The sequence below is a fragment of the Lactobacillus sp. PV012 genome (assembly GCF_014522325.1).
Taxonomy (GTDB): domain Bacteria; phylum Bacillota; class Bacilli; order Lactobacillales; family Lactobacillaceae; genus Lactobacillus.
Genome location: NZ_CP041983.1, coordinates 1,268,775 through 1,326,445 on the forward strand (window position 1 = coordinate 1,268,775; position 57,671 = coordinate 1,326,445).

Below are 57,671 nucleotides of genomic sequence, written 5' to 3' on the forward strand. Positions count from 1 at the left end.
AGTTTAAATATTTTTACGATTTTGTTATTTTAAAGAAATAAAAAGAGCCTGCTTTTAAGCAGACTCTTTCAAGAAACTAGAAATTAAGTGAGAGTGTAAGAATTATATGAAGAAAGGAATTAATTTCTACGTTTCTTTTCTGCAGCTAGTCCCATCATTGCACCAATAGTAGCAATAATTACACCTAACATAGCTGCAGTGCTTTCCTTAGCACCTGTTTGTGGTAATGCCTTTGAATGAGCATTAATGTAATTTGTAGTCTTCTTTGAAGATCTTGTTGGAATTTGGGTACTCTTTACAGGAGCAACAACTTCCTTAGTGTTTTCACTAATTGGTCTTACAGAACTTGAACCACCATTAGAAGTAGGTACATCAGCTGGATGAACTGGAGCAACTTCTTCTTTTGGTTCAACAACTACAGTTACTGGAACTTCTACAGTCTTACCATCTGGGAAAGTTACTACAACAACTGCTGGCTTATTACCTGGAGTAGTTACATCTGGAGTATCTTTCCAAGTGTACTTAGTACCTGCTGGCATGTCTGGTATATTGCTGATTCCCTTAGATGGATCTGGTACTACACCTTGTGGAGTGTGAATATCTTGACCTTGTGGTTTTGGTTCTGTAGCTTTTGGAGCTACTGGAGTTTCTGGAGTGTTTGGAGTATCAACAATTACAGTTACTGGTACATCAACTGTCTTACCGTCTGGGAAGGTTACTACAACAACACCTGGCTTGTTACCTGGAGTAGTTACATCTGGAGTATCTTTCCAAGTGTATTTAGTACCTGCTGGCATGTCTGGCACATTGCTGATTCCCTTAGATGGGTCTGGTACTACACCTTGTGGAGTGTGAATATCTTGACCTTGTGGAGTTGGATCAGTTTCAGTAGGTTGTGGAACTACTGGAGTTTCTGGAGTATTAACAACTACTGTGACTGGTACATCCACTGTCTTACCATCTGGGAAGGTTACTACAACAACACCTGGCTTGTTACCTGGAGTAGTTACATCTGGAGTATCTTTCCAAGTGTATTTAGTTCCTGCTGGCATGTCTGGCACATTACTAATTCCCTTAGATGGGTCTGGTACTACACCTTGTGGAGTGTGAATATCTTGACCTTGTGGAATTGGATCTTCTACTGTTACAGTTACTGGAACATCTACTGTCTTTCCATCTGGGAAAGTTACTACAACTACAGCTGGCTTATTACCTGGAGTCTTAACTTCTGGGGTTTCTTTCCAATTGTATTTAGTTCCTGCTGGCATATCTGGCACATTACCAATTCCTTGTTCTGCTGATGGAACTTTGCCATTTGGTGTAGTAATGTCTTTTCCTGTTGGAATTGGATCTTCTACTGTTACAGTTACTGGAACATCTACTGTCTTTCCATCTGGGAAGGTTACTACAACAACAGCTGGCTTGTTACCTGGAGTCTTAACTTCTGGGGTTTCTTTCCAATTGTATTTAGTTCCTGCTGGCATATCTGGCACATTACCAATTCCTTGTTCTGCTGATGGAACTTTGCCATTTGGTGTAGTAATGTCTTTTCCTGTTGGAATTGGATCTTCTACTGTTACAGTTACTGGAACATCTACTGTCTTACTATCTGGGAAAGTTACTACAACAACTGCTGGCTTATTACCTGGAGTAGTTACATCTGGAGTATCTTTCCAAGTGTACTTAGTACCTGCTGGCATGTCTGGTATATTGCTGATTCCCTTAGATGGATCTGGTACTACACCTTGTGGAGTGTGAATATCTTGACCTTGTGGTTTTGGTTCTGTAGCTTTTGGAGCTACTGGAGTTTCTGGAGTGTTTGGAGTATCAACAATTACAGTTACTGGTACATCAACTGTCTTACCGTCTGGGAAGGTTACTACAACAACACCTGGCTTGTTACCTGGAGTAGTTACATCTGGAGTATCTTTCCAAGTGTATTTAGTACCTGCTGGCATGTCTGGCACATTGCTGATTCCCTTAGATGGGTCTGGTACTACACCTTGTGGAGTGTGAATATCTTGACCTTGTGGAGTTGGATCAGTTTCAGTAGGTTGTGGAACTACTGGAGTTTCTGGAGTATTAACAACTACTGTGACTGGTACATCCACTGTCTTACCATCTGGGAAGGTTACTACAACAACACCTGGCTTGTTACCTGGAGTAGTTACATCTGGAGTATCTTTCCAAGTGTATTTAGTTCCTGCTGGCATGTCTGGCACATTACTAATTCCCTTAGATGGGTCTGGTACTACACCTTGTGGAGTGTGAATATCTTGACCTTGTGGAATTGGATCTTCTACTGTTACAGTTACTGGAACATCTACTGTCTTTCCATCTGGGAAAGTTACTACAACTACAGCTGGCTTATTACCTGGAGTCTTAACTTCTGGGGTTTCTTTCCAATTGTATTTAGTTCCTGCTGGCATATCTGGCACATTACCAATTCCTTGTTCTGCTGATGGAACTTTGCCATTTGGTGTAGTAATGTCTTTTCCTGTTGGAATTGGATCTTCTACTGTTACAGTTACTGGAACATCTACTGTCTTTCCATCTGGGAAGGTTACTACAACAACAGCTGGCTTGTTACCTGGAGTCTTAACTTCTGGGGTTTCTTTCCAATTGTATTTAGTTCCTGCTGGCATATCTGGCACATTACCAATTCCTTGTTCTGCTGATGGAACTTTGCCATTTGGTGTAGTAATGTCTTTTCCTGTTGGAATTGGATCTTCTACTGTTACAGTTACTGGAACATCTACTGTCTTACTATCTGGGAAAGTTACCACAACAACAGCTGGTTTCTTACCTGGAGTCTTAACTTCTGGGGTTTCTTTCCAAGTGTATGTAGTTCCTGCTGGCATATCTGGTACATTACCAATTCCTTGTTCTGCTGATGGAACTTTACCATTTGGTGTAGTAATGTCTTTTCCTGTTGGAGCAATTACAGTAACTACTGCTGGAATTTCATGAGAAGAAACATTATTTGGATAAGTTACTACAACACTAACATTTTGTTTTCCAGCAATATCAGTATTTGGCTCAGTTACCCAAGTAATTTTAGAAGCTGCAGGATAAGTTCCTGGAACTACCACATCATCTGGAGTTATATCTTGACCCACATGAACCGTAATATCTTTACTCTTTGGATCTTCAACATTAAAGATTACTGTAGCACTACCAGTAGTACTGTCTGGATAAGTAACTTGAACAGTTCCTGTAGTTACTCCAGCTTTACTCAAATCTGGCTTAGTAAGCCACTTGATATTCGTAGAATTTGCTGGTTGACCGCTAATAACTGAATCAGCTTCTGGAACTGGACTATCTACATTAACGTAGGTAGTGTCTCCTTGCAAATCTACGACATCAACATTAATTGATGCAGAAGTCTTAGTACCATTTACATAGGTTAAACGAACAGCACCTTCTTGGAGTCCTGGCGTATTTATATCTACTACTTTTACTCCAGCCCCTTGTTCATCAGTTACCCAATTTCCTGAAACTAATCCAGTAATATTTTCAGAATTTGAAGCTAATGCGCGTTTTATATCTTCATATGTTAATGCAGTACCTTTATTTATATAAATAGTTGAAGTTCCTGAAATAATTGGGACTAAGAATAAATGTTGCTTAACTGGTAAATTACCAATATTATCACTATTTAACAGAAATTCCTCTACAATCTTGCCTATCCAGCTTTCTTTCTGACCAGCCATACCAATTGAACCATCTGGATTGTGGTATAAAAATGTTCCTAATTCAACATTATTTCCTTCTGAATTCTGTGAGCTTAACCAACTAACAGCATGCCATTTAGTTTTATTAGTTGCAGATTCATAATAAGTATTCTCATCTAAGCCCAACTTTGCCAAATCTTCCTTTGACATTGGTTGAGCTAATTGATTAAATTCTTTCCAGAATTCACTTGCTTCTGGCTCAGTAACTGAAGGTACAGTAATTCCATATTCTGTGTATCCACCAGTTCCATTTGCATGTGTAGCTGCAGAACTGGTTGCAGCTGAACTAGTAACAGCTTTACTTACAGTTAATTCTTTAGCTGCAGCACTATTACTTTCTAAGTCTTTTACTGAAACAGTATTTGTAGTTTCTTTCTTAGCTTCTGAATTCTTTACTGAAGTTTCACTTGCTGGTGCAGCACTACTTGCTGAACTTGATGCTTGACTACTTGCAACATCACTTGCTGCACTTGAAGTAGCTTCAACTGCTTGAGAAGCTGGTGCTTTTGCTTCATCAGTAGTTTCAGCTTCTGCTTTTGCAGTATTTTCATTTGACTTAGCAGTTTCAACTTGTGGAGTTACGGTATCAGCATGAACAGTAGTTTGTGATCCCACTCCCATGAAGAAGAAGCCAATTAACACTGAAGCAGCTCCAACTGAAAACTTACGAATGGAGAAACGTTCTTTCTTTTGTTCCATCTTTCGTAATCTTTCCTTGTAATTATTTTTTGATAACATCTACTCTTCTCCTCTTTATATTTTTGTTATTTAATTCCTTAATCACATGAAATAATTATAGTTAATTGCCTATATTTTGTCAATAAAAAATCTTAAAATTAAATAACAAATGCCCATTTTAGATGAAGCTATTTTAATTAAATTGTCATATTATTAAATAACAAATTTTTAAGCTATATTTTAACTATTAGTAACTTTTGTTGTTGAAATTCTTAATTTTCTATAGTATCTTTAGCTAATTAAATTCACAACGTATTTGTTATTAAAAAAATAAAAAATAGGTATTTTTTACTCAATTAAAATAATACTTTCAACTTAAATTTAACCTCATTACATAAAATACTTTTTATAAATATATACCTATTTTTATACTTTCTACTAAAAAGAAGACAAGTAATTTTGCTTGTCTTCTTAGAAGTTAACCTTTAATTAGTCACTTTTGTCCATTTAGTGTAAGTTACACGTTTAGGATTACCCACTGGATAGGCATAATCGGTTAATTTGTTTCTAGTATAAGCATCTTCATAGTTTACATCACCTTGACTACCAGTTCCAGAAACCTGAGTTGCTACTCGAATTACTTTGTATAAGATTTTATCGTCTTTGTGGTCAATACCCTTTTCTACACCAATTACATCAATGGTTACATTTACTAATTGGTGAGTTCCATCAGCATAGTTTACACTTACAACACCTGGGATTTCGGCACCTGCAACACTTGTATCAGGTGCTTGTTCCCAAGTAATTGAATCAAGTCTAAAGTCAGAAATTTCTCTAGTATTAACAGCTAATCTAGCTTCAGGAGCAGCTTCACCTTGGTAAACCTTATTACCGTTAATAGCAGTAGCACCCTTAACAGTTACAGGAACCTTAACATCTGTGGTAGTACCATCACTATAAGTAATTTGTAAAATACCACTTTCTTCAGTAATAGATGAAGTTGAAGGAGCTTGTTTCCAGCTTACCTTGTAACCAGTTGGAGCAGCAATTGGATTACCATTCTTATCAGTCCAGTTAAAGTTTGCATTTGCTGGATTTAATGATGGAGTATCAGTAGTTGCACCCACGTGAGTAGTAAAGGTGGTATCAGTTGAAACTGAATACTTGTAGCTTTGCAATTGTTTTACCAAAATCTTAGTTACAGGCATTTGAGTAGAACCAAAAGTAAATTGAGTTGGTACCTGTTGATTTCCAACAATTACCCAGCCTTCTGGAGCTTGTGCCTTATAAGATACAGTTTCTCCCGTCTTACCGTTAACAGTATCAGTCTTGACAACTTGGCTTTGATCATCAGCATTTACATATTCAATTGTTGCATGTTGAGCATCTGCAGTATAAGTGAAAGTTACTGTTGAACTTGCAGTAGTACCAGTTACAGTCATTGCTGGGGCTGCATCTGGGTTAGTTACAGTGTAGCCTGCAATTTCTGGAGCAGCTACTTTATCAAAGTTAGTAGTATTCCAGTCACCGTAAGTAATTTCACCAGTTACTAAGTCCTCAGTTGCTGTTCTACTCAAGTGAGCAGTTTGAACAGTATATTGTTCAGTCTTACCAGTTGTAGGGTTAGCAATATTTACAGTTCTAGTAACAGTCTTTGAAGTTTGAGCGTTAGTAATTTCCTTAGTACCGTGTTGTACATAAACTGTGATTGGAGCTGGGTTAGTTGAACCAAATGTTACTTGAGTTGTTATCTCACTTCCTGGAACAATTACCCAGTTTGTTGGTACATGGCTTTCAACACCAGTACTTACAGTTTCACCAGTCTTACCAGTTACATCGTAACTACCAACAACTGTGGTCTTATTAGTATTATCTACAAAGTTAATGACTTGACTATGTGAATCTGCAGTATAAGTAAAGGTTACTGTTGAATTTGGAGTAGTGCCAGTTACAGTCATTGCTGGTGCTGCATTTGGATTGGTTACAGTGTAGCCTGCAATTGAAGGAGCAGCTACAGCCTTGAAACTAGTTGAGTTCCAGTTACCATAAGTAATTTCACCAGTTACTAAGTCTTGAGTTGCTGTTCTACTTAAGTTGGCAGTTTGAACAGTATATTGTTCAGTCTTACCAGTTGTAGGGTTAGCGACATTTACAGTTCTAGTAACAGTCTTTGAAGTTTGGTCGTTGGTAATTTCCTTAGTACCATGTTGTACATAAACTGTAATTGGAGCTGGGTTTGTTGTACCAAAAGTTATAGTAGTAGGAACAGCTTGGTTTGGAGTAATTACCCAGTTTGTTGGTACATGGCTTTCAACGTTGGCATTCACAGTTTCACCAGTCTTACCAGTTACTTCATAACCATCAATAGTATTCTTAGTAGTATTATCTACAAAATTAATTGCTTGGTTATGCCATGCTGCTGCGTAAGTAAAGGTTACTGTTGAGTTTTGAGTATCAGCTGTTACAGTCATTGCTGGAGCACTTTGAGTACCAACTGGGTAATAGCCCGCAATTTCTGGAGCATTAACAGCACCAAAGTTTGATGAAGTCCAATCGCCATAAGTAATTTCACCAGTTACTAAATCTTGAGTGGCTGGTCTAGTCAAAGTTACACTTTGGGTTGCAACATTTTCAGTCGCCCCGTTAGTTGGATTTACTAAGTTAATAGTTCTAGTAATAGTCTTTGAAGTTTGATCGTTAGTAATTTCCTTAGTACCATGTTGTACATAAACTACAATTGGAGCATTTCCACTAGTACCAAAAGTTACAGTAGCAGGAATAGTTTGGTTTGGAGTAATTACCCAGTTTGTTGGTACATGACTTTGGACATCTGCATTTACAGTTTCACCAGTCTTACCAGTTACATCATAACTATCTACAATATCATTGTGATCTGCGTTATTTACAAATTCAATCTTTTGATCTTGTTCATTTGAATTATAGTTGAAAATAACAGTTGAATTTGGAGTAGTACCAGTTACAGTCATTGCTGGTGCTGCATCTGGGTTAGTTACAGTGTAACCTGCAATTACTGGAGCAGCTACTTTATCAAAGTTAGCAGTATTCCAATCACCATAAGTAATTTCGCCAGTTACTAAATCTTGAGTTGCTGTTCTAGTCAAACTTACACTTTGAACGCTAGCTAGCATTGGTGATTGACCAGCAATTTGAGTATAAATAGTACGAGTTACATTCTTAGTAGTACCAAAATCAATAGCCTTAGTTTGGTGTTGAATGTAAACAGTAATTGTCTTTGGATCAGTTGTGCCAAAGGTAATACTACTTGGAATACTTTGACCACCACTTAATTCCCAACCAGCTGGAACTTGTGGTGTAAATTGAACTGTTGAACCTGTTCTACCAGTAACAACATCAGTTGAAACAAGCTCGTTAGTCTTTTTGTTTACGTAGCTAATTACTTGGTTATGCCATGAAGCAGCATATACAAATGTCACAGTTGAATCTGGTGTATCACTAGTTACGGTCATTGCTGGTGCTACAGCTGAACTTGTAATGTAGTAACCTTGAAGGCTTGGTGCGTTAACTTGATCAAAGCTACCAGTTGACCAATCACTATAAATTACTTTTCCAGTGACTAAGTCCTTTTCACCAGTTCTAGTTAAAGTTACTTTTTGAACAGTCAAATCTTCTGGATTTTTGTCATTTGGTAAAAGGTAATTAATTGTTCTAGTAATAACCTTAGTAGTGTCAGCTGGATCTGTTATTGCTTCAGTACCATGTTTTACATAAACAGTAATTGGTTCATTACCATTAGGACCGAAGGTTACATTAGTTGGAATTGTTTCTGGATTAGCAATTACCCAATTGGTTGGTACATGGCTTTCAATATTTAAGCCAACAGTTTCACCAGTCTTACCATCTACATCATATTGACTAACTACATTATTGTGATTATCGTTATCGACAAACTTAACTACTTGAGTTTGCTCATTTGCAGTATAAGTGAAAGTTACAACTGAATTTTGAGTATTACCAGTTACTTCTACAGCAGGAGCAGCCTTTGGATTTGTTACTGTATATCCTGCAACTGCTGGTGCGTTAACCTCATCAAAGCTGCTAGTTGACCAATCACTGTAAGTTACTTCTCCAGTGACTAAGTCTTTTTCACCAGTTCTAGTTAAAGTTGCTTCTTGAGTAGCTAATGGACGAACAACATTAGTTACTGGATCAAGATAGTTAACTGTTCTAGTTACTTTCTTAGTAGTATCAGCTGGATCTGTTATTGCTTCAGTTCCATGCTTAATGTAAATAGTCATTGGAGTTGGATCTGAAGTACCGAAACTAATAGTTGTAGGAACTTCTTGATCTGCTACCCAACCAGCTGGAATTTCAGCAGTAAAGGCTACATCGCTATCAGCTTTACCAGTTACAGTTTGCTTACTGATTGTATTATTGGTTGTACGATCTACATAGTTAATATCTTGAGTTAATGTATTAGCAGTATAGTTAATAACTACCTTAGTATCTTCAGTATCACCAGTTACAACTTCACTGGCTACCTTAGCAGGATTTGGAGTATAACCTTCAACTGCTTGAGGGGTATATTCGTCCCAGCTATTAGAACCAACTGGTTCCCAATCAGTAGCTGAAAGTTGCTTACCACTCATATCTTCAGTAACTTTACGAGTTAAGTTAACTTTTTGTACTACGGTAACAGGGGTTTGCTTAGGAACATTGTCAACAATTGTACGAGTTACAGTCTTATTATCATCGACAACTTGGTACATTTGTTTAACAACGATTTTGGTATTTACATCTGTCTTTTGTCCATCAGGCCAATTAGCTACAACAGTTGCATCAAATGTTCCTGGAACATCAGTCTTAGGAACTTCTTTCCATGAGTAAGTAGTTCCTGGGAAGTATGTTTGAACTTGTTGGTCATTAGTAATTACACTGGCTGCACTTGGCGCTGGGTCACCTTGATCTACGTTTACAACCTCTTTACCTTCAGGCCCAATTACAGTTACAGGAATAGAAACTGAAGTTTGGGTACCGTTCTTATACTCTAAACGCGCAGCCCCAGTTTGGGTACCTAAGACAGATGTATCAACTACTTTTACACCTTGTGCTTGTTGATCAGTTACCCAATCACCTGAAACCAAACCGGTAAGGTTTTCACTCTTAGAAGCAAGTGCTTTCTTGATATCTTCATAAGTTAATGTACTGCCCTGATGGACATAAATCATATCAGCATCTACAATTGGAACTAAGAATAAAGGTTGCGTAGCTGAAGGACCAATATTATCACTATTTAACAGAAATTCCCTTACAATATCGCTTATCCAGGTTCCTTCCTGACCAGCCATACCAATTGAACCATCTGGATTGTGGTATAAAAATGTTCCTAATTCAACATTATTTCCTTCTGAATTCTGTGAGCTTAACCAACTAACAGCATGCCATTTAGTTTTATTAGTTGCAGATTCATAATAAGTATTCTCATCTAAGCCCAACTTTGCCAAATCTTCCTTTGACATTGGTTGAACTAATTGATTAAATTCTTTCCAGAATTCACTTGCTTCTGGCTCAGTAACTGAAGGTACAGTAATTCCATATTCTGTGTATCCACCAGTTCCATTTGCATGTGTAGCTGCAGAACTGGTTGCAGCTGAACTAGTAACAGCTTTACTTGCAGTTAATTCTTTAGCTGCAGCACTATTACTTTCTAAGTCTTTTACTGAAACAGTATTTGTAGTTTCTTTCTTAGCTTCTGAATTCTTTACTGAAGTTTCACTTGCTGGTGCAGCACTACTTGCTGAACTTGATGCTTGACTACTTGCAACATCACTTGCTGCACTTGAAGTAGCTTCAACTGCTTGAGAAGCTGGTGCTTTTGCTTCATCAGTAGTTTCAGCTTCTGCTTTTGCAGTATTTTCATTTGACTTAGCAGTTTCAACTTGTGGAGTTACGGTATCAGCATGAACAGTAGTTTGTGATCCCACTCCCATGAAGAAGAAGCCAATTAGCACTGAAGCAGCTCCAACTGAAAACTTACGAATGGAGAAACGCTCTTTCTTTTGTTCCATCTTTCGTAATCTTTCCTTGTAATTATTTTTTGATAGCATTCTTAATCTCCTTACTTTATTCCTTAATTTTCCTTAGTCCACTTAGTGTAAGTTACACGTTTAGGATTACCCACTGGATAGGCATAATCAGTTAATCTGTTTCTAGTATAAGTAGTCTCAGTGGTTACATCACCTTGACTACCAGTTCCAGAAACCTGAGTTGCTACTCGAATTACTTTGTATAAGATTTTATCGTCTTTGTGGTCAATACCCTTTTCTACACCAATTACATCAATGGTTACATTTACTAATTGGTGAGTTCCATCAGCATAATCCACCTTTACTACGCCTGGGATTTCAGCACCAGCAACATCAGTTTTTGGAGTTTGATCCCACGTCATAGCTTTAATACCAAAGTTGTCAACATCTTTGGTATTAACGGCTAATCTAGCGTTAGGAGCAGGTTCACCTTGGTAAACCTTATTACCATTAATAGCAGTTGCACCTTTAACTACTACAGGTACCTTTACAGTTTCATTAGACTTATCTTTAAAAGTAATTACTAACTCACTGTTTTCTTCAGTAATCTTTGTAGTATCAGGAAGTTTTTTCCAAGTCACTGTATAATTTTCTGGAGCTACAATTGCTTTACCATCGGTATCTTTCCAAGTTAAGGCAACATTTTTAGCAGCTAAAGAAGGACTTTGTTCATTAGCACCAACGTGAGTTACTACTTCGCCCTTAGCACTTGCTAAATACTTAGAAGAATCAGGTGCTAATTGAGAACCAAAGGCAATTCGTTGAGCCTTCCACCAGTTAAAGTTATTGTTAAAGTCTGCATGTTGTTCTACATTCTTACGATCAGTAAATGAAACAAATCCTGAAGTTTGATCAAATTTCAAATCAGTACTGTATTGCTGCTTACTTGGATTATTTCCAGTCTTTTGACCCTTACCGTTGTAATTGTAAGCGTAATTTCCCATCTTGTTTTCAGTGAAAAGACTGTCTACATTCCAGCTATAATCACTCTTATCAGAATGATTACCAGCTTGCCATTGCATCAATGGGATATCGTTACCATTAATATTAACTGCATTTGAGCCTGAGATGTTATGACCACCTTCAAGACGGATCAAAACTCCGTGTTGGTAACCAGTTCTTTGTAAGTTAACATACTTAACATTTCCAAAGTTTAAGTTATCTACAGATCTAATTCCGTACATTGCAATCAAACCATTGAGAGGTAATTCTGCTGAATTTCCTAAGTATGAGGCTAACTTGTCACCATATTCATGCCAATTAGATTGTCCAGCATCTTGTAAATCTAAAGTAGCACCATCAGCAACATTTAAAGTGTAATTGTTGTATGGATTTTCACCGGTACTACCAAATGAAATTAATGGACTAACTGCTGGACGACCACTTTGACTACGAACAATTCTTACAGTGGCATTCTTTTCAATATCAAAACCTGTGTTACCGTGGCTATCTTTTAAGTTACCCAAGCTAATTGGAGCAACGTGGTTTCCGTTATTGTTAGAACCCCATGCATGTGAGCCATTATTATCTTGTTTGGTAGTAATATTCAAAACAGCTCCGTTTTTAACAGTTAATTGACGTGCAGCCAAAATTGCAGTTGAGTTACCATCACCCATATTCATATCTACATGAGCATTATCTGCAATAATCATGTTTGCCTTATCACTAAATGTAAATCCTTTAGTGTTAGTAGTTGCTTGATCAGGATTAAATTTAAAAGTAGCACCAGAACCAATTACTACGGCATCATTACTATCATTGTAGTAAGTGTGAACTGCTGAGTTACCCCAAAGATATTGCGTAGTATTGTTAGAAAACTTAGGATCTTCTTTAACATTCATTACTACATTAGAGCCATCAGTTACTTTCATGCTGTAAGCAGTAATTACTGAATAATCGCCACTTTCCAAAACAGAATTAATATTTACATTACCATCTAAAACAATGTTAGAAGCATCTGATCTAGAGAATTGGTGACCAGTGTAATTTACATTTGAGTAAGTAATAGTATTTTTCTTTGAATAGTTAACACTGTTGTTATTAGTAAAAATTGGAGTAAATACTTTGTCAGTACTGGTGATATTTACATCTTTAAAGATGATATTCCAGTTTTGGTTGGTATTCTTTTGGTTATTATCCCAAGTACTGATAAAGTGCTCACCAAAGTTAAAGTTTACTGGCTTATCTGCATCTTTACTGGTAATTTCAACAGTTCTAGCAATTCCCTTTTGAGTAAATGCTTTTTCACGACGTCCACCAACATTAATGTCATTATTTAACACAATTTGATCAACACTACTGTCCTTAAAGGCATTAGAAAATTGATCCCAATCACTTACTTGAACCGAATTCTTGAAGTTAGTTGGAATGTTTGCTTGGACAGTAGGAACAATTTTAGCTTGTTCTTGATCTTGACTTGCTGATTGAGTTGCATCATTAGTTTGAGCAGTACTTGTGGTAGCTGTCTTATCTGCTACTGTAGCTGTATTAGCAACAGTTTCAGCTTTATTTGTATCAAGACTAGTTGCTTGCACAGCATCATCAGCTTTTTGTTGAGTATTGGTAGTTTGTAAAGTAGTTTGAGCGGCATTATCTACAGTTGCAGCTTGAGCTTTAGAATGGTTACCAAATACTAAAATACTTGTTCCCAAAATTACTGAGCACAAACCAACTGATACTTTTCTTAAGCCTAAACGTTGAGTTACTTCACCAAATTTTAATTTTTGATTTTTTCTTTTATTCATCTCTTACTATCCTCGCGTTATTTAATTTGTTTGATTACGTTATAAATATAGCATTCAATTTTTCACTGTCAATAATTTTTCTTAAAAATACAATAACGCTCAGCCCTTGATACCTCTAACTTTTGAAGAATTCTTCCAATTAGAAAAATAACATTTTTTCTAATTTATATTAATTATTTTTTTGATTTTTTATTAAAAAATATCTATTAAACTTCATCGTAAGGATAGTTTTTTTATATAACATTTTTTGTTATTAAAAAATAAAAAAATTCCTCTTTCTAAAAAATTAAAATAATCATTTTCACGACTTTCAAGCAACCATTTACGAAATTAATTTTAAAAGTATATAACTATTTTTATAAAATTTACTATTTTCACTCAAAAAGTAAATAGTATATTATTTACATAAACTATTTTTTATATTATACGTACACACAAAAAGCCGCTCAACGTGAGCGACTTTTATATTTTCATTAATTTGTTTTTTAATTATTCAAATAATTTTTTATATTCTCCATAACCTTCTTGATCTAATTGATCAACTGGAATAAAGCGTAAAGCAGCAGAATTTATACAATAACGTAATCCACCACGGTCTATCGGTCCATCGGTGAAAACATGCCCTAAGTGAGAATTTGCTTGCTTACTTCTTACTTCTGTTCTTTCCATTCCAAAAGATTGGTCTCTTTTCTCGGTCAGTTTAGCAATTGGTTTTGTAAAGGCTGGCCAACCACAACCAGCATCATATTTATCTTGGGATGAAAATAAGGGTTCTCCGCTAACCACATCTACATAAATTCCTGGTTGGTAAAAATCATCATATTTTCCTGTAAATGGTGCTTCTGTAGCTGCTTCCTGTGTAACTGCATATTGTTCTGGAGTTAAACGCTTTTTTAGATCTTCTTTATTCTCCATTTTTATCTTCCTTCCTTTTTAGTATTTAGTGTGTTTCATTGTACCTAGATTTTCTTCAATTTCCAAGTAATTAATCTTCTTTAACAACCTGATGAACTACCCGAGCAAAATTATTGAATGTTGTATTTATTATTGATACATTTAAATTAAGTTAACTATAGGAAGGACACTTTATTATGCCTGATTACTTACATACACAAAATGAATTTGTTCTAGTAAACAATGTTAGAATTGCTTATCGTGAACTTGGAGCTAATACTTCAGCTTTGCCATTACTATTGCTTAATCATCTAGGTGCAACCATGGATCAATGGGATCCAGCTTTTATCAATGAATTAGCACGCCAAAATCACGTAATTGTGGTTGATTTAAATGGTGTTGGAGCCAGTGGTGGCAAAGTTCCAACCACTATTAGCCAAATGGCTCAAGAAGCAATTAGTTTCATTATTACTTTAGGCTACGATAAGATTAATCTGCTTGGACTATCAATGGGTGGATTCATTGCTCAAGATGTAATTCGTCAAGATCCAAATCTTGTTAACAAACTTATTCTCGTTGGAACTGGTCCTAAAGGCGGAATTGGAATTGATCAAGTTACCCAAGTCACCTTCAAAGATATGGCTAAGGGGCAACTTCATCATATTGACCCTAAGCGCTATATATTCTACACCCATGATCAAGCTGGTAAAAAAGAAGCTACCGAAGTTCTTAATCGCATGAACAGTCGCACTAAAGAAAATACTGATGATAAGATGAAAGTTTCTTCATTTTTGCGTCAATTAAAAGCTATCAAGAAGTGGGGAAAAGACAAGGAAGATTCCTTACAATACATTCACCTCCCTACCTTAATTATTAATGGTAATGATGACACCATGGTCCCTACTGCCAACAGTTATGAAATGCACTACAAAATAAAAGATAGCAAACTGGTTATTTACCCACATGCAGGACATGGTTCAATCTTCCAATATCCAAATAGTTCTGTCAAAGAAATTGACAAATTTTTAGAAAATTAATTTTATATTATTTAGCAAGCTAAAAAGCATCCCTGAAGCGTAATTTCACCAAAGGGGTGCTTTTCATTTATACTGTCTCATTTTACCTAAAAAGTAACTTAAGATACTTATGGTCAATAAAAAGTAATACTGAAATTTATTGTTACCACTTTCAAAACAGATAGTTTCGACAGTTCTAAGCTTGATAAGCTGAGTGAAATGACTGCACCAATTCTTCCAACACTTGTGAGAAAATTTCCTCATTTTCAATTCAAATTATCTTCGACACAAAAATACCCCAAAATTCGAGAAATGAATCTTGGGGTATTTATTAATTAATGGATTTTTTGATGGAGATCAATATTTTCTTTAGTTTCATTAACAAGTTGTTGAAGAGTAACTTGTTTCATTTTTTCGTTAGCAAGTTTCTGCACCTCTTGATAATGCTTATCTAAAACTTCCGGAAATGCTACACCAACACTACAAACTTGTGAAGTATTATTATCAACTTGTAGCAAATTTTTCTGAGGTTCAATTGCCTGATAAACATCAAATACAGTAACTTTATTTAAATCCTTTACTAGGTGTGGTTTGCCTTTAACCGATTCTAATAAACCTGCACTTCGTAACTGCACTAACATACTTCTTACCAAACTTGGATTAGTATTCAAACTGCTAGCTAACCTTTGGCTAGTTATTTTTTCTCCATCATGTACTTTGAGATAAACTAAAATTTGCAATAAATCACTTAAGCGAGTATTTGCCATTTTTTATCCTTTACTAAAAAATTAAATATTCCTACTTAATTAGTTTAGCATTCTTTACAGCTTCAACATCTTTTGTTCCTGCTAATTGCATTACTGTTTTGAATTCATTATTTAAGTGTTCCATTACACTTTGGACACCTTGGGCACCACCAAGAGCTAACCCATAAATTACTGGACGAGCCAACGCAACTACATCTGCACCACTTGCTAAAGCTTTAAAGACATGAGATCCGCGACGAATTCCACTATCAAAGAATACTGGTACTCGTTTATTTACACGTTTTGAAACTTCTTCCAAGACGCTGAATGAAGCTGGACCACCATCAAGTTGACGGCCACCATGGTTAGAAACCCAAACACCTTGAGCACCTGCGGCAATTGCTGCATCAGCATCATCTGGATCTTGAATTCCTTTGACAATAACTGGAAGATTTACATATTCTACAATCTTTTTAATATCTTCTGGACCAATTTTTTGTGCACCAGCTGCATAAATTTCACCAATTCCTTTACCAGTTCCAGAATCCTTAGCATATTTTTCTAAGTTTGCCATTGGAAGTGGGAATTGGAAACCTGTTCTAATGTCAGCTTCTCGATATCCACCAACAGTTGCATCAACTGTTACAATAATTGCTTTGACTCCTGCTTTTACTGCTTCATCAAGTAAGGCTTTATTTACATCCCAATCTTTGCTCATATATAATTGGAAAAATTGTGGTGCACCTTTTCCAGCAGCTGCAGTATCAGCAATTGTTGTATTTCCGTAAGTACTTTGTGCCATAATGGTGCCTGCCTTAGCCATCCCTTCAGCAGTTGCCATTTCACCACGAGTATGGGCCAAACCTTGAGCTGCTGCTGGTGACATCATAATTGGCATACTCATCTTAATACCAAATACTTCAGTTTCAGTAGATGGATTTTCAACATTAGAAAGTACTCTTGGCATAATTTTTACATCATTGAATGCACGTGTATTTTCATTTAAAGTCCATTCATTTTCAGCACCACTAGTGATGTAACCAAAACCACCTTCTGGAATAATTTCTTGTGCTTCTTTTTCTAATGAAGGGAGATTAAGAATATTAATTTTGCGTTCATTATCTGATTGATAGTATCCATTTGTAATTGACATAGGAATTCCTCCTTTAAATAATTGCAATATTTTTTATTGCATTTCTCTTTTCGATAATTAGTATAACACTCAAAAATAAAAATGCAATATTAAATATTGCATTTTTTGCTTAAAATTTCTATTTATTTTCTTTATCACTAAATGATACACTATTTAAGTATTAAAATATTTGCGTATAACGGTTCAGCAAACATTATAGTTTGTTGAGCTTTTTTGTTTTTATTAAAGGAGTAAATATGGAATTTTACATGAAACTACCTCGTAACTGGAAAGAAAAGGCAATATTTATGCTTATTGTTTCTTTTATCTCCGTAAACATAATTGGGCCAATTATTTCTCTTTGGGAAATGGGCTGGAGCGTTAAAAACTATTTAAAAGTTCTTCATATTTTACCATTTATCTGGGTAGCTGTTATCTTCATAAAAAAGAACACATATCTCTGAAGTGCCTCATAATTATTAGCCATAGATTTAACGATTGTGAGGCACTTCATCTACTATATGGTCTCTTCAAAATCTATTATTTCAAAACCACCCCTTGAATCGCATTCTTATAGGTCCACTCTTTTAATTGATCCATTTCATTAGTCTGATAAAAATCACTTAACAAATCATTCCACTCTTCCCATTTATCAAGGGGAATATTTATTAATCCAGCTCCACCATCAATCATAATTTTATTGGCAAAAATTGTTGCAGTTCTTTTATTTCCATCCCAAAATATCTTTGCACGCATATCGTGGTACATAACTGTCATCGCCTTATCAGTTGTACTCATATTATTTGAATGCAAAATACTAATTAAATAATTCTTTTCTTGTTCAACATTAGGAATGGTAGGAATAAAGGTCTCATCATTTGTAAGAGCCACCATACTATTCCCAGTTCTAATTTCACCTGGTACTAGCGCATCATGTAAAGCTACAATTTTATTAATTTTTTCTTCTAATTCTACTGAAGGAAGTTCACTAGTATTGATTACAAATTCCCAGCCTCTTTTTAATTGAAGAATAGTTTCAATATCATCAGTAGAAACTCCCCTCACTCCCATGCCATCAATAATAGTTTGTGTTTGAGGAAGCGTGGTAGTTAATCCTTCAAATCTAGAATTAGTATAGACTAATCGGGTAATATTTTGTTTAGCAAGTCTTTTATTTTGATCTATCGTGAGATGATACAGATCGGGATATTTCAACTTTATCTTTCCTTTCTAAACTCACAAAATAGTCTTCTAAATTTACTTCTTCTCTAACACACTCACTGCTTCAACATGAGGAGTTTGTGGAAACATATCAACCGGATCAATTCTGTTAAAACTATATCCTTTTTCTTTAAATAATTGTAAATCACGCACCATCGTAGCTGGATTACATGAAATATAAACAATCTTTTTAGGACCAGTTTTAACAGCGGCCTCAATAAATTCTGGCGTCAAACCTTTACGGGGTGGATCCACAAAAATCACATCAGTCTTTAGACCATCTGCTGCCCACTTAGGCATAATTTCTTCTGCTTTTCCCACAACATAATGAGCATTTTCAATTCCATTCAAAGTAGCATTATTATTTGCATCTTCAACTGCTGGCTTAACAACTTCCATTCCGCGTACTTCTTTAACATGCTTGGCTACAGACAAGCCAATAGTACCAATACCAGAATAAGCATCAATTACTACATCATCCGGTTTCAACTCGGCTGCTTCAATGGCTAAATTATAAAGTCGTGGTGTTTGTAATGAATTGATTTGGAAGAAACTTTGCGGAGATATTTTAAATTTTACATCCCCAATTTTATCCATAATGTAATCATTACCCCAAAGCAAGTAATCCTTCTTTCCCAAGATTACATTAGTCTTTTGCGGATTATGATTCAAGACAACACTAGTTACGCCATCAATCTCACTAATTTCTTTAGTCACTTTAGCCAATTGTGGAAAATCTTTATGAAGTGTGACTAAAATAACCATAATCTCACCAGTAGCTTTAGAACGTCTAACATCAAGATAGCGCACCTCTCCCTGATGATTTTTCTCATCATAAGCAGGAACATTATTTTTACGTAAAATATCACGTACAGCTAAAAGCGTGCGATCAATTTCGGGATCGGTTGTAAAAAAATTGGTCAGTGGCATCAAATCGTGAGAATGACGACGGAAAAAACCAATCTCTAATTGTCCTTTCACATTTCTTACTGGCACTTGTCCTTTATTGCGGTACCCAATTTCTTCTGGACTTGGTAAAGTTTTCCCTACTTCAATATTATCTAAGTGTGCTTTTTGTAGTAAATTTACAACCTGTTGACGCTTAAATTCAAGTTGCTTATCATATTTTAAATGTGCTAGAGAAGCCAGCCCAGTTTGTACCCACTGGCGTAATTTTACATTGATACGGTCAGGACTTTCTTTTTTAATCTTTTCAATTTTAGCAAAAGCAAAATTCTTTTTTACTTTTAACAATTTTGCACTAACAATTTCTCCCGGTAGCGCATTAGTCACAAAAATAGTTAATCCATCTAAATGAGCCACTCCCATTGCTTCATAAGATAAGTCAGTTATTTCTAAATCTACAATTTGATTTTTTTGCATAATAGGCCATCTCTTTTCTATAAGAAATTATTTTTCGTTGGAACTTTTACCTACATCTTACCATTTTTTATCGTTAGATGAATTTGCGAAATTTTTCAATTCATTATTGACAGTTAATTTTAATCTTGCTATCATAATTAACAACTAAAGCGACCTAGTAGAAACTTCGTTAAGCGTCAGAGAGCTGGTGGTGATGTGCGAACCAGTCAGGCGAAGATTTTCGAATTACACCGCGTTTTCTAACCGGCCCTAAGCAGTGCCGCTATCACCTGCGATGAGACACAAGTTTTACTTGTAAATTTGGGTGGTACCACGATGTAAGTTCGTCCCGTTGATTAATTTCAACGGGACTTTTTTATTAGGAGAATTTAATATGAAAATTAAAGTAGGATTTGGTGAAGCAGTTACAATTTTAGTAATCTTGCTTGCCATTTTAGGAACTTCAGTTATTAGTTTAGGTCTTTCTCCCGAAGTACCTGTGCTGTTCACAGTATTATTACTAGTGTTCTGGGCTAAACTTCGAGGAGCCAGTTGGGAAGAAATCCAAGACGGCATCAAGGAAGGGATTGGTGTTGCAATTATTCCAATTTTTATCTTTATTTTGATTGGAGCTTTAATTGGGCTCTGGATTAAAGGTGGCATTATTCCCTCAATCATGGTATTAGGATTTAAATCAATCAATGGACAATTTTTTGTTCCTTCCGTTTTCATTGTTTGTTCAGTGATTGGAACAGCAATTGGAAGTGGCTTTACCACAATTTCTACAGTAGGAATTGCACTATTTGGAATTGGAGTAAGTATGAATATTAACCCAGCTTTAATGGCTGGTGCAATTATCTCTGGAGCAGTTTTTGGAGATAAAATGTCTCCTCTTTCAGATTCAACTAATTTATCTTCAGCTGTAGCAGAAAGTGAACTCTTTGCTCATATTAAAAATATGATGTGGTCAACAATTCCAGCATTTTTTGTTTCATTAATCTTATTTTGGATTTTGGGTAATGGTGGTCAAATGCACGCCACTAAAATTAATCATACCGTCCAAGTTTTACAACAAAACTTTACTATCAGCTGGTGGGCAATTATTCCAATTTTATTGATGATCTTTTGTGCCTGGCGCAAAATTCCAGCAATTCCCACTTTATTTTTAAACATTGCTGTTACTGTAATCATGATCTTTATTCAATCACCTCATGAAACTGCTAAATCTCTAACTGATTTAATTATGAATGGTTTTGTCGCTAAAACTAGTGATTCAACTGTTAACTCTCTTTTATCTCGTGGTGGAATTTCTAGTATGATGGCAACTGTTGCTTTAATTATCGCTACCTTATCACTAGGTGGTTTACTCATGAAATTTGAAGTTGTTCAAAGTGCCATGGAACCACTAGTAGCTAAGTTAAAAACTCCCGGAAAACTTATTACAATTACAATTTTATCTGGAATTTGTATCAACTTATTTGTTGGTGAGCAATACTTGTCAGTAATTTTACCAGGACGTGCCTTTAAGCCAGCCTACGATAAAATTAAACTTTCTCCACTTGCTCTCAGCAGAGTGTTAGAAGATGGAGGAAGTGTAATTAACTACTTAATTCCTTGGGGAGTTGCTGGTTCATTTGCGGCTTCTACTTTAGGGGTTCCAGTTTTAGCCTTTATACCATTTACCTTCTTTAGTTTACTCTCACCTGTCTTTTCAATTCTTTCAGGAATAACTGGAATTGGTTTAAAGTGGAAAAAAGAAAAATAATCTAACTACTTGAGACAATGATGACTTTTAGTTATCATTGTTTTATTATTTAATTATAAAATTAAATTTTAGAAAGAGAGAAAAGTTAATGGATAATTTTTCAAATACACCTGAACGTCGCCCTATTCAAGACGTTTCAGCAGTAAACAGCTTTTTAACTAAAACTTATATCATTATGGCAGTTGCAGTTTTAGTTTCAGCTTTAACATCATTTTTATCAACAACAGTTTTTAGAGCAAGTTTAATTCACTTATTCAGTAATCAGGCCTCAAGTTGGATCATTATTCTTCTACCATTTGTTCTTTCGCTGTTTATCAGTTTTAGAGCTACACGTAATCCAGTTGCTAGTTTTATTTTGCTAATGGTTGTTGCAGTAGCTTACGGCTTAACATTTGCTGTTATTTGTAGTGTATATACTACTGGTACAGTAACATCTGCCTTTGTTTCTGCAGCAGCTGTTTTCATTACAATGGCAATCTATGGAACAGTAACTAAGCGGGACTTATCTAATATCGGTTCCTATGCTACAGCTGCTTTGATTGGTTTTATTGTGGCTACAATAATTAATATGTTCCTTAAAAATCCAATGATTACTTACATTTTTGCTTATATTGGAGTTATCATTTTTGTGGCTTTAACAGCTTCTGATGCTCAACAAATTAAGAAAGTTTATGCTCAGTATGCTGATCAAACTAGCTCACTTGGATTAGCCGTTTTGGGAGCCTTACAATTATACCTTGATTTCATCAACATCTTTATGTTTTTCCTTGAAATTTTTGGTATGGGAAGCGATAATCGCTAATCTAATAAAAAATACGCTGATTTTTCAGCGTATTTTTTTATTTCTTTTCGGAAAAAAGAATGAAACTATTGGGATCGATAAATAAAGGACCATTGCCAAACTTGGGTACCACCAAGCCACTGCAATTAAAATTATACTCATAATTGCTGTAATCTCTAAGCGCACCAAAGCATGACGATAATTCATTTTTTCCATAATTGAAGATTCTAACAATGGTTTTGTACCAAAAAATCTAACTAAAATACTAAAAATTTGAGCTATCAGAAAAACGACCCCAAAATTAATTACCGCAAAGGTAGAAGGAGTAGCCATAATCCATTTGGTCATTGCAGGCAAAATTGATAAATCAGCTAGCAATCCTAAATCAAAGATTACTGTTAGCTTATCTGGTTTAAACCCTAAATAGTCAAACATTTTGTGCAAACTATACCAAAATTCACCCAAAATAAAGAAGGTAATCAAAAACACTCCTATATCTTTTAAGAAGTTACCATATTCATTTACATGCAATGGTGGCTGAATTTCTAGCACAATAATTGTCATTACAATTGCTAGTACTGCATCATTAAGCGCTTGAAGATGTTCTTTTAACCTTTTAGGTGCTTGGGATTTATCTTCTGTAATTTTACTTTTTGCATTTAATAGCTTTTCTTTTTCTTCTGGGGTAATTTTAAACTTTCCACTTTTTGGCATTATTTTTCTCCATCTAAAAATGCACTGCAATTGCAGTGCATTTTAATTATCCAATGTAAAACTCAATATGTTGTTGTAAATTCTGGAATTCAATTGGCAGATATCCACCTAATTCTCCATCCAGATTAATTGGAATTGGCTCTTTTTCTTCATCAAGAGGTTCTACTTTTAGAGAACGCGTCTTAGTGTAAATAATTTTAGGATCATTTACATGAGTACCCTTTAAAGCCATTCCTAGTAAACGTAAAACTTCCATTGGATTAGCAGTTTTTACCACAATTAGCTGAAATAGACCATCTGATAATTGGGCATCAGGCATAATTTGTTCTAAACCACCCATTGAATTCGTCATCCCTAATAAGAACATTGACATATCACCTTCATATACTCCATCGTCATATGTTAGGCGCATCTTACGATTCTTAATATGAGGGAACATTTCCATTCCTTTAATTAGGTAGGCACTATATCCCAAAACAGATTTCAATTGTGATGGCACAGCATACGTTAAATCGGTTAACGATCCGCTAGCAGCAATATTCATAAAATATTTGTCAGCTGCTTTTCCAATATCCATTTTTTGAGTCTTACCTTTTAAAACAACCTTAGCTGCATCAATTAAATTATCTCGCGGAATATTTAATGCTCGGGCATAGTCATTAGTTGTTCCAGCAGGAATTACAGCAACTTTAGGTCTTTTTTCTAAGGGTGCAATTCCATTTACAACTTCGTTAATGGTACCATCCCCACCAGCACCTACAATTAAATCAAACCCATCCAAACTACATCTAGTAGCTTCCTTTTGAGCTGATAATGGTTCTGGGGTTGTCTGATAGGCACTTGCCTCAAAACCGGCTTGCTCTAATATATTTAAAATTCCCGCCACATTTTGAAGCATTTGTTCATGGCCTGAAACAGGATTATAAATTAATCGTGCTCTCTTTGTCATTACCTATCACCTTTCTTATTTACATTAACGACTTTGTAATTCCTTGTTTAATAATTGGTTAACTACCTTAGGATTTGCCTTTCCACGAGTTTCTTTCATAATTTGGCCAACTAAGAAACCAATTGCACGATCCTTACCATTCTTGAAGTCTTCCACAGATTGAGGATTATTATCAACAATCTTTTTAACCATTGGTTCTAGAACAGAAAGATCAGAAAGTTGGACCATACCATTATCTTCAACATATTTCTTAGGATCAGTACCATTTTCAATACTTTCTTGGAAGACTTTCTTAGCAATTTTAGATGAAATAGTACCATCTTTAATCATCTTAATGATTTGAGCTAAATTAGCTGGTGTTAACTTGATTTCACTAATTTCAACTTGGTTTTCATTCAAATAACCATTAATTTGAGTATTCAACCAGTTTGCTGCTAAAGTAGCATCTGCTCCAGCTTTTACAGTTTCATCATAGAAATCACTAGATTCTTTAGTCTGTAAAATAACATCTGCATCGTATTCTTTAATTCCGTATTCATTGACGTAACGCTTACGACGTTCAAATGGAGATTCTGGCAGGCTTTCTGCAATTTCATCGATCCATTCTTGACTAATATGATCTGGAGCAATATCTGGTTCTGGGAAGTAGCGGTAATCTGCTGCACCTTCCTTAACACGTTCTAGAACTGTCTTACCAGTATTTTCATCAAAACGACGAGTTGAAACTTGAATACGACCACCTGAAAGTAAAACTTGTTGTTGACGTTGTTCTTCATAAGCAAGTGAACGTCTTACGTGATCAAATGAGTTCAAGTTCTTCATTTCGACTTTAGTACCAAGTTCTTTTTGACCAGCTGGGCGAATAGAAATATTAGTATCTACACGCATTGATCCTTCTTCCATCTTAACATCAGAAGCACCAGTAAATTGAACGATTTGGCGTAATTTAGTTAAGTAAGCATAAGCTTCTTCTGGATCTTCCATATCAGGTTCAGACACAACTTCAAGAAGAGGAACACCTTGACGGTTTAAGTCAACGTAGGAGTAACCGTTAGCACCGTGAGTGTTTTTACCAGCATCTTCTTCAATGTGCATTTCATGAATACCAATACGTTTCTTTTTTCCATGAACTTCAATTTCAATGTAACCATCACGGGCTAATGGTTGGAAAAATTGTGTAATTTGGTATGCCTTAGGATTATCTGGGTAAAAGTAGTTTTTACGATCAAAATGAGTAGTTGGTAAAACGTGTGAATGGGTTGCTAAAGCCACCATAATTCCCAAACGATAAACATCTTTATTTACCATTGGTAATACACCAGGCATTGCCCAGTCAATTACATTTGTTTCAGTGTTAGCAGGTGCTCCGTAACTAACAGGTGATGGAGAGAAAATCTTACTCTTTGTTTTTAACTCGAAGTGAACTTCAAGCCCGATAGTCGATTTAAAATTCATTAATTAATCCTCCAATCCAGCTGGTTTCTTTTCATAGAATTTATTCTTGCGTTCAATAAAGTCAGCAACTTGGAAAATACTTTCTTCATCAAAGCGCTTAGCCATAATTTGGAAACCAACAGGCATTCCATCAACTAAGCCTGCTGGAACACTAGCTGCAGGAATTCCAGCCATGTTAGCAGAAATAGTTAAAATATCATTTGCATACATCTTAAGTGGATCTTTGATTGAACTACCAATCTTAAAGGCAGTAGTAGGTGTAGTTGGTCCAACAATTACATCATTTTCTTCAAAGATTTTTTCAAAGTCACGACAAATTAAAGTTCTAACTTTGGCAGCTTGTCTAAAGAAACGATCATATGAACCTGCTGATAATGCGAAAGATCCAAGCATGATACGACGTTTTACCTCATTACCAAATCCTTCACTTCTTGATTTAATATAAACGTCAAGTAAGTTTTTAGTATCTTTAGCACGGTAGCCGTAACGAATTCCATCGTATCTTTGTAAGTTAGATGAAGCTTCACTAGAAGCAATAATATAGTAATCAGGAACAACGTATTTAGTGTGAGGTAAGCTTACCTTATTAATAATGGCACCGTTGTCTTCCAAAAGTTTGATTTGTTCATTTATTAAATCTTTAACTTCTTTTTCGACACCTTCACCAAAGTATTCTTCAGGAACTGCTACACGAAGTCCCTTAACATCCTTACCAAGGGCCTTGGTAAAATCAGGAACTGGACGTTGTGAAACAGTTGAATCATGTTCATCGCCACCAGCAATTACATTTAAAATTTTAGCTGAATCAGCAACTCGTTTAGTCATTACACCAATTTGATCTAATGAAGATGCAAAAGCAATCAATCCCCAACGTGAAACACGTCCATAAGTTGGCTTAATACCAAAAATACCAGTAAAAGCAGCAGGTTGGCGTACAGAACCACCAGTATCAGAACCAAGAGCTGCTACTACTTCACCACTAGCAACAGCTGCTGCAGATCCACCTGAAGATCCACCAGTTACTCGGGTTAAATCCCAAGGATTCTTTGGCGCACCATAGTATGAATTTTCACTAGAAGATCCCATGGCAAACTCATCCATGTTTGCTTTACCAACAATTGTCATTTGAGCTTTTTTAAGCTTGGAAATAACTGTAGCATCATACATTGGCATAAAATTATAAAGCATGTGACTTGCTGCAGTAGTCTTAATTCCATTGGTAATGATATTATCTTTAATGGCAATTGGGATCCCAGCTAATTCATTAGAAAGATCTAAATCTTCTGCAGGCTTAGCATCATCAACTACTGTAATCATTGCGTTAAGCTTTGGTTCTAAGTCCTTAATTGTCTTTAAAGTATCTTCAGTTAATTGGTTTGCGCTAAGTTCACCATCTACTAATTTTTTATGTAATGATTCAATATTTTCATTTAAATAATTCATTAGGCATCCTCATCTTTATCAATAATTACTGGTACCTTGATAAATCCATCAACTTTTTCAGGAACATTTTCCATTAACTCTTCCTTACTTTGCCAATGTTCAGGTTTATCTTCTCTAAATACAGTGTCTCGATCAACTACTTGAACTGTTTCAGGAACATCACTGGTATCAACTTCAGCAAGTTGATCAGCCATATTGATAATTTCATCCATTTGCTTAGTAAATGTATCTAACTCTTGATCACTAAACTCAAGTCGTGACAAAGTCGCTACGTGCGTGATCGTTTCTTTCGTAATCTTCACGATATACCTCCTATTCACCGCCAAAGATATGTGTATAATAACTATCATCTGCTGAATTCTTAGCAATTAATGCTTGTGTTTCATTTACAGACCCAATTTTTATTTCAATTGGGGCATCTTTTGGTAAGTACTTTTTAGCCGATGATAAAACTAACCGTGAAAAGCTTTCGATTTGAGCATAACCAAAAAATTGGGTTGTCACATTAATATTCATCTGCTTTAACTTACCATCTTGATACTTAACTGTCGCAGTTACTCCACTAATATTAGGGAAATATCCTTCAATCGCTGTCTTGAAGTCACTAAAGGCAGTTGCATCGTTAGAATTAATTGCTTTCTCATTTCCAACAACTGGTAGTACTTGACTTTGGTTATTGACGGTTTTCCACTTATCTATTTTACTACTATTTGCATTTGCAATTCCATATGTAAAATAGTTACCACCAACTAAAGAATCCTTGTCAGTTTTACTAAATAATCCAACTATTAATGTAACATTTTTTAAAGCTTTACGCTTTCGTAATCTCGCTACAATTTCATTAGCTGCATTTTTACCAAGTTTTTCTTGCTGGGCACGAGAAATATTTTTACTATATTCGGCCCCGTTTTTGACTTTATTGTAATAATCAACTGAGTTTAAAGCTAATCCTAAACTAATTCCACTAACTTTATAACTAGTACCTGATTTGACTAAGTAATCTTGTTCCAAAATTTGATCCAAAATAATTGGGGTATAATTCTTAGTTCCAGTTGATTTTAAGTTCAAACCTTCAGGATTATTTTTTGATTTACGTGCTAGCCAATCTGTTGCTGTAGCTGAAGAAATTTCTTGACCTTCTTGAAAGACATACTTTGCTGGTGAAAAAGTACCCTGTGAAATAGCCATCAAACCAGCTTCCAACGCACGTCCATCAACACTATTATCACTGCTATTTTCAGTTAAGCCTTCAATTGGACTAGTTACATACTCTCCATTTTTTAACAAAACACTGTAACCATTGCTAGAAGCACTGGTTGTTTGGTAACCCTTCTTTTTTACCGTTGTATTAGTAGAATTATTAGCTAAATCAGTATCTTTTAAACTACCACAAGCACTTAAACTTACAGCAGTTCCTAAAACTACTAAGAAACTTAATAACTTTTTCACTTACCTTAAAACCTCTTATTCATTAATTTTGGCCATTGCTTCTTGTTCAGTAAGCATCGGAATTCCTAATTTTTCAGCTTTTTCTTTCTTGGAACCTGCTTCTGCACCATAAATTAGGTAGTCAGTCTTTTTAGAAACTGAGCTTGTAACTTGAGCACCTAATTCTTCTAATTTACTTGTGAATTCACTGCGTCCAAAGTGTTCTAATTTTCCAGTTAAAACTACCTTCTTATCTTTGAAGAAGTTATCAGGGATATCTGCTTCTGTCTTACCCAAGTATTTCATATTTAATCCACTGGCTTTAAGCTCTTGGATTAATTTTTGGGAAAGAGGTTGGTTAAAATACGTAACCATTGAATCAGCAATCGTCTCTCCTATTGTATCGATTGTAGTCAATTCTGACACGGTTAATTTACTAATCTTTTCTAAGTCTTTATATTTTTCACTAATTAAACGAGCTGCTTTAGCTCCTACATGATCAATTCCTAAACCATAGAGTAAAAATTCTACTGAGTTATTTTTACTTTCTGCAATTGCGTTTAATAAATTAGTAATTGATTTTTCACCAAAATGATCTAATTGCCCTAAATCTTCTGCAGTTAAATGATATAAATCTGCTACATCTTTTACCAGCTTCTTTTCCAGTAATTGCTTAATAATTTTAGGCCCTAAGCCCACAATATTCATGGCTCCACGAGAAGCAAAGTGAATAATCTTTTCTTCAACTTGAGCTGGGCACATTGGATTAATACAACGTAAAGCAACTTCACCATTTACATGCACTAGCTCTGCGCCGCAAGATGGACAAGTTGTTGGTATTTCATAAGGCTTGCTATCCTTTGGGCGCTTAGATAATACCACTTCAGAAATCTCAGGAATAATATCTCCAGCTTTATGAAGTTTAACTGTATCACCAATTCGAACATCTTTGGCTTTTAAAAGCGTTGGATTATGCAAGCTGGCTCTTGAAACAGTTGTACCTGCTAACTGAACGGGATCCATAATTGCTGTAGGGGTAACTACTCCAGTTCGTCCTACTGTCCATTGAATGTCACGAACTACTGTTTCTTGTTCTTCAGGTGGAAACTTATAAGCAATTTCCCAACGTGGCACTTTTACTGTAGCACCTAATTCTTCTTGTAAGTGTAAATCATCGACCTTTAAGACAATACCGTCAATTCCATAGCTTAATGTATTTCGCTTAGCAGTAAATTCATCAATAAACTTAAAGACTTCATCCATCGATTCTAAACGAACACCATTTTCATTAGTATGGAAACCCATTTTTGTCATTTCATCAATTGCTTGATGTTGACTGGTAATTTCCTTTGGAGGATTAATCCAAGTATAAATAAAAGTACTTAATTCTCTTTTTTTAGTAATTGTTGGATCTAATTGACGCAATGAACCAGCTGCTGCATTTCTAGGATTAGCAAAAATTTGCATCCCCTCTTTATCCCTTTGCTCATTTAATTTAGCAAAGGCTTCTTTACCCATATATACTTCACCACGAACTTCCCCAGTAAAAGAGTTAGGCACTGTTTGGGGCACATCAGCAATATAGCGTACATTTTCTGTTACATCTTCACCCACTTGACCGTTACCACGAGTCGAAGCACGTTTTAATTTACCATTTTCATATTCCAATGAGACTGATAAGCCATCAATTTTTAATTCAACATTATAAGCTACTTGGTGACCAACCTGCTTTTGAATTCTTTGATCAAATTCACGCAATTCTTCTTTTGAAAAAACATCCCCCATTGAAAGCATTGGAACCGCATGATTAACTTTAGTTAACTCATTCTTTAACTGTCCGCCCACTCGCTGGGTAATTGAATCTTTAGTTACAAGTTCAGGGTACTGTTGCTCTAATTTTTCTAGTTCATTATAAGCTTTATCATAAACTGAGTCTTCAACAACAGGGGCGTCCTTTGAATAGTAATCATCTGCCCATTCATTTAACTGTTTACGTAATTTCTCTGCTTTTTCTTGCGCTTCCTGTTTGGAAGTTTCCTGTAAAGTTGAACGTACCATTTTTTGCCTTCTATCTAAAATATAATAAAATTCTTTTCTTACTTCTTATTATATCTTTTTAATAGGAGCAAAGGCAGCTAAAAGGCGTTTTATTCCCTGATCAGCAAACGCAATATCTAATTCCATATCTTCTCCACTACCTGTCACTTTTGTTACTACACCAACACCCCAAGCTTTATGTTGGACTTGATCACCAATATTCCAAGCTTTTTTATCTGCTCCAACAGCGCCAGCAGCTTTTTAGCGATTGGTTTCACTTTAGGAACAGTAACTTTCTTATGACGAGAAGAAATATCAATAATGGCTTTTTCTGATTGCTCTACCTTAAGATCTTTTCCATCAATTTCTTCAATAAAACGGGAAGCAGGATTTGCTTGGATTCTACCATAAAGTAAACGTGACATTGCATTAGTTAAGTATAACTCTTGACGTGCACGAGTAATGCCAACATAGGCTAGTCGTCGTTCTTCTTCCAGTTCAGCTTCATCATTAAGAGCACGTGAAGTTGGAAAAATACCTTCTTCCATCCCCACTAAAAATACTACTGGAAATTCCAATCCTTTAGCAGCATGCAAAGTCATTAACGTTACTTCGTTTCCTTCATCTTCTAGATCATCTTGATCACTTAACAAAGAAACCTCTGCTAAAAAGTCTTCCAAGCTGTTTGCATTTTCATCTTCAGGTTCATAATTATCATCAAATCTTTTAGTAACTCCTAAAAATTCCTGAATATTTTCAATTCTAGCCTCTGCTTCTAGACTCTTATCTGCTTTTAGTGCCTCTAAGTAACCAAATTCATCCAAAATCTTTTCAGTTAATTCTGTGACATTATGATCTAAAGCATACTTAACGATATTTCTAAAACTATTACCAAATTTATTTAATTTTGTAGCTGCACTACCTGTAATTGGTGCCAAAGCCAAGTTATTAAAAGCTTCTAACATTCCAAAATTATTTTCACTAGCAAAACTATTAAATTTAGCCATCGTTGTAGGCCCAATTCCTCTTTTTGGCGTATTAATAATTCTATTTAAGCTCATTGAATCACTAGTATTGGCCACAATTTTTAAATAAGCCAAAATATCTTTAATTTCTTTTCGATCGTAGAACTTATGTCCCCCAACAATCTTATAAGGAATATTTGACTTAACTAATACTTCTTCAAGATTACGTGATTGGGCATTAGTACGATAAAGTACCGCAAAATCTTTATAATTACGCCCCTTTTTCACTTCTTCTTTGATTTTAGAAATAATGAAATAGGCTTCATCATTACCATTTGATGCTCGATAATAATTAACCTTTTCTCCTTCACCCTTTTCAGTCCACAAATTTTTCACTTTGCGATTTACATTATTTTTAATAACCGAATTAGCTGCTGACAAAATATGCCCAGTTGAACGATAATTTTGCTCTAGCATTATGGTATTAACTTCTGCATCTTGATAATCTTTTTCAAAATTCAAAATATTTTCCATATTTGCGCCACGCCAGCCATAGATCGATTGGTCAGCATCCCCCACAACACAAATATTTTTATATTGAGCAGCTAAAAGCTGACATAATTCATACTGTGCTTGGTTAGTATCCTGGTATTCATCAACTAAGATATAGCGAAACTTGTTTTGATAAAAATGTAAGACATCTTTATTACTCTTCAGCAGTTTTAAGGTTTGCATAATTAAATCATCAAAATCCATTATTCCGCCACGCTTTAATTCTGCTTGATAATTTTTATAAACCTTAGCTGCTACTTTTTCAAAAGGACTTGATACTTGCTCTTCATAATCAGCAGGCTCTAATAACATATTTTTAGCTTTAGAAATTAGCCCTAAAATTGCGCGAGGATCATATTGCTTACTATCGTAATTAAGTTCTTTTAATATTCGTTTAATTAAAGTTTTTTGTTCACCACTATCAGCAATAGTGAAATTTTTAGTATAGCCAATCTTGTCGGCATCTCGACGTAAAATTCTAACTCCTAAAGAGTGAAAAGTTGAAATCCAAACACTTTCAGCCACAGGTCCTAAAAGATCTTGGATACGACTCTTCATCTCGCTAGCAGCTTTATTAGTAAAAGTAATTGCTAAAATACTCCAAGGAGCAACTTGATTTTCCTCAATTAAATAAGCAACCCGACGTGTTAAAACAGATGTTTTTCCACTCCCTGCTCCTGCAACTACCAAAAGTGGTCCTTCAGTAGTTTCGACTGCTTTCTTTTGTTGAGGATTTAATCCATTAAGAATTGCCTCTGCACTCATTTTAATTCCTCCCTATTGTATTTACTCATTAATAAGACGTCTCTAATTATAACAAAAAAAGTATTCTAGAAATTCTAGAATACTAAATTGATTAGATCTTCTTTTCAAGTATTTGATTTACACAATTTCTCATTTCTTTTACATCTAAAATACTATAAGCAAATTCTTTTTTTACCAGTTCATCTGGCAAAAATTCATCATATTTATCAAATACAGGTACTTCATTTGGAAAAAGTAGCTCTAAAGGATCAAATTCTTTATTAGCTTCTTGCTCTAGAACTTCAAAGAATTCTTCTTCATTTGCATCCATTGAAAATTCCATGAAATACGGTCTTGAAGAGTTAAATCCTCGAATATTTAACTTTTTTCCACACTTTATTCTAATTAAACGCTCTAAAGCCAAAAAGCTATAAGAACCTGTCCAAGGGAAAAATGCCCACATTTTACCTCCTAAATTAATTAAAGGCTTATCTGGCATTCCTGCTACCGCTACAGTATCACGCATTTGAGTTAAACGTGCACGCGCATTTTTCATCAAATAAGGATACATCTTTTTTTCGGTTAAAACTTGACGCATTCTTTGTAAAATTTTAGATTGCATATCACCAGCTACATCACCAAAATAAGCAGAAATTCTACCTTCAACACCATGAACATAAACTTGATGACGCTTGCGGTCAATATCTTCAACTACCCAAACTTTTCCTGCAATAGCAATTTTGTCTCCTACAGGAGGTGGCTTAACAATGGTTCCCAATTCTTCACTACCAGCATGCACACTAAATTCTTCATTTTCTTGAAAAACCGCATAGAACTTGAAATTATTAGTTATTCTCTCACCACTAATTCCTACAATAAGGCCACCATTTTCAGTTTGTTCAATATGGTTAATTTTTAATAAGTGACGAAGCAAAATTTTATAATCTTCCTGACTTACATTTCTAAAATAAGACAAACTTAAAACTCTTGAAGCAAGTTCTGCTGGTGACATTTCCCCTCCTGCAGCTAAGGTACTCATTGTTTGGTGATAAAGCAAACTATAAGGCAAGCGGTTAGGAGCTGGAGGCTCCACCCATTTTTCTTCAATATAAAGTTGTACTAAAGCAATTCCTTGTAAAAGAGACCAAGGTATCAAATCAGGTAACATTGCTCTTGATTCGGGATGTTCTTCTCTCATCACAAAATGCATTTCTGGTGGTGTTCCTCGTCGACCAGTTCTCCCCATTCTTTGTAAAAATCCCGAAACAGTATAAGGGGCATCAATTTGATAAGCTGACTGCAACTTCCCCACATCAATTCCTAATTCCAAGGTTGCAGTAGCACAAGTTGTCATATATGAATCTTCATCCTTCATTGCATCTTCAGCGGTCTGCCTTAATGCTGGTGAAAGATTACCATGGTGAATTAAAAAGCGATCTGGCTCGTGATTATACTTACAATATCCTCGCAATTCCTGACAAACTGCTTCACATTCCTCACGACTATTCGTAAACACAAGAGACTTTTTCCCACGCGTATGCTCAAAAATATAACCAACACCTGGATCAGCTTGAGCAGGAGCTTGGTCAGTTTTTGCTTCCACAAATGTCTCTGGGTCAAATCCTTCAGTTGCAGCCTGAGGATCTGTTTTATAAAAATGCTCCATTGACAAGCGCCAAACTTGCCGATCGTTTGCTACCTTAGGAGCTCCAGTTTCATAGGGACTGCCTGCTCCTAAGAATTTACTGGCAGTCTTTAAATCCCCAATTGTTGCAGATAAACCTACTCTTCTAGGCTGCACATCTGCTAACCTTGCTAGCCGTTCAATTAAACTGAAGGTTTGCCCACCACGATCACTACGTAAAAAAGAATGTAATTCATCAATTACAATATATTTTAAGCCATGAAAAAGGTGTGGCACTTCCATATGCTTATTAATCATAAAACTTTCAAGCGACTCTGGCGTAATTTGTAAAATTCCAGAAGGCTTTTTCAGTAACTTTCGTTTTTGGCTTTGGGCAACATCTCCATGCCAGCGCCAGACTTTAATCTGAGTATCATTACATAACTCAGTTAAACGATCATATTGGTCATTAATTAAAGCCTTTAATGGAGCAATATAAAGAACTTGAACAGAATCTACTTTATCTTGAACAATATCAGATAAAATTGGAAAAAAAGCTGCTTCAGTTTTTCCTGAAGCAGTTGAAGCAGCTAACAATACATTATGATTAGTTTGAAAAATTTCTTGCGCTGCTGCCACTTGAATTGGTCGTAATGTTTGCCAACCCTGGCGGTAAATATAATCTTGAATAAAAGGTGCATAATGACTAAAAACGTCCATTTAAACCTCTTTTCTAAACTCAAAGAGTAAACTCAGTATAATCATCGTCTTTTTTATCAGAGACTGCTTCAGACTTAGCAAAACTAAATTTATCAGAATTTAAAAGATCGGTAATGCTTCTTTGCGGATTTTGATGAACAATATCTAGTAATTCAATAAAATCACGAATTACCTCACGTGGAGTAATGTTTGTTTCAGCACCAATTCTAGCGTATTCAATTTTGATAAATTGAGCTAAGTCTTCATCAGTGATTGTTTTTTCATAGTTGTATAAAGCTGCATGCATTTGAGCTAATTTTTCAGTTAAAACTAACATTTCCTCTGGAGTTAAAGGATCCAAATGGATAATTGGTGCATACATATCCCGTGCACCTTCTTGAGAAAATTTGCCACTAGATAGACGTGAACGTAGTGCTTCATAGCTAAACACTCCGCGTCTTTGGTCCTCAATTGCTTGTGGTGTCGACCCCATAATTACTCCAAGATACTTTGCTTTTCCTTGCAGCGCATCGTTATACATCGTTAAAATTTTTTCATAGTTATATTGACGTGAGATACTGTTGGGAATTTTAAAAATATTAACTAATTCATCAATCATGATAATTAATCCAGAGTAACCTGCTTGCTTAAAGAAACTTGCAAATAGTTTTAAATATTCATACCAATCACTATCTGAAATAATTATATCAATGCCTAAGTCCTTTTTTGCTTCCGTCTTTGTAGCGTATTCTCCTCTAAACCACTTAACTACTTTAGCTTTTTTCTCATCATCAGCCGCAATATAAGCCTGATAATACATATTCAAAAGCTTGGCAAATTCAAAACCATGAACTAATTCATTCAAATTTGAAATTACTTCATAGATTTTTTTCGAAACTTCTTGTTCAAATTCAGGACTTTCAGGAGTTAAATTTCCTTCTTGCGCTACTTGTGATTGCACTGAATTTATCCACCGATCTAAAATTAATGTCAAAGCTCCACCCTCAGGACGAGTTTTTGTGGCTAAATTTTGAATTAATTCTCGATAAGTTGCTAACCCTTGTCCCTTAGTTCCTTGTAGTCTTCTTTCAGGGGATAAATCCGCATCTACTACTACAAAATTACGATCCATTACATAATTACGCATCGTTTGTAATAAAAAGCTTTTCCCTGATCCATAGCGTCCCACAATAAATCTAAATGAAGCTCCACCTTCAGAAATAATGTCTACATCATGTAATAAAGCTTCAATTTCAGATTTTCTTCCTACAGTGATATAGGGTAACCCAATTCTTGGAACTACCCCACCTTTTAACGAATTTAAAACTGTCTGTGCTATTCGCTTTGGAATTCTTCTTTTCATTTCTACCATTTACCTCTACTCCTTTCTAAAACATTTCCATTAAATCTTCTCGATAATCTTCAACAATTTTAGGGGTATCATTTTCATCAAATTCAATCACACTATCACCAATCTCATCGATTATTTTTTCATTGATGCTATCGGCTAAAATCGAGACCATTAGATGTTTTTTGTTTAAATAATCTTCAAAAGGCCGATGATTAAGTAACGCCTTTAAGAAAAATACTTCATCTTCATTTAAGCCATAACTTTCCTGTACCACTTCTTGGTTTCCATCATTAGCTGACAAGACCTCTTGATTAAAAGTACTTTCATCAAAGCTATTTAAATTGTCTCCAAGTTCACTATCTTGCTTTTCTTCTTCTGTTAACAAACTTTCTCGCGTTTGAGACGCATCACGTCGAATTTGATCTAAATCAGAAAAATCAATTTCAATTTTTGGCTTACTTGCTTCTATCTTAGCAAGTTGATATTTTTTAATTCCTGCTCTAATTGCGTCTACCACTACATCACTAAGATCATTAGCTTTTAATTTTCTTCCCACCTGAAAAACATCTCGACTAATGCGATCAACTTCATGTAAAACTTTATTAAGTAGAATTTTTCTTCTAGCTTGGGGAAGATAAAAAGTTTTAGAGCCACTAATTTCATTGAGCTTAAACTTCAATAACTTATCAATCTCTAGCTTAATTGACTTTTTATTTTGATTATAAAAAATCGCCCCTGTAAAAGGAAAATAATCTTCTGTAACTTTCATTGCCACAGTATTATCAAAAAAATCGGGTACTGTTGTTAAAGCTTCTTTCCATGCATAAAAAAAGACCTGATTAAATTCTTCCTTCAGCGGACTCTTACCGTGATAAGTAGCCATTTTTCTTATTACTTGCATTAGTTCTTCAGCATCTGCAGGATTTAGTAACCTTTCATAAAGAGTATCTTGCTTTATCTCTTTTTTAAATTCTTGTTCAATAACTTCCGCCGGCAATTGATAAAAAACTACATAATCTTGTAACCAACGCTTTAAATAAACTGCCATGAAAGGTGCATAAGTTGAGATGTAATTCTTTTCTAATTCTTTTAGCTGATGGTAACCCTCTAAACTATCCTTTACTCCAACTTGATTCAATAATTCATAAATATAGACAAATACATAAGAACTACTTGTTTCTTGATAAACTCCCTTTCTTACTTTGCTACGCCAAGCAAAATAGGTTCTTAATTGATTAATGGTCATATCATGGTAGACCGGATAGTATCTTTTAAAAGGATAAAATTTCGAATAGTCATCTTCATAGTTTGCAACTATTTGAGCTTGTTTATAAAAATTTCTCTCTCTGCCAATTCTAGGCAAGATACTATAATCATAAGCCTGTAACATTTTGTGGATAGGTTCAGGAATATTATCCTTAAGATGATTTTTAACTTCCACTGGCTTCTTATCATGGTTAAAAGGAATCGTTTGAGCTTGATATTTATCAGTATCGGTTTCACTTTCAGAATGATTTAAAACAATATATTGCCCAGATCCAGTGTGATTCTTATTTAAGGCTAATTTGTAGGCGTAATCCACTGCTTTAGCTACTGCTTCAAAGTTTGCATTTTCAAGGTTTACTCCTACCCAATTATTATCATGCGTATAGTAAGGAAATGAGAACTCTGGCAAATCTCTAATTATTTCAGAAAAAGAACCACAGTTTATGTCAACTTGCAGTTCATTTTCTGGCTTAAACTGAACAAAATAATTTGGGTTTCCTGGAGCTTTTAACACAAAAAATTTATCTTGAGAGGTAGTCAATACCTCAAAATGAAGGGCATATTTATTCTTTAGATAATTTTTCAATTCTTGTAGTTTCATCATATCCCTCCTTACGAACGTATATTCTATTATAACAAATTATTTCTCATGAAAAAAGTACTCTAGAAGACTAGAGTACTTTAAAATTATTTAACTAAATCAATGATTGGAGAATCAGCTTGAAATGAATTTTTCAAATCCAATTTTTTTAATCCTTCTTGAATTTTCTTTAAATCATAGCTTTGATTATTTTCCTGCCACTGCTTTAAAAATTCTATGTAATTTAGATAGTCATCTTTTTTGACTATCTTTTCAATCACGGATGTTTTTATTGCGGTAACACTCTCCAGCTGGCCAAGATCATTTAAGGATTCAATTATTATAGTATCTTCATCTTCTCTAATAATTTTCCCAACCAAAAATTCATTTTGTTCAATTGGTGACTGATTTTTTAAATCTATTTCTACCAAATCAGAATTTTCAATAGAAGTTTCTGAATTTAAATATTCATCTAATAACTTATCTTCTAACAGCTTAAACCCAAATACCTGGACTTCATCCAGTAATACTGTCAACTGATGATTCTCATAATCTAATTCCGTTAAGGTTATTTCTTTTGAATTAATACTTTTTACTTTTCCGTGATAATTTTCATCAGCTGTTTCAAGATAAATTAGTGAATTTTCCTGACATAACTTCTTAATATCTTGCTGCGTTAAAAATTCTTTTAATAATTCTTCGCTATTTTTCTTTAGACTAAAAGGATCAATAATTTTATTCTTTAAATCTTCAATTTCATCAGAATTTGTTTTTACTGCTGAAATTGCAGACTTTTTAATGAAATATATTCCACCTAGATAACCATTTTCATCTACTGACTGTAAAGCTAGATAATCTGGCGTTTCAATAAGACTATTTCCAAAAAAGTAACTTGAGTGGTCTTTTTTTAGATGAATTTCTACTACAGACATTTTAATTACCTGTTTCTTTTCCATTTACTACTTATTTTTTTCTTTTCCTTTCCTCCAGGCCTTTTCTTAGTGTGTTTGTCATGAGTAGATTTTCTTGCATTTTTTCTATGAGAAGCATAATGCATTACTACTCCACCAAATCCTCCAGCTGCTCCTGCGGCTCCTAATCCTCCTAAAGAAATACTTCCTCCTCCACCTATAGAAGTAGCTACATTCATTTTTGACTCACTTATCCAGCTAGTTGAAATCTGTTGTGCTGAAGTTACATTAAAAGTTGTATTTTTTTCTGTTGCTTCTACTTTATTAGTAATTTCCAAGGGAGCTACTGTACTAATAGCAAATCCAATACTAGAAATTAATATTACTTTCTTTTTTAATTTGTTTTTCACATTTATCATTCCTTTATTTTATTTTTTTATAATATTATCATTTACATAATCATTAAGCAATACTTTTTTCTGAAAATATATTAAATTCACTCCTACCTCAACTTTCTTTCCACACTTCTCTTTAGAGGAATAACAATTATCGGTGTTAAAATTCCAGTAAATATCATTTCTCCAATACCATTAATTCCTAATGCTGTAAACAAGATTAAAAGTAGAGGGTTTGAATTATTTGTTTGACCTAATGCATGTAATAAGTTGCCTGGATGCCACATATAAACTAAAGTTGTCATGACAATTACACCTAGCGTATTAGTTAAAGAAGTAACTACTCCTACTAAAAAATAAATTAATCTCTTAGGATTACTTTTTCCCTTTGCTAACTTTGCCACAAGACCACCAACTACTCCAGCAACTGCTCGGGGTAAAACAGCAATTAAGGGATTTTGAAACAACAGTAAGCTTAAAACATCACTTGGTTGTACATAAGCCAATATTAGTCTCAAAGCTCCCCAAAAAAATCCTAACCATCCTCCAAAACTTACCCCCATTAAACTAGCAGCAATTGCAATAGTTAATGGAATAGTTGTCACAGCAGGCAAACCTGGAATAAGGTGCAAGTAACCAATATATGGTACAAAAGTTTGTAATAAAATAATAGCTACAAAAATTGCAGCAATTGTTAAACGCTGTATTTTTTTACGAATCATTTTATTTTCCAAAATTAATTTCAATAAATTTTATAAACAAAAAAGGAAGTCGACTTAACGACTTCCTTTTTCCTTGGTGCGGGCGAGAAGACTCGAACTTCCACGATCTAAAGCGATCACAAGATCCTTAGTCTTGCGCGTCTGCCATTCCGCCACGCCCGCGTACTTAACTAATATACCAAAGAATTCGTAACTCGTCAACCACTTAAAAAATTAATTAATAAGCTATTTCCTAGTTACTCAAATAATTTATCAAATAGATAATCAATCGTCAATATGGCAGATCAAATCTTAACGAATAATTTTTTCATATAAGCCAGCTTGTTGAGGATTAGAAATATGCTTTTTTAAAAACGTAACTAAATTATGCTTAATTGAGCTTTTTCCTTCTAACCACGTTCCAGTAAATAGATGAATAGACTTAGAATTACTAGAAGGATTACATAAAATCCCATCCCCATAAACATGAATTCCTGTTCGTAGTTCTTGTTCGTAATTACCAGTCTTTAGTCCATAACGATCTATCAAAATATCTGTTACCGAAAAACTATTGACCCCTGCCAGCTGATTATTTTTATCAAATTCAAAATTTCGATTTTGATAGTAAGCAATCATATCTTGGATAAAGGGATGCCCTGGTCGAGCTCCAAAAACGGCAGCCGATAAATAATTTTCATTTTCAAATCCAATAAATGCTTCATTAGCAAGCAAAGGAGTTAAATCATCTAGTACACGTACATCAGTATCCAAATAAATTCCACCTTCTTGCTCAATCACTCGAGCACGGATATAGTCAGAGACAAACGCCCACTTTTTAGCTTGATAAGCTTGCTCAATGTACTTATTTTCATGAATATTAAAGTTATCTTCGTTCCATTCAATTATTTCAAAATCAGGTAATTTTTTCTTCCAAGTCTTAATTGAATCTACAACAACTTTAGGTTTCGGATTCCTTCCTACCCAAACATAATGAATTTTTTTAGGAATCATTGTTTTACTCGCTTTCTAAAAAATTTTTTCACTAACAAAATCAAATCTTGATTAAAATCTAAAGGACAAAGGAACATTAAAATTAAGTACACCAGCAAAATTACAATTGATTTGACTGCCATATTAAAGAAGGCACTTGGAATAAAATTAGGTAAGACCATCCCCACCACTAAACTGATTAATCCAATACCCAAATAATAAGGCACATCATGAAATACATAACTAAATTTAAATGCATCCCTAACAATCCAAATTCGCAACACCAAAACTACCGCCTCGGTAATTAAAATTGCTACCATAGCTCCAGCAGCTGCATAAGTTCGATCCAAAAAGTAACTCAATACTAATTCTAAAATTGCTCCAACTACTACCGGAATTGCATAATCTTTATCTCGTGAAACTGCTAAGGCATATTGATTGGCAAAGACTCCCCCTGTTGGGATCATAATAATTGTTAAGGTAAAGAAAAACATCAGTGGTGTCATGGGAATATACTTATTTCCAAAAAAGAACGGCACAAACTGCTTAGTATTTGCCATTACTATTACCGCAAATAATGTACCAAGCATAACCGTTGCTTCAAGTGATTTTTTCATCACAACTTTTTGAGTCGCCTTACCTTCTCCAGCCATTTTTGGCATAATAACCAAAGAAATTGACGTAATCACTCCCAGAATCATATTTGAAATTCTTTGAGAATTATCATAATAAGCAACTTGCGTTGAATTTTGAAAAAGACCTAATAAAGGCTTATCTAAAGAAGTATAAATTTGAGTTGCAATTTGGGGAATCATCAGAATTACAATCGCCTTCACACTTTCGCGCCACTTGTAAAAGCCTTTAGTAGGCTTTCCAACATAATTATGAATGTCAAACCAAAATACAAATGATCCTAGCATTGTTGAAACTGACATAATGAGTAAATATTTCCACAAATCTTGGGGACTTTTTACCCAGAGTAAAATCAGCACCACACTGACTAATTTAACGCCAGTATTTTTTAAAACAACGCGTCCGAAATCTGCTAATCCTTGGAAAAACCAGGAAATATCAAATTGTGCTGAAATCAGAAAAGGAATCATTAATAAGATATAATTCCAATATTGAATTTTTAAGGAAAGGCAGATCAAACTAGTTAAACCAATCATTACAATGCCAGCAATACCTTGAAAATACCATAATCCCCAAAATGCTTGCGTTAATTCTTCCCGTCCTTGAGTTGCTCTAGTTTTTGAGATTGTTCTCATCCCAATATAAGTAATCGATAAAACACAAAAAACCATCAAAAACTGAACTGTATTATTAACACTACTATAAATTCCATATGTTTTAGGACCCAGTACCCTTGATAAATATGGAACAGTGATTAACGGAACAAATACTAAAAATATCTGATAAACCGCATTATATAAAATATTTAAAAAAGTTCTTTTCACAAAAACCTCTACTTAAATTCCAAATATTCACAAATTCTTTGACTATTATTTTCTCCTAAAACCTCATCTGTCAACGATAACCAATACTTACGTTCACTATCTCCTTGATCAGATGATAAGGTAGCTAAGCATTCTATCAACTCTACCTGATTGTTAACACAGGGACCAGGAGTAATTTTTTGATAGGGGCTTATTAATAACCCCCGCACTTCTTCATATTTTTCTAAAAAGTTAGTCACAAAAATAATTGGTTTATTTAGGTGGAGATAATCAAAATAAATTGATGAAAAGTCAGTCAGCAAGAAATCTGTTAATCCTAATAATTCATATAAATCATAATTATTTTCAAATAGATAATCATTATTTAAAAAGGCAATATTAGAATACTTACTATTAAAATTGCTGAACAAACGCATTTCATAGGGATGAAGTTTAACAATTAAGTATTGGTGATTATTTTTTAGGCTAGAATTCAACTTACTAATCTCAAAATCGGTAAAAGCAAAAAAGTTCCCCTGCTTAATTTGCTCCATAATCTTGCCATCTTCTAATTCATAACGAAAAGTTGGCATATAAATTCCTATTTTAGCTTTAGCATCTTCCTTACCAAATAAATCTTTTAAAAAATCCTTTTTACTAATTACGGGATTTTTTAAAGCATCTAAACGTGGAAAGCCAAGCTTTTGGTATTTACCGGCCTCAATTGCCATACAAGCTGTCATCATACTTTCGTATAAGTCACTACTTGAAGTTACAAGATCTGCTGTTTTCTGCCACAAATGTTGGTTACGCAAGTTATCCTTGCGCAAAGTATTATGAGCCATAATTCCCATTCTTTTTAAGGGAATTCCATGCCAAAATGCAACATTAACTTGTTTTTTCTTAATTTTAAAAGGCTGATGGGTCGTAAAAATAAAGTGAGCTTGCCCAATTTTTTTCCACATTGAAAAAGGCAAATGTGATGATGGCCAGGGTTCAACTAAGGTTACTTGATAGTTGGGATAATTTTTTTGGAGATATTTATAAAATAAAAAACCATTCGACCCTGATCTTCCTGACCCATTTAAAATCACAATTGCATTAGCCTTCACTGGTACAAAAAAAGCCAAAAATTTCATCAAATTTAGATACCATCTAAAAAAGAAACTCTTCATATTATTTTCCTCAATTAAAATCTTTTAAGTTAATCATACTATTTCTTTTCTTCTTCTGCTATCTAACCAAAAAAGATCTGGAAATTATTCCAGATCTTAGGAAAATATTTAATTATTCTTCAACTTTCTTTGGAAGAATTTTACAATTTCAACAATTAAGACCATTAGAATTCCTGCTACTACCACTACTAGCCATTGTTGACCATCCAACTCAGTTACATCAAATAACTTAGTCATAAATGGTAATTCAACAGCTGCCATGATTAAAGCTGAAATAATAATTGCTCCATTAAACCACTTATTTTCAAATGTTCTTTTAGTAAAGATTGATTTGTGAATAAACTTCGCATTAAATGCATGGAATAATTGAATAAGTCCTAATGTCAAAAAGGCCATAGTTAACGCATCTGCATGCTGCAAGTTGGCATTTCCTACATGAGGACCAACATGAAGTCCAAATTGATATGCACCTAGGACTAGTAATCCTTCTAAAATTCCTTGATAAATGATGGAGCTAGCTACTCCACCTGAGAAGAAGTTAGAATTCTTTCCACGTGGCTTTTTCTTCATAATTCCCGGCTCCACTGGTTCAACCCCTAGTGAAATTGCTGGTAAAGTATCAGTTACTAAGTTAATCCAAAGTAGTTGCACTGGCATTAAAATATCCCAGCCCAACATTGTCATCATAAATACAGTTAAAACTTCACCTACGTTACAACTCATTAAGTAAAGAATCGCCTTTTGAATATTAGCAAAAACTTTTCTTCCCTGTTTAATTGCTTCCACAATAGTTGCGAAGTTATCATCAGCTAACACCATGTCAGCTGCACCCTTTGAAACTTCAGTACCAGTAATTCCCATTCCGATACCAATATCAGCTTGCTTTAGACTAGGGGCATCATTTACACCGTCACCAGTCATCGCAACAATCCTATTATTTGCTTGCCAAGCTTTTACTATTCTAACCTTATTTTCAGGTGATACTCGTGCATAAACGCTATAGTCTTGCACATGTTTAATGAAATAATCGTCAGAAAGCTTATCAAGTTCTGCTCCCGTTATAACACCATCGTGGTCTCCATCTAAAATTCCTAATCGTTTTGCGATAGCAGCTGCTGTCACTTGGTGGTCACCAGTAATCATCACTGTACGGATTCCAGCATTTTTAGCTTCTGCTACAGCAGCTTTAGCTTCAGGACGCTCTGGGTCAATCATTCCAACTAATCCAGCAAAAATTAAATCTTGTTCAACATTATCAGTGCTTGGATCAGCGTAAGGTTGGTCAACAATTTTATAAGCTAATCCCAATACACGTAATGCCTTTTGTGCTAATTCTTGATTTGTCGCTAAAATTTGTTTTTTATCTTCTTCAGTAATTGGAGAAACATTACCATTTTCTTCAATTTTTGTTACTCGTTTTAATAACTCATCAGGAGCACCCTTGACTGCAACATAATACTTGCCATCTTGGTACTTATTAACAGTTGACATTAATTTTCTGTCAGAATCAAATGGTACTTCTTGAACACGAGCATCTTCTTTTAGTAATTCTTCAACCTTGATTCCCTGATCAAAAGCGTATTGAATTAAAGCTGTTTCAGTCGGATCTCCTAATAAGTTACCACCATTTTCAATTTTAGTATCATTAGCTAAAACCATTGAAAGTAAGACAGGATTTGCTGGTGCAATGTCATCAGCATTACTATGAATTTTTTTATTATAGTAAAGCTGTTCAACTGTCATTTTATTTTGCGTTAAAGTACCAGTCTTATCAGAACAAATAATGTCAGTTGCACCTAGAGTTTCAACTGCTGGCAATTTACGAACAATAGCCTTATGTTTGGCCATTTCCTGAGTACCAAGTGCCAAAATAATAGTAACAATTGCTGGTAATCCTTCTGGAATTGCAGCTACAGCTAATGAAACAGCCACTAAGAACATATCAATCATTAACTTATTAGTAGGTTCTGTACCTTGTTTAGTAAACATCCCTACCACAAAAACAACCACACAGATTGCCAAAATCATAATTGTCAAAATTTTACCAAGTTGGTTTAAATTTTGTTTTAATGGTGTATCTGTTTCATCTGCATTATTTAACATTGTAGCGATCTTACCAACTTCTGTGGTCATTCCAGTTCCGGTAACAATCCCTTCACCACGACCATAAGTAACATTGGTATTTGAATAAGCCATATCGCTCCGATCACCCAAAGCCACATCTGGTTTATCTAGCGTAGCAACATCTTTTTCAACTGGAACAGATTCTCCTGTTAAGGCTGATTCTTCTACTTTTAAGCTTGCTGCTAAGCCTAATCTCATATCCGCTGGTACAATATCTCCAGCTTCAAGCAACACAACATCTCCTGGCACAATTTCTGTGCTTGGAACTTGTAAGATTTCTCCATCACGTCGAACATGAGCATTAGGAGTTGACATCTCTTTTAAAGCATCAATTGCTGCTTCCGAACGTGCTTCTTGGACTACACCTAAAATTGCATTAATTAAAACAACAATCATAATAATTGCTGCATCTGTCCATTCTTGAGCAACTACTCCTGATAAAATAGCTGCAACAATTAATACAATAATCATGAAATCTTTAAATTGGTCAAAAAACTTTGCAATTAATCCCTTATTCTTTTTTGCGGTTAAAGCATTGGGACCATATTTTTCCAGCCGTTTTTTAGCTTCTTGCTTAGACAACCCAGTTTTTAAAGAAGTATTTAGCTCCTTTTCAACTTCAGGAATTGTCTGATCATAATAATGTTTCACTAAATTTCCCTCCAAATCTAATAAAAAAAGACCTACGCCCAATTATCTGGTGCATAAGTCTCACTCATTAAGACAAGTCCAGAGAGAAGAATTCTCTCGGTTGTTGAACTTATCACAATTACTTGCGGTTACTCCCTTAATACAGTTACTATTATATTAAATATTTACTAAAAGATGCAAGTTCTATTTCTTGTAAAAATCATCAAAAATTGTTACTGGAAGGTGACGCTTATGTTCACTTTTTTTCCATAACTTTTCAATTTGCTCAGCTGCTTGCTGACTTACTTCTCGTCCTTCAAGATAATCATCTACTTCTTGATAGGAAACACCCAATGCAACTTCATCAGGAAGAGCAGGTCGATCTTCTTCTAAGTCTGCAGTTGGTGCCTTTAAGTAAAGATGTTCTGGCGCACCTAATTCCTTAAGCATGGCTTTTCCTTGACGTTTATCTAAGCGAAAGAGTGGCGTAATATCAGCTGCTCCATCACCATATTTAGTATAAAAGCCAGAAAAGTTTTCTGCTGCATGATCAGTTCCAATCACGGCACCTTTATTTGCCCCAGCAATTGCATATTGAACAACCATTCTCTGACGCGCTTTGATATTACCCTTATTAAAATCAGTAATTTTTTGTCCAGTTGCCTCTACAACTTTAACCATTGCATCAACTGGTTCTTTAATATTAACAATCAAATCTTGATCAGGCTTTTGAAAAGCAACTGCATCAGCTGCATCACTTGCATCTGCTTGAACACCGTAAGGAAGGCGAACAGCAATAAATTGGTAAGAATCATCACCAGTTTCCTGACGCATTTCTTCAATTGCCATTTGAGCTAATTTACCAGTTAAAGTAGAATCTTGACCACCTGAAATTCCTAAGACATATGATTTCAAAAAAGGATTAGCTTTAAGATAATCTTTCAAAAAATCAATTGATTTTCTAATCTCTTCTTTAGGATCAATTTCAGGCTTTACTTTTTCATATTCAACAATCTTTTTTTGTAAGGGTCTCATTTTTTACCTTCTTTAATTAATACGACTACGAATTTCATTAATTAGATTCATCTTATGATCATACAACTTTTGGGAAAGATCAACTGGGTAATCTTGTGGATTTAAACTACGTTTATATTCATCCCATAGACTATCTAAATTATTAGCTGCAAATTTTTTAATTTCTTGCAGACTTGGTTCTTGATAAACCAATTTTCCTTTTTCAAAAATTGGCTGCAAGAGTGGTCTGGCCGTAAAGTCAGTTACCACCTTATTGATGTAGGTGTATTGTGGATGGAACATAAAAAGGGAATCAAAATTTCGAGGATCTTCATTAGCTTGGGACACCCAGTCACCTTCATTTTTCTTCACTTGATTAGCAGAAATACGCCAAACTTGTTTCTTACCAGGAGTTGAAACTTTTTCAGCATTCGAAGAAATCTTAAGGGTATCCCGCATATTTCCAGCTTCATCTTCCATAGAAACCAATTTATAAACTCCACCTAACGCAGGTTGATCAAAAGCTGTAATTAATTTAGTTCCTACACCCCAAACATCAATCCGTGCATGTTGCATTTTTAAGTTTTGGATTGTTTTTTCATCTAAATCATTTGAAGCAAAAATCTTTGCGTCTTTAAAGCCGGCATCATCTAGTTGCTTACGCACCTTTTTAGAAATATAGGCCATATCACCAGAGTCAATTCGAACTCCTAAAAAATTAATTTTATCGCCCATCTCTTTAGCAACTTTAATTGCTGTCGGTACACCACTACGTAAAGTATCATAAGTATCAACTAAAAAGACACAATCTTTATGAGTTTGTGCATAAGCTTTAAATGCCTCATATTCACTCCCAAAAGCTTGCACTAATGCATGAGCATGAGTACCTGAAATAGGAATATTAAATAATTTTCCTGCACGGACATTACTTGTCGCATCAAAGCCCCCAATATAAGCTGCTCGAGTTCCCCAAATTGCTGCATCAGTTTCTTGAGCTCTTCTTGAACCAAATTCCATTAATTGATCATCACCAACAGCTACTTTAATTCTAGCTGCCTTGGTAGCAATTAAAGTTTGAAAATTAATAATATTTAACAGAGCTGTTTCAACTAGCTGTGCTTGCGCAAGCGGTCCTTCAATTTGCATAATTGGTTCATTAGCAAAAACTAACTCTCCTTCAACTGCCGCTTTAACACTCAACTTAAGCTCTAAATTTCTTAAATAATCAATGAAATCATCATCGTAATTTTCTTGTGCTTTTAAATATTCTAAGTCACTCTCTTTAAAATGTAAGTTATTCAAATATTCAATTGCACGACTTAATCCAGCATTAACTGCATAACCATTGCCAAATGGTTCTTTTCTAAAGAATAATTCAAAAACAGCATTTCTTTCACTAATGCCCTTTTAAAATATGTATACATCATATTAATTTCATACAAATCTGTATGCAAGATCAAAGAATCATCTTGATCTAAAGTTTTGTTTAACATTTTCCCTCACTAATTATAAACTTAAATTTCTTGTCTCTTATTATAACCAAACTGTCATTAATGGCAACTGGCAACTAACAAAATTACTTTCCATCTAACTCCCTATTTTTAGCTGAACATAATTTTTAATGGTAAAGAAATCTAAAATTTCTTCAAAAGATTTTTTATCTTCTTTTTTGACCTCAATAATTCCTGTTCCTGATTTTAAGAGTTGTATTAATTCTTTATAAAAGGAAGAAAGTTGATCTTGCTTCCAATTTTCTTCAAATTGCTCCACATCACAACCCCGATAAATCTTTAAATCCTCAGGAAGAGAAATTAGTCCCACTTTTTTAGGATCATAGTTTTTAACAAACATTTTAATTAGTTCTATATACTGACTACTACCTTGGTATTGATTAAGGACTGGCAGTGAAAGACTAGGAGTAATTTTAAAACTTTTTCCGTATTTAAAGATCGCTGGATACATACTTGAAATATATAAACGATTAGTCCAGCGATATAACACTACCTGCAAACTAAATTTGGGGATATCAAAGTTAGTTCTAATTTGTTGAAAAAAACGTAGCCGTCCTGAAAAAGCTAGTAAATTATTTTCATCTTCCTTAGCTCTATCCTTGTATTTTAAGCCAATAAAATTAGCATTTACCATTCTTAAACCCAATTTTGCCTGCGGATTGTACCAAGTAGGTAAATTATCAATCAATGAGTTTTTTACAACAATCTTTTTAAAAATATCACTCCGCCAATAAATATATGGTAAAAATAAATCTTTGCCTAAATTTAAACCACTTTTTACAAGCGTAGTCCGACTATCATAATATGGACGAGGGCGTTTGATTTTGTAAGTTTGTCCAAAAACAGACTCTTTTTCAATACCAACAAAGCTTCCATCACATTTTTCTTGACTCAAATTATGCATTGCACGATAAAATACATGTCTGTCATATAAGCTATCTTCTGGATTTAAGATATAAACTATCTCTCCCTTGATCTTGGAGGTACCATTAATAATTGCTCGTAATCTGCCTTGATGGGATTGGTAGACTTGTTTTATTTTCATTTCGTTATACTTAAGATAACGTTCTACGTATTGCCTAGTATGATCACTCGAACCATCATCAATCAAAATAACTTCCCAATTTTGATAGCTTTGCTTATTTATTGAATCTAGACATCCAACAATTGTTTCTTGGTTGTTATAAGTAGGAATAATTACTGAAATTTTTGGATCAGTCTTTAAAACAATTCCTCCAAAAATATTAATCACATTAATATAAGCTATAAGTAGTAAAACTAAATATACTGAATTCAACAATCGAGGCTGATCTAGTAATAAACTACTCTCACTGGTTAATAAAATCGCTCCAATTCCTAGGCCCAAATTCCAATTTAATCTTATTTTTTGGAGCTGAGTGTTTAGTAAAAATGCTAGTGGGATCAACCCCAAATCCAGCACTGCCTCTATTTCCCAAGAGATATTATCTAATTGAAAATTTACATTTTCATATCCAACCCACACAATTGCAAATAAGAGCACAATGATATAAGTAGTTAAGATTTCCAAACGAAATTGAATACTTCTCGTAATTGCAAAACGAATTAAATAAATTAATAGGGAAACAAAGCTTATTAATAACAATAACCAGCTTCCTAAAGGCGGAAAAACGAAGCTTAGGGTATTCATATTAATAATGATTAAAATAATATTTTTAACAGTAAAATGACGTTCAACAAAATAAAGGCTACCACTTAAGGTCAATAATCCCATTTGAAAGATAAATTGTGGCATTTTAATGCTGAGCAAATGATTATTTTCTAATAAACAAATTGCCCATAGTGATACACTTAGCCAAGTAATGGCTTTTTCTAAAAACCATTGATCGATATCTAAAAGATTAGTTTGAAATAATACCAATATTATCCCCAAAGCAAAAAGACTATTAAAAAGAAATGCTGTGATGCTTTGGTTCCAGAAAAAGTCAATGATCTCTAAATAAAGTGGCGCAATACTAATGAGTACTAGTAAAATATTTAATTGACGCCTTCTAGTTACCATTTTGCTCACTTCGATTATTCTTTAAAAGATAACGATAATAATTAGTAATAACTAAATATTGATTACGCATGGAAAAAGTCTGTGATAAATAATTTTTCTCTTTTTTTGCCATTTCTTTTAGTGCAACTGGGTCTGTATTTACTGCATGATCTAGCTGCTCACTAATTGCTGCTATATCACCAATTGGTGCTATAAAGCCATAATTTTCATTGGGAATCATCTTTTTTATATCACCAACACTGGTGGAAAGAATTGGGACTAAGTTGTCAGCAGCTTCTAATAAGACCAAGGGGAAACTCTCAGAATAAGAAGTTAAAACTGCCAGATTCATTTTCCGATATAATTCACTAGTTTCTTTTTGAGTCAAAAAGCCATGAAAAATTACTTGCTGACTAATTCCTAAATCTCTTGCTAATGCCTTAAGATAGTTCTCCTTACTTCCATCCCCAACCAAATGAACTCTGATATTAGGATTATCTAGCTTTTTAATAGCCTTTAGCAAAACATCTTGACCTTTTAGTGGTTCCTGACGTCCTACATTAATAATATTAAAGTAAGGGTGAGCAAATTTACGGGCAATTTTGCTATTATCATGGAAAAAGATTCCATTATAAATTACACAAATTTTAGTTTTATCTATGCCAACCTTTTTATTCAAAATATCAGCAAAATTTTGTGTAATGGCAAAAATTCCATCTGCTTTTTGCAAAGCCTTTAAATTTAAATTTGTAAATGCTTTTCCAAGTAAGCCACGTTCTTTGAAATCTTTTAAGGGATCCGAATGCACAGTAATTACCCATTTTGCCTGAATTCTTTTCCTAATCAATGATAAATAAAGATTTGCTCTTGGCCCGTGGGTGTGAACAATATCAAAATTTCCTTCATTAATAAATTTTATTAACTTACTTAAACTCGTTAAATTATAGCGACTTTGGCTGCCAAGAACTGTAGTTTTGATTCCTCTTTTTTTAGCAGCCTTACTTACTGGCCCTTCTGCCAAAGTTAACAATTCAAAATCTGCTTGTTCCTTCTTCGCCTGGGTTAAAAAATTAACCACATGAAACAGACCGCCACCTTTTTCTAAACCAGCATTAATATGTAAAACTTTCATCTTTTCCCCTTTTTAACTGCTAATTGTTTCTTTTCAACCTCTACAACAAATTTTGGCAAAACTAACATTCGTTTTAACCGAGTTGGATTAGTTATTAGGCGATAAAACCATTCTAAATGCATTTGTTGAAACTTTTTAGGTGCTCTTTTCACAACTCCCGAAAAGACATCAAAACTTCCACCTACTCCCATCATTAAAGCAGGCAGCTTTTGCTTACGTAGAATTACCAATAATTTTTCCTGACGTGGAAATCCTAAGGCCGCAAATACTAGATCTGGTTTTGCTTTTTCAATACGATTAGCTACAGTTTTCAAATCTTCTTTAAAATAGCCATCCTCAGCTCCAACAATTTTTATATTAGGGTATTTTTGCGCAATTTTTTGCTTAGTTTTTTCTAAAACCTCAGCTTTTGCTCCCACTAAATAAATTTTTAACCCTCGTAGATTAGCAATTCTTAATAACCAAGTAAATAAATCATAGCCTGTAACTCTTTCTTTTAAAGACTGTTTCTGCATCTTGGCAGCTAAGAGGATGCCAATGCCATCAGCAGTAACGTAATCAGCGTCCTCTTTAATTATTTTAAAGTATTCTGAATCATTTTTTGTAGCCATCACAATTTCCGGATTAGCGGTTACTATTAGGGTAGAGCGATGATTATTTAAGCGATGAATAAATTCTTTTTTGAACTCTTCAAGCGTAAAATTATTAAAATTAATTCCTAAGACATTTACTTTATTCATAATTTATCCTTTATTTTCCCATTTACTATTTGATACTATTTTAACAAAGAATAGGTTTTTTGATAAAATATACTGGTAACTTAGAAAAGGAATTTTAAATCTATGAAAAAAGTCATCACATATGGAACTTTTGACTTACTCCATTATGGCCATGTTCGCTTACTAAAAAGAGCCAAAGAATTAGGTGATTATCTTGTAGTTGGTCTTTCAACCGATGAATTTAATCAATTTAAAAAACATAAGGAATCCTATAATTCCTATGCGGAAAGAAAATATATTTTAGAAGCAATTCGTTACGTCGATGAAGTAATACCTGAAGAAGACTGGGATCAAAAAATTACTGATGTTAAAAAAAACAATATTGATCTCTTTGTAATGGGGGATGACTGGCAAGGAAAATTCGATTTTTTAAAACCTTACTGTGACGTGCTTTATCTCCCTCGCACCCCTGGAATTTCCACAACTAAGATAAAAAGCGATTTAAAATAAAAATGAGCAGAAATAATGATATAACCTTAAAATTAGGTCACATTATTCTGCTCATTTCATTTTGCAAATGTAAATTCAAATCGTTCTGCTACATAAGAAGCTCGTACATATTCAAAAGGAGTACCATCACTTAATTTAGTAACTTGTCGTCGCGTAACTAAAGCTTCACCCTTCCTTACAGATAATCGTCTAGCATCTACCTCACTTGCCACAGCTGCTCCGATATTTTCAATTACATTTCCTAAGCTATAACCACCTTTATGTTGAATGGTTTGATAAAGACTAGTTGAAATTTCTTCCTTAGAAAACTCTTTTACTAAATTATAGGGAATTGCAGCAACTTCATAGCAAATTGGAACATTATCAGCTGAACGAACTCGTTCCATACGTAAAACATTTTCTCCATCTTTAAGTCTTAATTTTTCTTTTTCTGACAATGAAGGCTTAGTAACACGATAAGAAATAACTTTACTCGAGGGAATCTGTCCATTTGAACGTGTAATTTCAGTAAAGCTCATAATTCCAGACATCTTTTCTTGTACTTTTTGGCTAGCAACGTAAGTTCCACTACCTAAACGTCTTTCTAAAATTCCTTCATCCTCAAGGGTCTTGATAGCTTGACGCAATGTCATTCGTGAAACTTTAAATTCAGTAGCCAATTGTCGTTCAGCAGGTATTCTTTCCCCAACCGCATACTTTTTATTTTCAATATCCTTTTTGATTTGATTATGAATTTTAATATACATTGGTTCTTGCATTTTAGTCCCCGCTTTTACTAATCTATCATTATTTTACCTTAATCTTTTTTGTGCCTCAATCATCAGTAGTTTTTGGTGTCCACTTTATTCCTAAAATACTAATATTTTCTGGCCTTTTACATTCAATTTCCAGACTCTCTTGATTAGCCGTTAAAACATTTAAAGTAACATTAGCATCATCTTGAATTGCCATTGTTCCTTTGTTTGGATTCAAAATTACATCATTTCCTGTTAATGATGCTTGAGCATTTAGGGCTAGGAAATATTCAAAGTCTTTTCCACCTGAAAATACTGTTCTAGTTGCTCTGCAAGTAGCATCATCTTGAAAGTCGGTGTGACTGTTTATTTGGGTATTACTTAAAGTGACCTTGGCTTCATTACAACCAATTAGACGATCCATTTCTGAATTTTGGATTATTGCTCGAGTTTTTTTATCAAAATAAACTCCCCCAGCAAAGCGGCAATTAACTACATTTATCCAAGATTCATCTGAAACATAAAAGCTTCCATCATCTTTGCCAGTTACCTGGGTATTTAAAAGATTCATCCATGTTTGTCCATGAATTAAGAGCGTATTTACTTCTGAATTATTAAGGTCAACTTCTGAATTTGAGTCAAAGTAAGTACTCAAATTTCCTTTAATGGTTGTATTAGAGATAATTGCTGTCCCTTTTCCTTGAATTCCAATAGCTGCATATCTATCGGAAGGATAGTCCACAAAACAATCATTCATCGTTAAACGAAAACTTGACTTCTTAAACAGCGAAATGCTGGCACCCAAGACTTTTACAGAGAACAATTCAATAGTACATTTTCCATTGCCCGCAATGGCTGCAGTATTATCTATTCCACTTTCAATGACTGCATTACGCAAAGTAAGGTAAGTGTCAGCACTTTGTTCAATAAAAAAAGCATTATGATTTGTTTTGGTACGAATTGCAATATTTTCTAAATTAAAAAAGCGACAGTCTCCTCCTAAAGAAAAATATCCTTCTATTACAGTATCTTCAGGATTATTCCCCATCCCCTTGATTGTAATATCTGCTACGTTTAATCCTTGCTCTACTTCATAAAAGCCAGGTTCTAAAAGCAAGACATCATCTGCTCTAACATCTTTTAAAGCCTGTTTCCATTCTACTTCTCCACCACGAGTTCCTACTTGGATAAGTCGCGCCATTTCAATTAAATCCTTTCTAGCCATTAAGTATTAGCAAAATACCCATTGTATAAAAAAAACGCCTTCAACGAAGACGTCTTTTTCGGGTTGGGTGTTCTAAAGAACAATTGGGTTAGCTGGATTCGAACCAGCGCATGACGGTACCAAAAACCGTTGCCTTACCACTTGGCTATAACCCAGTACCAGTCGAACTTTTACTTGTTGTTCAACAATGGAGGCCAGTGGATTCGAACCACCGAACTCAGAGAGAGCGGTTTTACAGACCGCCGCGTTTAGCCACTTCGCTAGGCCTCCTTAACAGTACTTTATTATAATACCTGAACAAAAATAAAAATGCAAGCAAAAAAATTGAGAAATAAGAAAAAAACTTATTCCTCAATTTTCACTTAATTCAATTGATCAATGTGTTCTTTAATTTTTTCTGCAGAAGCTTGTAACTTCTCGTTTTCTTCCTTACTTAAAGGTAACTTAATAATTCTTTCAACACCATTTTTTCCAATAATTGCTGGATAACCAATGTAACTTTCTACTTCTTCTAAGTAAACTGAGGTTGGTGCAAATAAACGTGCGTTGCTAAATACTGCTTGTGCTAATCTTACTCCACAAGTTGCAATTGCATAACTAGTATAACCTTTTCCCTTAGCTACTTTGAAAGAATTTTTATTTGGTTGAGCACTTAATTGAGCTAATTCTTCTTTAGTAAATAATTCTGTTGCACTTTCGCCATTTACTCGCACAGTTGACCAAGCAGTGAACTGGCTACTACCATGTTCTCCTAATACAAAACCTTCAACATTACGAGGATCTTCATGAAGCTTTTCCCCAACAATTCTCTGCATTCTGGCTGTATCTAAAAATGTTCCTGTACCAAACACTTGCGCTTTGGAAAGTCCTGTACTCTTTTGCAATAAAGCACAGACTGCATCACAAGGATTAGAAATATTAATTAAAATTCCTTTGAATCCCGATGCCTTAATTTTTTCACCAACTTCTTTTGCATTGGCAGCATTAATTTCAAATTCACCGAAACGATCTCCAGTTTCAACAGTTGCTTTAATGTCTCCAAATGCAGTAATAATTACATCAGTATCTTTTAACTCATCCCAATCTTGAGCCACTACATCAACATAGTAATTATTTCTTGCTAGTGTATCTCTTAAATCATTATATTCTGCTTCTGCTTTACCTTCATTTTTATCAAGTAAAACAAGCTTATCAACAATTCCATGAGTAAACAAAGTGTAGGCGACTGTTGCCCCAACATGTCCTAAGCCAATAACTGCTGCTTTTCTCATACGCATTCATCCTTTCCTTAAATCTGGCCATGAACTTTGACGTATCTATATTATACAACTTTTAATTTAAAATTATACATTTTTTAATAAAAATCTATTAGTTATTTAACCAAATTAACTCAATCTACTTTTTAAAATATCTCGATACTTCTTCTTAAAATTCTGCAATTTTAAATCACTATCTAAGACATTTGTAATTATTGCTTCCAATACATTAATTACTTTTTCCTTTTGACAGTCGATAAAGCAATCTGCTTCCATTCCTACTCTTCTTCCAAGTTCTCGACCTAAGGTTACTATCTTTACACCCTCATGCTTAGCAATTTGAACCTGTTTAACTAATTCAAATGATATTTCTTCAGGCTCAATTACGAGTAAAACATCTTTTGACTTTAAGTGTAATGTCTGCGCTAAACTAATTTTTGGATTAGCTACTCCTAAAGCAAAAATTCCATTTTTATTAAGCAATTCTATTATTTTATCCTGTAATTTTTCTGATGCTCCCACAATTTGCACTAAGGCGGCATCTCTAAAAATTGAAACAAGGTTATCCTTTTCAAAAGTTGGTAAATCATTAAAAACCTTTGAAATTGAACCCTTATTCATCAGATTCTTGTTGCCTAGTTGTTCTCTTAGTTGGACAAAACTACTAAGCCCCAATTTTTCACAAAACTCAGTAACAGTGCTTTCACTTACCTGAAGAAACTGAGCAAATTCTGATAAGTTCATTTCTGCTACTTTCGATGGGTTTGCTAAAATTACCCGTGCAATTTTTTGGTCTTCAGCAGGAAGTGTCCCCAATTCTTGATAGATCATATTTAAAATTTCTTGCATGTCGATACCTCTTTTTATACAAAAAAAGAGATCAGGCATCGCCTAATCTCTAAAATATTGGGTTAGCTGGATTCGAACCAGCGCATGACGGTACCAAAAACCGTTGCCTTACCACTTGGCTATAACCCACTGTATTGAGCTTTTACTTGTTGCCCAATGCAACCAATTAAGTTAAATACTTAACAAATAATATAATACTCTTTTTCGTAAAATTGTCAATAAAAAATTATAAATCATTTCCCGATAGGAATAGGTGAAATTTTAATGATTATTTTAAATAATTTTTTCTTCAACTAGCCCAATCTTTATAATTTTCGCCTTTACAGTCTTACTTGCCTTTTTGCCTGGCTGTATTTGTCTAACACTAAAGGCACCCTTTTTACCTTTAAGCTTT

At 34.5% G+C, this 57,671-nt stretch carries 38 protein-coding genes, 4 tRNA genes and 2 pseudogenes (1 of these 44 only partly in view); 4 read left to right on the top strand and 40 right to left on the bottom strand.

All coding sequences use genetic code 11. The features are described 5' to 3' along the window. Positions 1-119: 119 nt before the first annotated feature. From FP433_RS06235 to msrB, 4 genes are all read right to left on the bottom strand, one after another. Complete coding sequence (locus tag FP433_RS06235; RefSeq protein WP_265486606.1) at positions 120-4,472, bottom strand: Rib/alpha-like domain-containing protein; 4,353 nt, start codon at positions 4,470-4,472, stop codon at positions 120-122. 425 nt (positions 4,473-4,897) lie between these two features. Further along, complete coding sequence (locus FP433_RS06240) at positions 4,898-10,498, bottom strand: mucin-binding protein (protein WP_265484030.1); 5,601 nt, start codon at positions 10,496-10,498, stop codon at positions 4,898-4,900. Positions 10,499-10,521: 23 nt separating this feature from the next. Then, complete coding sequence (locus FP433_RS06245) at positions 10,522-13,221, bottom strand: pectate lyase-like adhesive domain-containing protein (RefSeq protein ID WP_265484029.1); 2,700 nt, start codon at positions 13,219-13,221, stop codon at positions 10,522-10,524. A gap of 489 nt (positions 13,222-13,710) precedes the next feature. Next, positions 13,711-14,136, bottom strand: a complete 426-nt coding sequence (gene msrB / locus FP433_RS06250; RefSeq protein ID WP_265484028.1) for a peptide-methionine (R)-S-oxide reductase MsrB — start codon at positions 14,134-14,136, stop codon at positions 13,711-13,713. Between the two features lie 176 nt (positions 14,137-14,312). Here msrB and FP433_RS06255 point away from each other — a divergent pair, with 176 nt between their 5' ends. Continuing rightward, positions 14,313-15,152, top strand: a complete 840-nt coding sequence (locus FP433_RS06255; RefSeq protein WP_265484027.1) for an alpha/beta fold hydrolase — start codon at positions 14,313-14,315, stop codon at positions 15,150-15,152. Positions 15,153-15,466: 314 nt separating this feature from the next. On the opposite strand, the gene FP433_RS06260 is transcribed toward FP433_RS06255, so the two are convergent. The 4 genes from FP433_RS06260 to rlmD form a co-directional block, all read right to left on the bottom strand. Beyond that, positions 15,467-15,898 (bottom strand): Rrf2 family transcriptional regulator, encoded by a 432-nt coding sequence (locus tag FP433_RS06260; RefSeq protein ID WP_265484026.1) that lies wholly within the window; start codon positions 15,896-15,898, stop codon positions 15,467-15,469. A 31-nt stretch (positions 15,899-15,929) separates the two neighbouring features. Beyond that, positions 15,930-17,030 (bottom strand): lactate oxidase, encoded by a 1,101-nt coding sequence (locus FP433_RS06265; RefSeq protein ID WP_265484025.1) that lies wholly within the window; start codon positions 17,028-17,030, stop codon positions 15,930-15,932. 519 nt (positions 17,031-17,549) lie between these two features. Beyond that, positions 17,550-18,224 (bottom strand): Fic family protein, encoded by a 675-nt coding sequence (locus FP433_RS06270; protein ID WP_265484023.1) that lies wholly within the window; start codon positions 18,222-18,224, stop codon positions 17,550-17,552. Between the two features lie 42 nt (positions 18,225-18,266). Next, positions 18,267-19,613: a 23S rRNA (uracil(1939)-C(5))-methyltransferase RlmD gene (gene rlmD, locus FP433_RS06275; protein WP_265484022.1), complete on the bottom strand. Its 1,347-nt coding sequence runs from the start codon at positions 19,611-19,613 to the stop codon at positions 18,267-18,269. Positions 19,614-19,986: 373 nt separating this feature from the next. Between rlmD and nhaC the strand changes: the two genes are divergently transcribed. Both nhaC and FP433_RS06285 read left to right on the top strand, forming a co-directional pair. After that, the gene (gene nhaC / locus FP433_RS06280; RefSeq protein WP_265484021.1) at positions 19,987-21,357 is read left to right on the top strand and encodes a Na+/H+ antiporter NhaC; all 1,371 of its coding nucleotides are present in this window, start codon (positions 19,987-19,989) and stop codon (positions 21,355-21,357) included. Between the two features lie 88 nt (positions 21,358-21,445). After that, a complete protein-coding gene (locus tag FP433_RS06285; RefSeq protein ID WP_265484020.1) occupies positions 21,446-22,159 on the top strand; it encodes a Bax inhibitor-1 family protein in 714 nt (237 codons plus the stop codon). A gap of 24 nt (positions 22,160-22,183) precedes the next feature. Here the strand turns inward: FP433_RS06285 and FP433_RS06290 are convergent, their stop codons facing one another. From FP433_RS06290 to FP433_RS06405, 24 genes and pseudogenes are all read right to left on the bottom strand, one after another. Further along, positions 22,184-22,852: a TMEM175 family protein gene (locus FP433_RS06290; RefSeq protein ID WP_265486607.1), complete on the bottom strand. Its 669-nt coding sequence runs from the start codon at positions 22,850-22,852 to the stop codon at positions 22,184-22,186. A 46-nt stretch (positions 22,853-22,898) separates the two neighbouring features. Continuing rightward, on the bottom strand, positions 22,899-23,801 hold the full coding sequence (locus tag FP433_RS06295; RefSeq protein ID WP_265484018.1) for a diacylglycerol kinase: 903 nt from the start codon (positions 23,799-23,801) through the stop codon (positions 22,899-22,901). A 24-nt stretch (positions 23,802-23,825) separates the two neighbouring features. After that, positions 23,826-25,256 carry an Asp-tRNA(Asn)/Glu-tRNA(Gln) amidotransferase subunit GatB gene (gatB, locus tag FP433_RS06300; protein WP_265484017.1) on the bottom strand — a complete coding sequence of 477 codons (1,431 nt, stop codon included), beginning with the start codon at positions 25,254-25,256 and terminating at the stop codon, positions 23,826-23,828. A gap of 3 nt (positions 25,257-25,259) precedes the next feature. Next, a complete protein-coding gene (gene gatA / locus FP433_RS06305) occupies positions 25,260-26,699 on the bottom strand; it encodes an Asp-tRNA(Asn)/Glu-tRNA(Gln) amidotransferase subunit GatA (RefSeq protein ID WP_265484016.1) in 1,440 nt (479 codons plus the stop codon). Continuing rightward, a complete protein-coding gene (gene gatC / locus FP433_RS06310) occupies positions 26,699-27,001 on the bottom strand; it encodes an Asp-tRNA(Asn)/Glu-tRNA(Gln) amidotransferase subunit GatC (protein WP_265484015.1) in 303 nt (100 codons plus the stop codon). Before gatC ends, gatA begins: the two co-directional genes overlap by 1 nt. Before the next feature lie 10 nt (positions 27,002-27,011). Next, the gene (locus FP433_RS06315; RefSeq protein ID WP_265484014.1) at positions 27,012-28,148 is read right to left on the bottom strand and encodes a CamS family sex pheromone protein; all 1,137 of its coding nucleotides are present in this window, start codon (positions 28,146-28,148) and stop codon (positions 27,012-27,014) included. Positions 28,149-28,163: 15 nt separating this feature from the next. Continuing rightward, positions 28,164-30,185: an NAD-dependent DNA ligase LigA gene (ligA, locus tag FP433_RS06320; protein ID WP_265484013.1), complete on the bottom strand. Its 2,022-nt coding sequence runs from the start codon at positions 30,183-30,185 to the stop codon at positions 28,164-28,166. Between the two features lie 48 nt (positions 30,186-30,233). Beyond that, positions 30,234-32,446 (bottom strand): annotated as a pseudogene (gene pcrA / locus FP433_RS06325) (DNA helicase PcrA). Positions 32,447-32,537: 91 nt separating this feature from the next. Further along, positions 32,538-34,769: a DEAD/DEAH box helicase gene (locus tag FP433_RS06330; protein WP_265484010.1), complete on the bottom strand. Its 2,232-nt coding sequence runs from the start codon at positions 34,767-34,769 to the stop codon at positions 32,538-32,540. 19 nt (positions 34,770-34,788) lie between these two features. After that, positions 34,789-36,120, bottom strand: a complete 1,332-nt coding sequence (locus tag FP433_RS06335) for an ATP-binding protein (protein WP_265484009.1) — start codon at positions 36,118-36,120, stop codon at positions 34,789-34,791. Between the two features lie 16 nt (positions 36,121-36,136). Next, on the bottom strand, positions 36,137-37,966 hold the full coding sequence (locus FP433_RS06340) for a TerB N-terminal domain-containing protein (RefSeq protein WP_265484007.1): 1,830 nt from the start codon (positions 37,964-37,966) through the stop codon (positions 36,137-36,139). A gap of 86 nt (positions 37,967-38,052) precedes the next feature. Continuing rightward, the gene (locus FP433_RS06345; protein WP_265484006.1) at positions 38,053-38,901 is read right to left on the bottom strand and encodes a hypothetical protein; all 849 of its coding nucleotides are present in this window, start codon (positions 38,899-38,901) and stop codon (positions 38,053-38,055) included. Beyond that, positions 38,883-39,266, bottom strand: coding sequence for a hypothetical protein (locus tag FP433_RS06350; RefSeq protein ID WP_265484005.1), 384 nt, complete (start codon positions 39,264-39,266; stop codon positions 38,883-38,885). The genes FP433_RS06345 and FP433_RS06350 overlap by 19 nt, the downstream gene beginning before the upstream one ends. 92 nt (positions 39,267-39,358) lie before the next feature. Then, positions 39,359-39,973: an ECF transporter S component gene (locus tag FP433_RS06355; protein ID WP_265484004.1), complete on the bottom strand. Its 615-nt coding sequence runs from the start codon at positions 39,971-39,973 to the stop codon at positions 39,359-39,361. A gap of 74 nt (positions 39,974-40,047) precedes the next feature. Further along, a tRNA-Leu gene (locus FP433_RS06360) sits at positions 40,048-40,135 on the bottom strand. A gap of 129 nt (positions 40,136-40,264) precedes the next feature. Then, positions 40,265-40,963: a glycosyltransferase family 32 protein gene (locus tag FP433_RS06365; RefSeq protein ID WP_265484003.1), complete on the bottom strand. Its 699-nt coding sequence runs from the start codon at positions 40,961-40,963 to the stop codon at positions 40,265-40,267. Continuing rightward, positions 40,960-42,399 (bottom strand): oligosaccharide flippase family protein, encoded by a 1,440-nt coding sequence (locus FP433_RS06370; RefSeq protein WP_265486608.1) that lies wholly within the window; start codon positions 42,397-42,399, stop codon positions 40,960-40,962. Before FP433_RS06370 ends, FP433_RS06365 begins: the two co-directional genes overlap by 4 nt. A gap of 8 nt (positions 42,400-42,407) precedes the next feature. Continuing rightward, positions 42,408-43,553: a CDP-glycerol glycerophosphotransferase family protein gene (locus FP433_RS06375; protein ID WP_265486609.1), complete on the bottom strand. Its 1,146-nt coding sequence runs from the start codon at positions 43,551-43,553 to the stop codon at positions 42,408-42,410. Between the two features lie 108 nt (positions 43,554-43,661). After that, complete coding sequence (locus FP433_RS06380) at positions 43,662-46,328, bottom strand: calcium-translocating P-type ATPase, PMCA-type (RefSeq protein ID WP_416202971.1); 2,667 nt, start codon at positions 46,326-46,328, stop codon at positions 43,662-43,664. Positions 46,329-46,511: 183 nt separating this feature from the next. Next, entirely contained in the window at positions 46,512-47,342 is an 831-nt protein-coding gene (nadE, locus tag FP433_RS06385; protein WP_265486611.1) for an ammonia-dependent NAD(+) synthetase, read from the bottom strand. A gap of 12 nt (positions 47,343-47,354) precedes the next feature. Beyond that, a pseudogene (locus tag FP433_RS06390) lies at positions 47,355-48,814 on the bottom strand (nicotinate phosphoribosyltransferase). Positions 48,815-48,908: 94 nt separating this feature from the next. Continuing rightward, entirely contained in the window at positions 48,909-50,732 is a 1,824-nt protein-coding gene (locus FP433_RS06395) for a glycosyltransferase family A protein (protein WP_265486612.1), read from the bottom strand. A gap of 130 nt (positions 50,733-50,862) precedes the next feature. Beyond that, positions 50,863-51,984 carry a glycosyltransferase gene (locus FP433_RS06400; protein WP_265486613.1) on the bottom strand — a complete coding sequence of 374 codons (1,122 nt, stop codon included), beginning with the start codon at positions 51,982-51,984 and terminating at the stop codon, positions 50,863-50,865. After that, positions 51,981-52,724, bottom strand: coding sequence for a WecB/TagA/CpsF family glycosyltransferase (locus FP433_RS06405; RefSeq protein WP_265486614.1), 744 nt, complete (start codon positions 52,722-52,724; stop codon positions 51,981-51,983). Before FP433_RS06405 ends, FP433_RS06400 begins: the two co-directional genes overlap by 4 nt. Before the next feature lie 102 nt (positions 52,725-52,826). On the opposite strand from FP433_RS06405, the gene tagD reads away from it, so the two are divergent. Continuing rightward, complete coding sequence (gene tagD, locus FP433_RS06410; protein ID WP_265486615.1) at positions 52,827-53,213, top strand: glycerol-3-phosphate cytidylyltransferase; 387 nt, start codon at positions 52,827-52,829, stop codon at positions 53,211-53,213. Positions 53,214-53,269: 56 nt separating this feature from the next. Here tagD and FP433_RS06415 read toward each other — a convergent pair whose 3' ends face one another. The 8 genes from FP433_RS06415 to FP433_RS06450 all read right to left on the bottom strand — a co-directional run. Continuing rightward, positions 53,270-53,971 (bottom strand): GntR family transcriptional regulator, encoded by a 702-nt coding sequence (locus FP433_RS06415; protein WP_265486616.1) that lies wholly within the window; start codon positions 53,969-53,971, stop codon positions 53,270-53,272. Between the two features lie 55 nt (positions 53,972-54,026). Continuing rightward, on the bottom strand, positions 54,027-55,148 hold the full coding sequence (locus FP433_RS06420) for a hypothetical protein (protein ID WP_265486617.1): 1,122 nt from the start codon (positions 55,146-55,148) through the stop codon (positions 54,027-54,029). 107 nt (positions 55,149-55,255) lie between these two features. Beyond that, positions 55,256-55,327: transfer RNA gene (locus FP433_RS06425), tRNA-Gln, on the bottom strand. Positions 55,328-55,360: 33 nt separating this feature from the next. Continuing rightward, a tRNA-Tyr gene (locus FP433_RS06430) sits at positions 55,361-55,442 on the bottom strand. 92 nt (positions 55,443-55,534) lie between these two features. Continuing rightward, positions 55,535-56,443: an L-lactate dehydrogenase gene (locus FP433_RS06435; RefSeq protein ID WP_265483989.1), complete on the bottom strand. Its 909-nt coding sequence runs from the start codon at positions 56,441-56,443 to the stop codon at positions 55,535-55,537. A gap of 114 nt (positions 56,444-56,557) precedes the next feature. Beyond that, complete coding sequence (locus tag FP433_RS06440) at positions 56,558-57,277, bottom strand: MurR/RpiR family transcriptional regulator (protein ID WP_265483987.1); 720 nt, start codon at positions 57,275-57,277, stop codon at positions 56,558-56,560. 57 nt (positions 57,278-57,334) lie between these two features. Next, positions 57,335-57,406: transfer RNA gene (locus FP433_RS06445), tRNA-Gln, on the bottom strand. Positions 57,407-57,550: 144 nt separating this feature from the next. Further along, a protein-coding gene (locus FP433_RS06450; protein WP_265483986.1) for a hypothetical protein crosses the window boundary here: on the bottom strand, positions 57,551-57,671 show its 3' end. It continues 275 nt past the right edge of the window; only the last 121 of its 396 coding nucleotides appear in the window; its start codon lies beyond the right edge, outside the window — the gene reads right to left on this strand; the stop codon is at positions 57,551-57,553.

Bases quoted from the DNA above. Each gene is read 5' to 3' on its own strand.
- FP433_RS06235 (WP_265486606.1), bottom strand. From the start codon at position 4,472: ATGTTATCAAAAAATAATTACAAGGAAAGATTACGAAAGATGGAACAA.
- FP433_RS06240 (WP_265484030.1), bottom strand. From the start codon at position 10,498: ATGCTATCAAAAAATAATTACAAGGAAAGATTACGAAAGATGGAACAA.
- FP433_RS06245 (WP_265484029.1), bottom strand. From the start codon at position 13,221: ATGAATAAAAGAAAAAATCAAAAATTAAAATTTGGTGAAGTAACTCAA.
- msrB (WP_265484028.1), bottom strand. From the start codon at position 14,136: ATGGAGAATAAAGAAGATCTAAAAAAGCGTTTAACTCCAGAACAATAT.
- FP433_RS06255 (WP_265484027.1), top strand. From the start codon at position 14,313: ATGCCTGATTACTTACATACACAAAATGAATTTGTTCTAGTAAACAAT.
- FP433_RS06260 (WP_265484026.1), bottom strand. From the start codon at position 15,898: ATGGCAAATACTCGCTTAAGTGATTTATTGCAAATTTTAGTTTATCTC.
- FP433_RS06265 (WP_265484025.1), bottom strand. From the start codon at position 17,030: ATGTCAATTACAAATGGATACTATCAATCAGATAATGAACGCAAAATT.
- rlmD (WP_265484022.1), bottom strand. From the start codon at position 19,613: ATGCAAAAAAATCAAATTGTAGATTTAGAAATAACTGACTTATCTTAT.
- nhaC (WP_265484021.1), top strand. From the start codon at position 19,987: ATGAAAATTAAAGTAGGATTTGGTGAAGCAGTTACAATTTTAGTAATC.
- FP433_RS06285 (WP_265484020.1), top strand. From the start codon at position 21,446: ATGGATAATTTTTCAAATACACCTGAACGTCGCCCTATTCAAGACGTT.
- FP433_RS06290 (WP_265486607.1), bottom strand. From the start codon at position 22,852: ATGCCAAAAAGTGGAAAGTTTAAAATTACCCCAGAAGAAAAAGAAAAG.
- FP433_RS06295 (WP_265484018.1), bottom strand. From the start codon at position 23,801: ATGACAAAGAGAGCACGATTAATTTATAATCCTGTTTCAGGCCATGAA.
- gatB (WP_265484017.1), bottom strand. From the start codon at position 25,256: ATGAATTTTAAATCGACTATCGGGCTTGAAGTTCACTTCGAGTTAAAA.
- gatA (WP_265484016.1), bottom strand. From the start codon at position 26,699: ATGAATTATTTAAATGAAAATATTGAATCATTACATAAAAAATTAGTA.
- ligA (WP_265484013.1), bottom strand. From the start codon at position 30,185: ATGGTACGTTCAACTTTACAGGAAACTTCCAAACAGGAAGCGCAAGAA.
- FP433_RS06330 (WP_265484010.1), bottom strand. From the start codon at position 34,769: ATGGACGTTTTTAGTCATTATGCACCTTTTATTCAAGATTATATTTAC.
- FP433_RS06335 (WP_265484009.1), bottom strand. From the start codon at position 36,120: ATGGTAGAAATGAAAAGAAGAATTCCAAAGCGAATAGCACAGACAGTT.
- FP433_RS06340 (WP_265484007.1), bottom strand. From the start codon at position 37,966: ATGAAACTACAAGAATTGAAAAATTATCTAAAGAATAAATATGCCCTT.
- FP433_RS06345 (WP_265484006.1), bottom strand. From the start codon at position 38,901: ATGGAAAAGAAACAGGTAATTAAAATGTCTGTAGTAGAAATTCATCTA.
- FP433_RS06355 (WP_265484004.1), bottom strand. From the start codon at position 39,973: ATGATTCGTAAAAAAATACAGCGTTTAACAATTGCTGCAATTTTTGTA.
- FP433_RS06365 (WP_265484003.1), bottom strand. From the start codon at position 40,963: ATGATTCCTAAAAAAATTCATTATGTTTGGGTAGGAAGGAATCCGAAA.
- FP433_RS06375 (WP_265486609.1), bottom strand. From the start codon at position 43,553: ATGAAGAGTTTCTTTTTTAGATGGTATCTAAATTTGATGAAATTTTTG.
- nadE (WP_265486611.1), bottom strand. From the start codon at position 47,342: ATGAGACCCTTACAAAAAAAGATTGTTGAATATGAAAAAGTAAAGCCT.
- FP433_RS06400 (WP_265486613.1), bottom strand. From the start codon at position 51,984: ATGAAAGTTTTACATATTAATGCTGGTTTAGAAAAAGGTGGCGGTCTG.
- FP433_RS06405 (WP_265486614.1), bottom strand. From the start codon at position 52,724: ATGAATAAAGTAAATGTCTTAGGAATTAATTTTAATAATTTTACGCTT.
- tagD (WP_265486615.1), top strand. From the start codon at position 52,827: ATGAAAAAAGTCATCACATATGGAACTTTTGACTTACTCCATTATGGC.
- FP433_RS06415 (WP_265486616.1), bottom strand. From the start codon at position 53,971: ATGCAAGAACCAATGTATATTAAAATTCATAATCAAATCAAAAAGGAT.
- FP433_RS06420 (WP_265486617.1), bottom strand. From the start codon at position 55,148: ATGGCGCGACTTATCCAAGTAGGAACTCGTGGTGGAGAAGTAGAATGG.
- FP433_RS06435 (WP_265483989.1), bottom strand. From the start codon at position 56,443: ATGAGAAAAGCAGCAGTTATTGGCTTAGGACATGTTGGGGCAACAGTC.
- FP433_RS06440 (WP_265483987.1), bottom strand. From the start codon at position 57,277: ATGCAAGAAATTTTAAATATGATCTATCAAGAATTGGGGACACTTCCT.